This window comes from Rhizobium sp. UGM030330-04, assembly GCF_003208455.1.
In the GTDB taxonomy this organism is placed as follows: domain Bacteria; phylum Pseudomonadota; class Alphaproteobacteria; order Rhizobiales; family Rhizobiaceae; genus Agrobacterium; species Agrobacterium rhizogenes_A.
Map to the genome: position 1 here is coordinate 57,672 of NZ_QKML01000011.1, position 57,671 is coordinate 115,342.

A 57,671-nucleotide genomic window follows, 5' to 3' on the forward strand; every position below is an offset into this window, starting at 1 on the left:
TGGCTGACGGTTTCGGCATCGATCTCATCAAGGCCGCGCGACCGGCGCTGAAGGAAGCGGGTTTCACACTTGCCTATGACAAGACCTATCCGGTCGGCACCTCGGATTTCGCAGCACTGGTGAACGAGGCGGCGTCGAGCGGTGCGGACAGCTTTATCGCTTTTTCCTATCCGCCCGACAGTTTTGCGGTGACGAAACAGGCGCAGACGGCCCGGTTTAACCCGAAGGTTCTTTATGTCGGCGTCGGCGGTGCTTTCCCGATCTTCCCAAAGGTCTCCGATGGCAAGCAGGAAGGCGTGATCAGCATCGGCGGCGTTGATGGCAGCAGCGACAGGATCGAGGATTATTTCAAGCGCCACGAGGCCTTCATCGGCGCCAAGCCGGACAGCTGGGCAAGCGCCATCACCTATGCGAGCCTCGAAATGCTAGCCCAGTCCGTTCAACGCGTCGGCCTCGACAAGGCGGCTGTGGCAAATGAACTTTCGACGGGAAGCTTCGACACCGTCATCGGCCCGGTCAAGCTTGAGGACAACCAGCTTCGGCAGCTTTGGTGGGCGGGGCAATGGCAGGGTGACCGCTTTGTGGCGATTGCGCCGGCGGACCGTTCAGGCGTGGCAAAGCCGGTCATTCCGAAGCCGCAATGGTGAGCCTTTGCCGGCCGGGGCCGTGAACTCCGGCCGGCAGGCTTCGCCATGTTCCAGACTGGAGACACTTCTTTGTTTTTATCCACCCTCATCTTCGGCTTGATGCTGGGAGGGACCTATGCGCTGATCGCGCTTGGACTTTCGCTGCAATATGGCATCGCCCGCATCATGAACCTTGCTTATGGCGAAGTGCTGATTGCGGCTGCCTTCATCGCTTTCGTGCTGTTTTCCAGCTATGGCCTGTCGCCGCTCTGGTCGCTGTTCATCATCGTGCCGCTCGGTTACGGCCTGTCTTTCGTGATCTATCGGGTCATGATGCGGCCGCTGGTGCGCCGTTCGGGGGGCTCCGGCCGTCTGGAAGTCGATTCCATTCTGGCGACCTTCGGGCTGCTTTTCGTTATCCAGGGCATCATGCTTGTGGCGTTTGGCGGCAACTACCATTCCTATTCCTATCTCGCCGAAGGCATCGACATTTTCGGCACGACCGTGGCGCTGAACCGGCTCTTGTCCTTCGGCCTGTCGGTGGCGATCGGCGGCGGGCTCTATCTGGCGCTCACCCACAGCCGCTGGGGTCTCAACCTGCGGGCGGTGGCGCTTGCGCCCAAATCCGCGCCGCTGGTTGGCATTGATGTGAACCGCGTGGCCTCGATCGGCTTTGCCCTTGGCGGCGCACTCGCCGTGGCCGGCGGGGTGATGATCTCGATGTACCAGACCTTTTCCGCCTCCTATGGCGTGGTCTTCACCATGAAGGCGCTTGTCGTTGTCATCATGGGCGGTGTCGGCAATCTGCTTGGTGCGCTGGTGGCCGGCCTGCTGCTCGGCCTCGTGGAAACCTTCGTGCTCGTTTATGTCGATCCCGGCCTCACGCTTGCCGCCACCTATCTGCTTTTCCTCGTGGTGCTGCTCTGGCGTCCGGAAGGCATTTTCGCAAGGAGGGGCAAATGATCCCGCTTCTCATTGGCCTTGCCGCAGCTGCACTGCTGGCGCTTTCCCCCTTCTTTTTCGATGCCTATGGCGTCGGCGTCATTATCGGCCTGCTGGGCTATGCGACGCTCGCCTCCGCCTGGGCGATGTTTTCCGGTCCGACCCGCTATATTTCGCTCGCCACCGTCGCTTTCTTCGGTGTCGGGGCCTATACGGTTGCGGTGCTGAGCGAGGTTTTGCCATGGCCGCTGGTGCTTCTGTGCGCGGCCCTTGTCGGCGCGGCGCTTGCGCTTGTCGTCGGGCTTTCCACGCTGCGCGTCGCGGGCATTTATTTCGTGATCTTTTCCTTCGGTCTTGCCGAACTCATCCGCCAGCTCATCACCTGGTATGAGGTGAATGTGACCGGCACGCTCGGGCGCTATATCTTCCTGCCGCTGGAGCCGCAGCATGTGCTCTGGCAATTGCTGGCGCTGGCTGTCATCACCCTCCTGCTGGCAATCCTGATCGACCGCAGCAAGCTCGGACTGGCGTTGAAGGCAATCGGTGACGACGAGGTCGTGGCCGCCCATGCGGGCATTAATCTCGCCCGCACCAAGCTGACGCTCTTCGTGCTGTCTGCCACGATCATCACGCTGGTCGGCGCCATTCAAGCCCCGCGCTGGGTCTATATCGAGCCGGCCATCGTCTTTAATCCGCAGGTATCGTTCCTCACCGTCATCATGGCGTTGCTTGGCGGAGCCACGCGCCGCTGGGGACCCATTCTCGGGGCGGTGCCGCTGTTCCTGCTGTTCGAGTGGCTGGGCGCCAACTTCCCCAACCATTTTTCCATCATTCTCGGCGCTCTCTTCATCCTCATCGTCTTTGTTCTGCCGGATGGCGTGCTGGCGGCACTGGAGAAGCTGCGCAAAAAGGAGAAAGCCGCATGAGCGCCGTTCTCGAAATCACCGATATCCGCAAGACCTTCGGCGGGTTGAAGGCGGTGGATGGCCTTGGCCTCACAATCGAGGCCGGCGAGGTCGTCGGGCTGCTCGGGCCGAACGGCTCCGGCAAAACGACGCTGATGAACCTGATCTCCGGGGCGCTGAAGCCCACCGAAGGGTCGATACGGCTGAAAGGGCAGGAGATTGCCGGCCGGCGGCCGGATGTGATTGCGCGCGCCGGCGTGGCGCGCACCTTCCAGCTGGTGCGGCTTTTGCCGTCGCTTTCCCTGCTTGAAAACGTTGCCGTATCGGCCATGTTCGGGCCACAACGCCTGTCCCGTCTCGAGGCGGAGAAGGTCGCGCGCGCCTGCCTCGAAAGAATAGGCCTTGCCGGGCGGGAAACCATGCCGGCCGGCGATCTCACCTATATCGACCAGAAACGGCTGGAACTGGCGCGTGCGCTGGCGGGCGAACCGAAGCTTCTGCTTCTCGACGAATGGCTTGCAGGCCTCAACCCCACGGAGCTTCAGGAAGGAATAGCGTTGATCCGGCGGCTGGCTTCCGAGGGTACGACGATCCTGCTGGTGGAACATATCATGGCCGCCGTGCGCGCGCTCTGCCCGCGATCCGTGGTCATGGCGGCCGGTCGCAAGATCGCCGATGGGCCGACGGCTGTGGTGCTTGATGATCCGCAGGTCATTTCCGCCTATCTGGGAGCGGCACATGCTTGAAATAGACGCACTGACAATCCGCTACGGCAAACATCTCGCGGTTGACGGCATATCGCTCAATGTGGCCAGGGGCGAAACGGTGGTGCTGCTCGGTGCCAATGGAGCCGGCAAGTCGTCACTGCTGAAAGCGGTCGGCGGCATGGTGGCTCCGGCCTCCGGCGACGTGCGCGTCAATGGTTCGTCGCTTGCCGCTGTTCCCGCCCATCAGATCGTGGAGCGGGGCGTGGCGCTGGTGCCGGAGGGGCGCGGAATTTTCGCGGCGCTGACGGTGGAGGACAATCTCCGTCTCGGGGCCAATCCCCGCCATGCCCGCTCAGCGGAAAAGGCGACACGAGAGCATATTTTTGCACTGTTTCCCCGCCTTGCGGAGCGGCGGCAGCAGCTTGCCGGTACCATGTCCGGCGGTGAACAGCAGATGGTCGCCATCGGGCGGGCTTTGATGTCGGCACCGGATTATCTGCTGCTGGATGAGCCGAGCCTTGGGCTTGCGCCCATCGTCACGCAGGAACTTTTTGCCGCCCTGGCGGAGATCAAGAAGAGCGGCCTTTCCATTCTGCTTGTGGAGCAGAATGTGCGCGAAAGCCTTGCGCTTGCCGATCGCGGTTATTTGCTGGAAGCAGGACGGATCGTCGGGGCAGGCACGGCTGAGGCCCTGTCCGCCGATCCCGCCGTGCAACGGGCGTTTCTCGGCGGCACCACCGCCGCCATTGTCTGAACTCAGGAGAAAGACCATGCAGACTGTCAATCTTTTCATCGGCGGCGATCATTGCCCGGCCGCGAGCGGCAAGCGTTTCGAACGCAGCAACCCCATTACCGGCGATGTGGCGACCAGTGCGGCGGCTGCAACGGTAGAGGACGCCACCCGTGCGGCCGATGCCGCGGCCGCGGCCTTTCCCGTCTGGTCGGCAACCCCGCCCGGTGAACGCCGCCGCCTGCTTCTGGCCGCCGCGCAGGCGCTCCTCGCCGCCGGGCCTGACATTACCCAGGCGATGAAGGAAGAAATTGGCGCAACCGATGCCTGGGCCGGGTTCAACGTCAAACTGGCGAGCGACATGCTGGTGGAGGCGGCAAGCCTGACGACCCAGATCAAGGGCGAGATCATCCCCTCCAACCGTCCGGGAACCATGGCAATGGCATTGCGTCAGCCGGCAGGTGTTGTCCTGTCCATGGCGCCGTGGAATGCGCCGGTTATTCTCGGCGTCCGCTCCATCGCCACGCCGCTTGCCTGCGGCAATACGGTTGTCATGAAGACCTCGGAACTTTGCCCGCGCACCCATGCGCTGATCATCGAAGCCGTCGCTTCCGCCGGTCCGCCCAAGGGCGTGCTCAACGCCGTCTCCAATGCGCCGGAAGATGCGGCAAAGATCGTCGATACGCTGATCGCGCATCCCGCCGTCAGACGCGTGAATTTCACCGGCTCGACCCGCGTCGGCCGGGTGATTGCCGAAACGGCCGGCCGTTACCTGAAACCCGCTTTGCTGGAGCTTGGCGGCAAGGCGCCGTTCATCGTGCTTGACGATGCCGATATCGATGCGGCTGTCGCGGCTGCCGCTTTCGGCGCCTATATGAACCAGGGCCAGATCTGCATGTCGACGGAGCGCATCATCGTGCTCGACAGCGTTGCCGATACATTTGTCGAGGCCTTTGCCAAAAAGGCTTCGAGCCTCACGGCCGGTGATCCGCGTGAGGGCAAAACACCGCTTGGCTCGCTGGTCAGCGCCGAAGCGACATCGCGCATCCGGGCGCTGGTGGATGATGCCGTCTCCAAGGGCGCGCGGCTGGTCGCGGGTGGCGGCGGCAATGGCACGATGGTGGATGCGATCGCCGTCGATGGCGTCACGCCCGCCATGCGGCTTTACGCCGAGGAAAGCTTCGGTCCCGTCGTCTCCATCATCCGGGCCGGCAGCATCGACGAGGCCGTGAGCATCGCCAACGAAACCGAGTTCGGTCTTTCCGCTGCGATTTTCGGCAGGGATCAGGCAAGGGCGCTTGCCATTGCCGCCCGCATCGAAAGCGGCATATGCCACATCAACGGCCCGACTGTTCACGATGAGGCGCAGATGCCTTTCGGCGGCGTCAAGGCCTCCGGATACGGCCGTTTTGGCGGCACGGCGGGCATTGCGGAATTCACCGAACTGCGCTGGGTCACGCTGCAGGACGGGCCGCTGCATTATCCCATCTGAACCGCAAACGGTACAGGCTGGCGGGCGGCGTCATCGCCGCTCGTCGATCAGCCAGCCGGTGAGTTTTCTCACCGCACTGTCGCTGCTTTTCGGCCGCATCAGCCAGTAGCCGCGTCCCGGCGCATCGAGGCTCGGGCCTGCCGTCACCAGCACGCCGGCCTCCAGCAACGGATCGACCAGTCCGGCCCAGCCGAGCGCGAAACCCTGTTCGCCAATGGTTGCCTGCACCACCATGGTGTAATTGTTGAAGCTGATATCGCCGCCATCATGCTCGGCACCGCGATGCACGCCAAAATGCTTGAAATAGGCAGCCCAGTCGAACCAGTGCGCCTGCGAGGTGTTTTCGAGGTGGATGAGTTTATGGCGTGAAAAATCAGCGACACCCGCTGGTGCCGGCGTTTCCGCCAGGAGCGCCGGCGAGCAGACCGGCGTGACCTTCTCCGAAAGCAGCAATACCGCTCCTTCGCCCGCCTCCTGCCGCGTGCCGAAAATCACCATCACGTCGCTGTCGTGTTTGCCCTGGCCAAGCGGATCCTGCGTGGCGACGATCTGGATGTTGATGTCGGGGTTGAGCGCGCGAAAGCCGTGCATGCGCGGGATGAGCCACAGGGACGAGAAGGCATAGTCCGTGTGCAGACGGATGGTCTGCCGTTCCTCCGTCCGGCGAAGCTGCTGAGCGAGAAGGTCGATGGCGTCGACATTGCGTGAGACGATCTCGAACAGCCTCTGCCCCTCCGTCGTCAGTTCGATGCCGCGATGTCTGCGCTGCACGAGCGCTACGCGGAGTTCCTCCTCCAGCCGGCGAATCTGATAACTTACGGCAGGCTGCGTCAGCCGCAGGGATGCCGCCGCCGCCGTCAGGCTGCCGCGGCGGGCAACCTCGGTGAAAATGCGCATCCATCCCAGGTCAAGCGGCCGGTCTGACATTAAAATTCCTTATATCAACTATCGAAAAATACCCGCTTCACAGGCAAAAGCAACGTGGTGTTCAATAAACTGGATTGATAAAAGGGGAGCCGCAATGAAAACCATTTCTCATCTGCATCGCATCGCCGCCGGTCTTTTTCTGTCCGTGGCGGCCTTCTCCACCCCGCTTCAGGCGGCCGATGACGCGGCCTGCAAGACGATCCGTCTCAGCGATCCCGGCTGGACCGACATCACCGCCACCAATGGCGTTGCCTCCGTGCTGCTCGATGCCTTGGGTTATGAGGCTGACGTCAAGACACTGTCGGTGCCGATCGGTTATCAGGCGATGAAAAACGGCGAGATCGACGTTTTCCTTGGCAACTGGATGCCGGCGCAGAAATCCTTCGTGGACGATCTGAATGCCGCCAAGGCGGCCGAGGTGATGACGAAGAACCTCGAGGGCGCCAAGTTCACATTGGCGGTGCCGGCCTATATGGCGGAAAAGGGCGTCAAGGATTTCGCCGATCTCGCCAAACATGCAGATGAATTCGAAAGCAAGATTTACGGTATCGAGCCGGGCGCACCGGCCAACCAGAATATCCAGAAGATCATCGACGCCGATGATTTCGGTCTGAAGGGCTGGCAACTCGTCGAATCCGGCGAACAGGCCATGCTGGCGCAGGTGGAACGGTCGGGCAGGGACAAGAAGGCGGTGGTCTTCCTCGCCTGGGCGCCGCATCCGATGAACGAGAAGATCGATATCGCCTATCTCTCCGGCGGCGACGCCTATTTCGGTCCGAATTTCGGTGGGGCTGAGGTCTATACGCTCGCCCGCACCGGCTGGCCGCAGCAATGCCCGAATGCGGCGACGCTGTTCAAGAACCTGAAATTCGATATCGGCATGGAAAATACCCTGATGGGCTCGATTCTCGGTGGCGAGGATTCGAAGGCGGCGGCAGCGGCCTGGCTGAAGGCCAATCCGCAGGCGCTGGATGGCTGGCTGCAGGGCGTTACCACGCTGGATGGCAAGCCGGGTGCGGACGCCGTCAAAGGCAAGCTTGGTCTCTAAGCCGGAAAGTGGAAATGCCGCGTCCCAATATCCTGATCCTGATGGCCGACCAGTTCAACGGAACGTTTTTTCCCGACGGCCCGGCCGATTTTCTTCACGCACCCCATCTCAAAACACTGGCGAAGCGGTCCGTCCGCTTCGCCAACACCTATACGGCAAGCCCGCTCTGCGCGCCGGCCCGTGCGTCCTTCATGTCCGGGCAATTGCCGAGCCGCACGCGGGTTTACGACAATGCTGCCGAATTTGCTTCCGATATCCCGACCTATGCGCACCACCTGCGGGCGGCGGGTTATTACACCGGCCTTTCAGGAAAGATGCATTTCGTCGGCCCGGACCAGCTGCATGGCTTCGAGGAGCGCCTGACGACGGATATCTATCCGGCGGATTTCGGCTGGACACCCGATTATACCAAGCCGGGTGAGCGGATCGACTGGTGGTATCACAATCTCGGCTCGGTGACTGGCGCAGGTGTCGCCGAAATCACTAACCAGATGGAGTATGACGACGAGGTGGCCTATAACGCCACCCGCAAGCTTTACGACCTGTCGCGCCGCCTTGATGAACGGCCGTGGTGCCTGACGGTCAGCTTCACCCACCCGCACGACCCCTATGTGGCGCGGCGCAAATTCTGGGACCTCTATGAAGACTGCCCGGCGCTCGACCCGCAGTCGCAGGCGATTGCCTTCGATGAGCAGGACCCACATTCGAAGCGGTTGCTGGAAGCCTGCGATCACGGGGCGTTCGAGATCACAGGCGAGCAGATACGCCGGGCACGGCGCGGTTATTTCGCCAATATCTCCTATATCGACGAAAAGGTCGGCGAAATCCTCGAGGTTCTGAAGACTACGCGGATGGAGGAGGACACGATCATCCTCTTCCTGTCAGACCATGGCGATATGCTGGGCGAGCGTGGCCTGTGGTTCAAGATGTGTTTCTTCGAAGGTTCCGCCCGTGTGCCGCTGATGGTGGCCGCACCCGGTTGGCAGCCGGCTTTGATCGATGCCCCTGTCTCGACACTCGACGTCACGCCGACGCTGTGTGGTCTGGCCGGGCTTGATATTACTTCACTCAAACGCTGGACTGATGGCGAAGATCTGGCGGCGCTGGCTCACGGGACCGGCGGGCGTGGCCCGGTGCCGATGGAATATGCCGCCGAAGGCTCCATCGCACCGCTCGTTGCCATCAGGGACGGCCGCTACAAGCTGTCGGTCTGCGAGGCTGATCCGCCGCTGCTCTATGATCTCGGGGCCGATCCGGAAGAGCGCACCAACCTTGCCGGCGATCCCGCTTTCAGCGATGTGCTCTCATCGCTTTCCGCCGAGATTGGTCGGCGTTGGCAATTGCCGGTGTTCGACGCCGCCGTTCGCGAAAGCCAGGCGCGGCGCTGGGTGGTCTACAAGGCGCTGCGCAACGGCGCCTATTATCCGTGGGATTACCAGCCCCTGCAGAAAGCATCGGAACGCTACATGCGCAACCACATGGACCTCAACGTGCTGGAGGAAAATCAGCGTTTTCCGCGCGGAGAGTGAAACAGGCTGGATGCCTCAAGCGGCGGTGGTCACCCTCGGTGCACCGCCTGCCGCCTGCACGGCAAGGCTGCCCGCAGCGACCCCGGCTTTGAGGCATCGCTGTTCGTCCTGCCCCTGAAGCCAGGCGTCAAGAAAACCGGCATTAAAGGCATCGCCTGCGCCGGTCGTATCGATAACCGGGACTTTCTGGGCCGCCACATGCTGCAGCCCCGTCTGAGAGGAAACCCACGCGCCCTGCGCGCCGCCTTTCAAGGCCACGACGGGAAACGTCTCTGCCAGGGCGCGGATCGCGGTTTCCGGGTCAGAATGACCAGTAATAGCCTCGGCTTCTTCGAGATTGGGAAGAAACACGTCGACGCCCGCACAGGCCCTGAGCAGGCCCTTGTCGTAGATCAGCGCTGCATCCCAGCTTGGATCGAGCGATACTGACAATCCGCTCGCCTTGGCGCGCGAGACCAGATCGGGAATCTCGTGCAGGGTAGCGAATTCGGCAATGTGCAGATGCCGCGCCCTGTCCCACGCAAAGGCGGCATCCAGCGTTGACGGCCGGGCGGCACCGGCGCGGCGCGTCAAGAATGCCCGGTCCTGGCCAACCACTGTCGCCACCGTAACTTGCGGTCCGGCATCTGCCGCGTGTTCCAGAAACTGCAGGTCGATGCCGCTCTGCGCCATTTTCTCACCGATATCGCGCGAAAACGTATCGGTGCCGAGCCTTGCCAGCAGCGCAACCGGGCGGCCTATATGGGCGAAATGTGCGGCGGCAATGAAGGCGCCGCCGCCGGCGGCAATTTCCATGTCGCGGGCAAACAGTTCCCGGCCGAGCACAGGCAATTCATCGAGCCCGGTGAAAATGAGGTCGCAATAGATCCGGCCGATGCTGATGACGGCTGTTTTTTCTGTTGTCATCATGCGCGGCCCAGAAGCTTTTCCGTTTTCGCATCGAAAAGATAAAGCGCGCCTGTTGTCGCCCGGCATTGCAACCGGCTACCGACGGCGGGAATGGATTTGCCCCGGGCCGTAGCGATCACCGAGGTGGTGTCGGTATCCAGATGAACGAGCGTCTCCGGCCCCAGCGGCTCGACCGCCGTTACCGTTCCCTCAAGCGTAAACGTTCCCTGTGCAGCACCGTTCTCGCCGACCAGCAGATCATGCGGCCGGACGCCGATCAGAAGCTCACCGTTGGCGGAGGGCGCAACGCTGCTGGTTGTTTTGGTCCCTCGCAGCAGGTTCATCGAGGGGCTGCCTATGAAGCGGGCGGTGAAGATATCGACGGGTGTTTCGTAAAGTTCCGTCGGCGTGCCGACCTGCAATATATGACCGTCCTTCATCACCACGATACGGTCCGCCATGGTCATGGCCTCCACCTGATCATGGGTGACGTAGACGGTGGTCGTCTTAAGCCGTTGGTGCAAGCGCTTGATTTCAATGCGCATCTGCGATCTCAACTGCGCATCGAGATTGGATAGCGGCTCATCGAACAGGAAGGCTGCGGGATCGCGCACCATGGCGCGGCCGATGGCGACGCGCTGCCGCTGGCCGCCCGACAGGGCCGCGGGACGGCGGTCGAGCAGGGCTTCAAGCCCCAGCACCCGGCCGGCCTCTTCGATGCGGCGGTTCTTTTCCGTCTTGTCGAGCTTTGATGTGTAAAGTCCGAAACCGATATTCTGGCGAACCGTCATATGCGGATAGATCGCATAGTTCTGGAAGACCATGGCGATGTTGCGCTGTTTCGGTTCTTTTTCATTGACGACGTTGCCGGCGATCTTGAGCGTACCATCGGAAATCTCCTCCAGCCCGGCGATCATGCGCAGCGTGGTGGATTTGCCGCAGCCGGAAGGGCCGACAAAAACGACGAACTCGCCGTCTTCAATGGCGAGATCTATGCCTTTGACCGCTTCGACCTTGCCGTAGCGCTTCACGAGTTGATTGAGTTCGATTGTCGCCATTATCGCGCTCCCGTCAGGGCGGTGAATTTCTCTGCCAGTTCGGCGGCTTTCGCCGCTTCATGATCGGTGAACCGCTGTGCTTCCGCCGCAAAAGCGCCGAGCCTTTCGCGGTATGCCGCAATCGCTTCCCGCATGGGTTCAGGCGCCGGGCCGCCGAAACGGGCGCGCACCGCGACGAAGTGTTCTGGCGAGACGATCTGTCTGAACTTTTCCTCGTCGATGCCGGTCTCGTGTCCTGTCAGTTCATGAAACGCCTTGAGGAACGGCTGGTATCCGTCATTCGGCAGATCCCCCTTCAAGGCGACGACGCTTTTGGCGACGGTCGCGGCAATTTCATGCGCCTGGCGGAACGACAGGTCTTCGATGCGGACAAGCGAATCCGCCAGTTCCGTGATGGTGATGCAGGATCGGCGAATATTCTGGTCGACCTTTTCAGGATCGATGCTGATCTGGCCAACAAGGCTGGCGAGCAGATCGAGAACCCGGCCGGCAGAAGTGAAGGCCTCGTAACCCATGCCCTGCGTCTCGCCCTCACTGTCATTCATGTCGGTGAAGGGCGTATTGTGCATCACATCCAGCACGGTCCGCGCCCGGCCGAAGGTCTGGCTGGCGAGGTGGCGCAGATGCTCGATCGGCACCGGGTTGCGTTTCTGCGGCATGATCGAGGAAATCTGCACCAGCGAATTCGGCACGTAGATCTGGCCGACCTCAAAACTCGTCCAGAACTGGAAATCCTGAATGAGCCGGCCGAGATGCAGGAACATCAGTTCGATCGCGCCATAGGTTGCCGTCGTATAATCCACGGCGGCGATGCAGGAATAGGAATTGCGTAAGGGTGCGGCAAAGCCCAGCAATTCGGCAACCCGCGCCCGATCAATGGGAAAGCCCGAGGTGGTGATGGCGGCAGCGCCCATCGGCGAAAGATCAACGATGCGGCGTGCCTCCGCGAAACGGTCGATATCCCGGATCAGCACCTCAATGGCGGCGGAGAGATAGTGGCCGAAGGTGGTGGGCTGGGCCGGCTGCCCATGCGTATAGGCCACGATCAGCGTGGATTGGTTACGCTCGGCGGCATCGATCAGCGCTTTCAGCAGAACACGCGCCTTGGCGGTGAGCGTGTCGATCTTGTCCTTCAGGCCGATCTTGAACAGCGTGTGATCGATATCGTTGCGCGAACGGGCCGTGTGCAGGCGGCCGGCGACATCGACGCCGATGCGGGCTTTCAGTTCCTTCTCGATCAGGAAGAAGAAATCCTCGACTTCGCCGGTATAGACGAGCTCGGAGGGCTCGATGGTCCTGTCGATATCCTCAAGCGCGCCCGCGATCTTCGCCGCTGTTTCGGCATCGAGAATGCCGGTTTCGCGCAGCATGACCAGATGAGCGCGGTCTATGCGGCGGAAGCCGTCGACATGGTGGTTCTTGGCGCCGTCGAAAAGCGGGCGCAGCACGGTTTCCTTGTAGACAGGATCGGGAAACTTGCTGGTATCCGACTGGCGCGGGTTGATATCGGCCATGATATTATCCTTTCAGGCCCGCCAGCATCACACCGCGCACGATGTAGCGTTGCAGGACGATGAAGACGATGAGGGTAGGGATGGTCGCAATGGCTGCGCCCGTCATGATCATTTCCCACTGGATCTGCTGTTCCACGGCAAAGCTCGAAAGACCGACAGGCAGGGTGTAGAGTTCCTTGCTTGTCGTAACGATCAGAGGCCAGAAAAAGGCTGTCCAGTTGCCGAGGAAGGTGAAGATCGCGAGTGCGGAGAGCGCCGGCGTCACCAGCGGCAGGGCGACCTTCCACCAGATCTGGAATTCGTTGAGCCCATCGACCCGCGCTGCCTCGATGAAGTCGTTCGGAACCGTCTCGAAGAACTGCTTCATCAGGAAGGTGCCGAAGGCCGTCATCATGCCCGGGAACATGATGCCCCAGTAGCTGTCGAGCCAGCCCAGCTGGCTGGACATCAGATACCAGGGAATGACCAGCATTTCTGTCGGTATCATCAGCGTCGAGAGGATGGCGAGGAAGATGAAGTAACGGCCGCGGAACTCGAATTTCGCCAGCGTGTAGCCGACCAGACTGTCAAAGAAGCAGTTGGACACGGTGACGATGACCGCAACCAGCATCGAGTTGAAGAACCAGCGCAGGAAACGGCCGTCGGCCATGACGGTGATGTAGTTCGCAATTGTCGGCGCGGCCGGAATGAGACGTAGATCGTAAACCTGATCCGCTGTCTTGAACGAGGTCGCGAACATGAAGAGCAGCGGCGAAACCATGATCAGGCCGCCGATGAACAGCAGCGTCCAGGCGAGAATGCGGCCGGGGCGGATACGGGCGTGGGAGAGTGGCGACGCTTCGCTCATTTCTTTTCCCTCAGGACCCAGAGCTGGATCAGCGATACGACGAGAAGAATGGTGAACAGGACAACCGTCTGCGCGGCGGCATAGCCCATCGCATAGGAGTTGAACGCGGTCTGGTAGATCATCAGCACCAGCGGTTTGGTGGAACCGAGCGGGCCGCCCGGATCATTGGTGGTCATGTTATAGACCTGGTCGAAAATGCGCAGGAAGCCGATCGAGGAAAACACCACGAGGAAAACGGTGGTGGGTTTCAGAAGCGGCAAGGTTATCTTGCGCAGGATCGCCCATTCACCCAGCCCGTCGATGCGGGCAGCTTCGTAAAAAGTTGTCGGAATGGCGCGCAGACCGGCCATGAAGATGATGATCTGGAAACCGAGGCCAGCCCAGATGGCGGTTACCATGACCGAATAGAGCGCCTGATCGGTGGAGCGAATAAAGGGCTGCTGGGGAATGCCGATCATGCCGAGCACGTCGTTGATGATGCCGATGGGCGGCGGCTGATAGAACCAGCGCCAGACCCAGGCCATGGCGGCAGCCGTGGTGAGATAGGGCAGGAAATAAAGCGCGCGGATGAAACCGTGCAGAATGCGCACCCGGTCCAGATAAAATGCGATGACGAAAGCCAGAACGAGGCTGATCGGCGTGCCGACGATAAGATAGGCAAAGGTGTTCTTGAACACCTTCCAGAATTGCGGGTCCTTGAACAGCTTGACGTAATTGGCAATGCCGATGAACTTTGCCGGCCTGAGCAGGTCCCAGTTGGTGAAGGAGAGGTAGAAGGCCTGCAGCGTCGGGTAAAAACGGATGACGCTGTAAAACAGGATCGGGATCGCCAGAAAGCTCCAGATCCACAAAAGCCGTTTGGTGCGCATGGAAAGGCGATCTCCAAAGGAGCCGCCGGGGCGGCCGGATGCCGCCCCCTGTTGATCTATCGCTGTCATGGTCGGACCTGCGGTTTTCAGGGTTTCGCCGCGTCGATGATTTCCTGCTCGGCCTCGGCGGCCTGCTTGATGGAATCTTCGACCGACTGCCCTTCGAGAAGCACCCGGTTGGTCATGTCGATGGCGTTCTGCCGCTGGGCGGCTTCATCCATGAACAGCGTCGTATGGGCATATTCCAGACCCTTCAGGAACGGCGCGTAGATCGGGTCCTTCAGGTTTTCTTCAGTCAGCGCCGCAGAGCGGCGTGCCGGCAGTTCACCCACCGTCTTCAGCCAGATCGCCATGGCTTCCGGGGAAGAGATATAAGCGAGGAACTTCTTGGAAGCCTCAAGCTCTTCACCCGTCGTCTTGGCGCTGATGCCATTGGCGAAGTAGCTCGCATAGTTGGAGCGGATGTTCTTGTCATTGGTGGGAAGTTCGGTCACGCCCCATTCGAAATCCTTGATGGTGCGGAACGAACCCAGCCGGAAGGTGCCGTCGATGGTCATGCCGGCCTTGCCGGCGCGGAAGGCGGCCTGGCCTTCATCCATGAAGCCCACCTGACCGATCTTCTTTTCAAGCTGCAGGCTGGTGTAGAATTTCAGGGCCTGAACGCCCGCCTCGCTGTTATAGGTGACCTTCTGGTCGTTGTCGGTATAGGGCTCGCCGCCATATTGGCGAATGAGGACTTCACGCCACCACTGGTGATCCTGGCCGCCCATGTCGAGTGTCGAGCCGGCGACCGTCAGGTTTCCGGCGGCGTCGTGCTTGGCGATCTTTTCCGCGGCTGCCACGAATTCGTCGAGCGTTTTCGGCGGATTGGCGGCGTCAAGGCCCGCTTCGGTGAAGAGCTTCTTGTTGTAGAAGAGCGCCAGCGAACGAACCGCCGTCGGCAGGCCGTAATAATCGTCGCCGCGCTTCATGGCGCTGACGATCGGGAAGAATTCGCTTTCGATCTTGTCATGCGGGAAGGTGTCGGTCGGCAGTGGCTGCAGGATGCCGCCGGCCGCGAACTTGTCCAGCCAGCCATAGAACAGCTGCATCACGTCAGGGCCCTTGCCGGAAAGATTGGCAGCGATGACGCGCGTCTGGTAATCGGCGTATGGAAAGGTCACCTGCTTGACGGTGATGTCAGGATTGGCCTTCTGGAATTCCGCGATCAGCTCATCCATGGCTTTTACGCGTGTGTCGAAGACATATTGCCAATATTCGATTTCAACCGCCTGGGCGGCGTTGAATGCAAATGTGCTGAAACCGGCGACCAAGCCGGCGAACAGAGTTGCCCTGCGCATGTAACCCTCCATTTTCTCCGTCCGGTCTTCCGGATGCGGAGCGATCGTTCCCTTTATCCGCGCTTTCGCGCGCGCTCACTTATTCGGCCGGCAACGGGAATTTTCGTGTCCCATCCCCCATGCGAGCCTGACCCCCGGTCGTTCTCTACGGTTCTCCGAACACGGGCATTTGTCAATAAGATAATTTACTTGAATTATTATATTGCGCTTATCGTCATTTGGACGTTATGAATTTTCCAAGGGACGGGGAAATTGAAGAGATGACGGTGCACACGGTGGATGCCTATCCCGTAGCAATCGGAAAAAATCCTGAGCGGAGCCGCGAGCATAACAGGCGAGTCGTCCTCGACCTCGTCAGGCGGCACGGTTCGCTCGGCCGCGCCCAGATCGCCAAGATCACCCACCTGACAGCCCAGGCAGTCGCCAATATCGTCGATGAGCTGGTGGGCGAGGAATTGCTGAAGGAACTCGGCCGCCGCCGCACTGGCAGGGGCCAGCCGCCGATCCAGTTCGCAGTCAATCCGGATGGCGGCGCAACGATCGGCGTTGAAATTGCCGCCGACCATATGGTCACCGTTGGCCTCGATCTGGCCGGCGTGCTGCGTACCCATCGCGTCACGCCGCTCACGGACACCACGCCGGAGGCCATATTCAAGACCTTCGCCGCCGAGCACGCGGCTGTCGCGAAAAATCTCGGTTGCAGGCTGCTCGGCACCGGCGTCGTCATGCCCGGCCCCTTCGAGATCGATGGCATGACCTCGGTCGGGCCAACGACCCTTTCCGGCTGGGGCGGCATCGATGCCCGCCAGATGCTGAGCGATGCCTGCGGCCAGCCGGTGGTGGTGGAAAATGACGCGACGGCCGCCGCCGTCGGGGAACGCCTGTTCGGCGCGGGGCTGGCGATCCCCAATTTCTGCATGATCTATTTCGGCGTCGGTATCGGTCTTGGCATCATTCAGGATGGCTCGCCCTATCGCGGCGCTTTCGGAAACGCCGGCGAAATCGGTCACGTCACCGTATCGCCGCGGGGCAGGGCCTGCCCTTCCTGCGGGCAGAAAGGTTGCCTCGAAGCCTATGCTTCCGTTTATGTGCTGAAGGAAAAGCTCGGCCATGCCGGTATCGCCGATACTGAACTTGGCGATCTTGAAGCCCTGTTCAAAGCCGGCGATCCGGTCGTGACAGAGTGGATCGACGATGCCGCGGCCCATCTCGCGCCGATGATCGCCATGCTGGAGAATATTCTCGATCCGCAGACTGTCATCCTCGGCGGCGCGCTGCCGGAGGTCATCATCAGCGAGATCATTCAGCGCATGGGGGATTTGCCGACCTCGGTCGCAAGCCGGCGGCAGCGGGAACTGCCGCGCGTCATGCACGGCAAATCCGGGCAGTTGACCGCCGCCCTTGGCGCCGCGGCACTGCCGCTGTTCGACATCGTCACACCAAAACTGGAGACATCCCCGGGAGCCGCAACACAGGCGCCGGGCTGAATATTGGAGGAGACCGCCCATGCTTACCCCCCGCGAACGCATCGAACGGCAGATGGCCGATCCATGGCTCGTTCGCCTGCACCGCAAGCTGAGTGCGCTGAAATCCACCGCCACCGTCATGCATACCGGCGCGCATCCGGATGATGAGCAGAACGGCCTCCTTGCCTATTTCCGCATGGAACTCGGCATGCGGATCATCATCGCCTGTTCGACACGCGGCGAGGGCGGGCAAAATGCGCTGGGGCCGGAAAGGCTGGGGGCGCTTGGTGTCATTCGCTCGCGGGAACTCGAAGAGGCCGCCCGTGTCATCGATGCCGACATAAGCTGGCTCGGCCACGGACCGGCGGATATGATCCACGATTTCGGTTTCTCCAAGGATGGCGATCAGACCTTCGGCCGCTGGGGGCAGCAGCGCATCGTCGAGCGGCTGGTGCGGGCCTATCGCAAGGAGCGGCCCGATATCGTCATTCCGACATTTCTCGATGTGCCGGGGCAGCACGGGCATCACCGTGCCATGACGCGGGCTGCAAGAAGCGCGATTGCGCTGGCGGCCGACCCTTCCGCTTACCCTGAACATTTCTCCGAGGGGCTGAAGCCCTGGAAGGTGGCGAAGTTCTACCTCCCGGCATGGTCGGGCGGTGGCGATACCTATGATGACGAAGTGCCGCCGCCGGAAACGACACTGACAATCAATGCGGCTGGCAAGGAGCAGGCAACCGGTGCCGAATATGACCGTATCGGCGAATGGTCACGTTATTACCATGCCTCGCAGGGAATGGGGCACTGGCCGAAGCGGGCGCAGGAACTCTGGCCCCTTCATCTCGAACTCACTGACGCCGCCAATCGAGAAGAAGGATCGATCCTCGACAACCTGCCATCGACGCTTGTCGCCCTTGCCGGCGTTGCGGGGCTTGATGCCGAATTCCGGAAAGCGCTGGTCGAGGCCGAGCAGGCCATCACCAGGGCGATTGCGGCCTTTCCCGACACGCGGGTAATCACCAGATCGCTGCTGGATGCCGCAGCCCTTCTGCAAAAGGTGGATGAAGCCGCGACAAGCGAATTCACGGACTTGCACGGCCACAGGATCACGCGCAAGCGCGCCGAGGTCGATGCTGCCATTCTGACCGCGCTTGATCTTTTCGAGCGGGCCTATGCCGAACCGGCGGAGATCGTTCCGGGCGGGGAGACGTCGCTTTATGTGGAGCTTTCCGACCGGGCAGCCGAATTCGATGTCAAGGTAACACCGGTCCTTCCGAGTGGTGTGTCTTCATCCATCAAGTCGCTTGGCAGGACGGTTGTCTTTTCCCTCGCGGCCGATCAAAACGCGGCTGTCTCGGGCCTCTATCAGCCGGACTGGAAAGCGGCAGGCGGCAACGGCCATGGTTTCGTGCGTGTGGCTGCAACGCTTGAAGGGCGGGAGGTTTCCGCCCTCTTCGATCTCGAAGAACCATTTTTCGTTACGCCGGCGCAGTCGCTCACGCTTTCGCCGGATGCGTTTCTCGTTCCGCTGGGACAAGGCCGGGACACACATGTGTTTCAGGCCCTCGTGAAAGGCGCGGATACACCGCTGTCATTCAGGAGCGCCGGCGGCTGGAATGTGCAAAAATCGGGAGACGACTGGATTGCCGAACGCACGGGCGAAGGCGCGGCGGGGCTTGCACAGCTTGAGGCGATTTCCGGTTCGCAGCCGGCCTTCCAGATCACCCCCATCGCCTATCCGCATATTGGCCGGGCGCGGTTTCTGGCCCCGTCCGTCATGAAAATCCTGTCGCTGGACCTCAATCTGCCCAGGCGCGCGCGGATCGGTTATGTCGGCGGCGGTGCGGACCGGGTCGGCTCATGGATGTCGCGCATGGGTCTCGATGTCACCGAACTCGACGCGCAGGCGCTCGGCGGCGATCTCTCGTCTTTCACGACAATTGTCGTTGGCATATTCGCCTTCGGCATCCGCAGGGATCTCACTGCTGCGACGGAGAAGCTTCACCGTTTTGTCGAAAACGGCGGCCATCTGGTCACGCTCTATCACCGGCCGACCGACGGATGGACCCCGGAGACAACGCCGGTTCGGCGTCTTGAAATCGGCAAACCGTCGCTGCGCTGGCGGGTAACGGACCCGAAGGCGGAGGTGACCATGCTCTTGCCCGACCATCCGCTGCTTGCCGGGCCCAATGTCATCGATGCCGCCGACTGGGCGGGCTGGGACAAGGAGCGTGGGCTTTATTTCGCCTCGCGCTGGGATGATGTCTATGAGCCATTGCTGGCCATGCATGATGTCGATGAGCAGCCGCTGAAGGGCGCGCTGGTCTCGGGTGTCATTGGCAAGGGCAGGCACACCCATACCAGCCTCGTGCTGCATCACCAGATGGACAAGCTGGTGCCGGGGGCGTTCCGCCTCATGGCCAATCTTGTGCAGCCGGCGTGAATGGCCACGGGCAAAGCGAAAAACGGGAAAACCCGCGTGAAACGGATACGCGCGCGGGTGTCGGCTGGCTGCTTCTGGATATGGCCCTCGTTTCGGGTGGAATGACGGCGCTCGTCAAGGCGCAGGGCGTTACCTATCCCGCTTTTCAGCTCGTCTTCATCAGGGCCATGATCGGCCTCATCTTCATCCTGCCTTTGATCTGGCGGCATCGGATGGAGATGCTGCGTGTCAAATATCCCTGGCGCAACCTTTTCCGCATCTGCTGCAACGCCATCGCGCTTACCAGCAATTTCATCGCCATCACCCTGCTGCCGCTTGCCACCGTCAACGCCGTCGGCTTCTCCCGACCACTGGTGACGATGGCGATGGCAGTTGCCTTTCTCGGTGAAAGGGTGAGCCGATATCGCTGGGCAGGGGCCTGTCTTGCCTTTGCCGGGGTGCTCGTCGTCATCGGACCGGGTGGGGCGGAGTTTAATGCGGGCGTGCTTGTCGTCCTTGTGTCGGTGGTGTTCGGCGCGCTCGCCGTGATCCAGACCCGGGCGCTGCGGCAGGAAAACACCACGGTCATGATGGTGTTTTATACCGTCGGCCTTGCCGTCATCACTGCCGTTCCGGCGATCTGGACGTGGAAGCCGGTTGCGCCGCTCGACTGGGGTCCGCTGCTGGCCATCGGGCTTCTGGCGCAGATGGGGCAATATTGCTTTCTGCGGGCCTATCGTATCGCCGATGCCAGCGTCCTTGCCCCCGTCGGTTATCTCTCGATCCTGTTCGTCACGGCTGTCGGATATTTCCTGTTTGACGAGGTGCCGGAAACCCGCGTCGTGCTCGGCATTGCCATCATCCTCGTTTCGCTGCAGTCCACCGCACTTGTGGAATATGTCCTGAAGACGCTGCGCCGCCGGAAGTAACGGAAGCGCCCCTACCTCTGGAATTCCATGACCCTCAGCCGGATCCAGTTCAAGGTCGCGAGTTTGGCGCGATCGTAAAAGGAACGGGCGAAGCGCACATAACGCATGATCCAGGCGAGCCAGAAATAGGTGAGGAGCTTTTCCCTGCCCGCGTGATAGATGCGTTCGACGATCAGGAAGGTTGCCAGATGGGCAAGGATCGTCAGACAGATCCCGGTCTTTATTGCCCCGTGGGCAATCAGGAGAAGGCCGACGATCTTCATGGGTTCGGCAATGGCGAAGGGCACGGCAAGACAGAGAAGAATGGCGAGACGCGGCAAGCCGGCGATCCGGTTTTCCAGTTGCCTGATGAATGTCAGGCCGGATATGGTCCTGATGACAGGCCGATAGAGCGGCCGGAAAATGCCGTCGAGGATCAGGGCAAATACGATGATTGCCCTGATTGGAAAGACGAGGATCGTGCGGATTTTGCTGTTCACCTCAGCCGGTCTCCAAAGAGGTTGTTCCGTCCATTCTTAATCGCCTGAAACGTGGCAAAAGGAAGTTGTTTTTTCAGGTTCCGTCCTGCCGAACGCTCGCATACATGCCGGTGGTGCGAAATTCGCTGGGGTTGGTGCCATAGAGCCTGCGGAAGACCTTGGAAAAATAGTTCGGGTCCTCGAAACCGCACAGTACGGACACTTCCTTGACGGGAATATTTCCGGCCGTGGTCAGCAGTTTTGCCGCCCGCCGCAATCGCCGCTGCAGCACGAATTCAGCCGGCGGCAGCCCTTCGCTCGCGGTGAAGATGCGGGAAAAATGCGCGCGGCTGAGGCCGGCCACCGCCGCAAGGTCGCTGACCGACAGCCGCTCGCCGAGATGGCTGTCTATATAGCTCAACACCTGTTGCAGGGTGCGATATTCACCGCCGAAAGACGGGTGCGAGCCGAAGACATCGTCATAAAGCGTCATCGCCGCCTCATAGGCAACGGCGGAGGCAGCGCCCGGCGTCTCCGCGCCATTGACGAGGCGTGAGCAGCATTCGGCAAGGTGATCGACGGTTTCGGGCTGGAGCTTGAGGATCGGGCCGGTGACGGCGAGGATGTTGCGGTGAATGCGCAGGGCCTCTTCGCCATTCATGGAAATCCAGAAGAACTCCCATTCCTTGCCGTCTTCCAGCCAGTAGCGGTGATTATGCGGGATCAGTAGCAGCAGGGTTTCACCCGGCTTCACCACATAATGGCGGTTCTCGTAACGCAGATTGCCCTGTCCGCCGATGCAATATTGCAGCACCGTGAAAGGCGTCTGGCCGCGTTTGCGCCCATCCCAGTCATAATTGCCGCCGCGGCGGATTTCATAACCGCTACTGGTCGGCATGGTGTGCAGCGTCTGGCGGCCGCGCGGCAGCGAGACGGTGCGCATGCCGGGTCCCTGATCGATCAAATCGCGCAGCACAAAATTACCCATGAAAGCATAATCCTTCTCTGGTCCTATCCGTCTTTATACGCATAATCCCGATCCGAGGAGACAGCCAGCGGGATATTGCTGCTGAAAAATTGGGAGGAAGGCCGGTTTTCCGGGATTCTCAAGGGTATTTTTCTGCAGTGCCATTTCACGATCCTTCGGCCCGTTTCACCCGTTCGATTTGCAACAGAGGTGGCGTTATGAGTTTCAAAATCGCTATTATTGGCGCAGGCAGCGTCGGTTTCACGAAAAAACTGTTCACCGATCTCCTGTGCGTGCCGGAGTTTCGCGATATCGAGGTCGCGCTGACGGATATCAGCCAGCACAATCTCGATATGATCAAGGCGATCCTTGAAAAGATCGTCGAGGCCAATGGTTTCCCGGTGAAGGTGACGGCCGATACCAATCGCCGCCGGGCGCTTGAGGGCGCGAAATACATCATCAGCTGCGTGCGGGTCGGCGGTCTGGAAGCCTATGCCGATGATATCCGTATTCCGCTGAAATACGGCATCGACCAATGTGTGGGCGATACGATCTGCGCCGGCGGCATCCTCTATGGCCAGCGCAACATTCCCGTCATTCTGGATTTCTGCAAGGATATCCGCGAGGTCGCGGCACCAGGTGCAAAATTCCTGAACTATGCTAACCCCATGGCCATGAACACCTGGGCGGCCATCGAATATGGCAAGGTCGATACGGTCGGTCTCTGCCACGGCGTGCAGCACGGTGCGGAACAGATCGCCGAAATCCTCGGCGCGAAAAGCGTGTCCGAGCTGGATTACATCTGCTCAGGCATCAACCACCAGACATGGTTCATCGATCTGAGGCTCAACGGCCGCAAGATCGAAAAGGACGAGTTGATTGCCGCTTTCGAGGCGCATCCGGTCTTCTCGCAGCAGGAGAAGTTGCGCATCGATGTGCTGAAGCGTTTCGGCGTCTATTCGACCGAAAGCAACGGCCATCTCTCGGAATATCTGCCGTGGTATCGTAAGCGGCCGGAGGAAATCGCCCGCTGGATCGACATGTCCGACTGGATCCACGGTGAAACCGGCGGGTATCTCCGCCACTCCACCGAAACGCGCAACTGGTTCGAAACCGAATTCCCGCAATTCCTCGCCTCGGCCGCCAAGCCGATCGATCCGGCAAAGCGCTCCAACGAACATGCCAGCCATATTCTCGAGGCGCTGGAGACGGGACGCGTCTATCGCGGCCATTTCAACCTCAAGAACAATGGTGTCATCAGCAATCTGCCGGCCGACGCCATCATCGAGTCGCCCGGCTTCGTCGACCGTTTCGGCATCAACATGGTGTCGGGCATCACGCTGCCGGAGGCCTGTGCGGCCACCTGCATGGCCTCCATAAATGTCCAGCGCATGTCTGTGCATGCGGCGGTGAGCGGCGATATCGATCTGCTGAAGCTCGCGGTACTGCATGACCCGCTGGTCGGCGCCGTGGCCACGCCGGAAGAGGTCTGGCAGATGGTGGACGAGATGGTCGTCGCGCAGGCGCGCTGGCTGCCGCAATATGCCGATGCCGTGCCTGCGGCGAAGGAGCGGCTTGCCAAATCCAGCGTCAAGACCCGTGAATGGGCGGGGGCTGCGCGCCGCAACGTACGTTCCATCGAGGAATTGCGGGCCGAAAAATCGGCGCTGAAAAAGGCTGTTTGAGGAAAAGCATGGGAACAGGCCGGCGGCGAAAGGGAGTTCGCCGTCCGCTCAAAACGATCACAGAGGGTGGGCGGTCGAAGAGCTGCCATTTGGGAGGAATGACGATGTTACTTCAACGCAGGATCGGTATCATCTCGGCACTGGGACTTGGTGTTTCGATGATCGCACTTAATGCGAATGCCTTCGAGACCACCACGCCGCCCGAGCCGCCGCAATTTCCGGCCGAAGGCAAGATCAATTATGTCGCGCGCGACTCGATCCTCGAATTCAAGGCGCTGCCGAGCTATAGCGAACCCGACTGGGTCAGCGAGAAATTCGAAAAGACCGGCAAGCTGCCGCCGCTGAAGGAGCGCCTGCCGGAAGAGCCGCTGGTCTATAAGGCCGCGAACATGCCTGATGGCGCCGGCGTTTATGGTGACACCATGCGCCATGTGGTTGGTGGCCGGCCGGAGGGCTGGAACTACATTGCCGGCCAGAGCCAGGGCTGGGGCGGCATCGATATCGCCCTTTCCGAATGCCTGACGCGCACCGCGCCGCTTTTCCAGGTGGATGCCAAGGACACCGAACCGCTGCCCAATCTGGCCAAAAGCTGGGAATGGTCCGAGGACGGTCACAAGCTGACGATGCATCTGGTTAAAGGTGCCAAGTGGTCGGATGGCGAAGCCTTCAACGCCGATGACGTGATGTTCTATTGGGAAGATGCTGTCGTCGATCCCAATGTCTCCCCGCTCGGCGGCGGTGCGTCGCCCGAGGCTTTCGGTGAGGGAACGACGCTCACGAAGATCGATGATTACACCGTCGAATGGACTTTCAAGGCGGCTTTTCCGAAGCAGTATCTCTACACCATGGCCTATCCGAGCTTCTGCCCCGGACCGTCGCATATTCTCAAACCCCAGCATCCGAAATATTCCAAGAACACCTATAACCAGTTCAAGAACGCTTTCCCGCCGGAATATATGAACATGCCGGTGATGGGCGCATGGGTGCCGGTCGCCTATCGGCCAGATGATATCATCGTGCTCAGGCGCAATCCCTATTACTGGAAGGTCGATGAAAAGGGCCAGCAGCTGCCCTACCTCAACGAGGTCCATTACAAGCTTTCCACCTGGGCGGATCGCGATGTGCAGGCCGTGGCGGGATCGGGCGATTTCTCCAATCTCGAACAGCCGGAGAATTTCGTCGCCTCGCTGAAACGCGCCGCAGACCCCAATGCGCCGGCCCGCCTTGCCTTTGGGCCGCGGCTTATCGGTTATAATCTGCAGATGAATTTTTCCGCCAATGGCTGGGGCAATCCGGATGAGCGCGGACAGGCGATCCGTGAGCTGAACCGCAACGAGGTATTCCGTCAGGCCGTGACATCGGCCCTCGACCGCAAGGCGATCGGCGACTCGCTGGTGAAGGGGCCGTTCACGGCGATCTATCCGGGCGGCATTTCGTCGGGCACCAGCTTTTATGATCGCGCCTCCACGGTCTATTACCCCTTCAACCTCGAGGCCGCCAAGGCAGCACTTGCCTCTATCGGCCTGAAGGATACCGATGGTGATGGCTTCCTGAATTTCCCCAAGGAAACGCTTGATGGCCGCAACGTCGAAATTACCCTTCTCGTCAATAATGGCTATGCGACGGACAAGAGCCTTGCGGAAGGTCTCGTCGGCCAGATGGCGAAACTCGGCCTGCGCGTTGTCATCAACAGCCTCGATTCCAACCAGCGCGATGCCGCCCATTATGGCGGGCAGTTCGACTGGCTGGTGCGGCGCAATTCCACCGAGCTTTCATCCGTGGTGCAGAACACCGAGCAGCTTGCCCCTGTCGGCCCGCGCACCAGCTGGAACCACCGCTCGCCCGAAGGCAAGGAACTCGATCTGATGCCGTTCGAGAAGGAGATGGCCGATCTGGTGCGGAAATTCATCTCCTCGCAGGACAATGCCGAACGGGCCGAGCTGATGAAGCAATATCAGAAGGTCTACACGCAGAACCTCTATACGATTGGTCTCACCGAATATCCCGGTGCGCTCATCGTCAACAAGCGCTTCTCGAATGTGCCGCAGGGCACGCCGATCTTCATGTTCAACTGGGCTGAAGACGCCATCATCCGCGAACGCCTGTGGGTCGCGGCCGACAAGCAGGGCAAATACGAACTTTTCCCTGAGCAGCTTCCCGGCAAGCCGGGCGAGGGCGGCCCGATCAACTAAAGCATTTCCAGTAAAAGTGCGTAGCGGTTTTACGTCCGGACAATGCGAAACTTGAAGAACTCCTCCCGGAGAACACCCGGTACCGGTCGCGCGTGAAGCGCGGCCGGAGACACACGGCCCATCCAAACCGAGGAAGACCGTTCGATGCTGAGATTTCTGACGATACGCGTAGCATCCGCCATTCCGGTGCTGTTGATCCTGAGCGTGGTGACCTTCGCCATCATCCAGGCACCGCCCGGCGATTATGCCGATTACATCCGCTCGCAGCTGATGAACCAGGGCGGTGCGTCCTTCGAACAGGCGGAAGCGCAGGCGCAGGCCTATCGTGTCGAACACGGCCTCGATCAGCCGCTTGTCGTGCAATATTTCAACTGGATCGGCGGCATAGTGACCCGCGGCGATTTCGGTTACAGCTTCTATTACAACAAACCGGTTGCCGATGTGGTTGGCGAACGCCTGCCGCGCACCATTGCGCTGGCGTTGGTCTGCCATATCTTCGCATCCATCCTCGGCATTGCCTTCGGCATCTGGGCGGCCACACGGCAATATTCCTGGATCGACAACCTGCTCTCCACCGTCGCCTTCCTCGGCATGACGATCCCGCGCTTCCTGATGGCGCTGATCCTTGTCTATCTCATGGTGTTTCATTTCGACGTGTCGGAGATCGGCAGCTTCTTCTCGCCGCAATATGGCGGTGCGCCGTGGTCATGGGGCAAATTCGTCGATCTCGTCAGCCATGTCTGGCCGGTGGTCGCCATCGCCGTCTTCGGTGGGCTGGCCTATAATATGCGGGTGATGCGCGGCAATCTGCTCGATACGCTGAATGCGCAATATGTCGAGACGGCCCGCGCCAAGGGTCTTTCGGAAGGCGCGGTCATCATGCGCCATGCGGTGCCGAATGCCGTGCACCCGCTGGTCATGTATCAGGGCGTCGTGCTGCCCTACATGCTGAGCGGCGAAATCGAGACTGCCATCATCTTCGCGCTGCCGACTGTCGGCCCTGCCATTGTCGGCTCCATGGCCGTGGGCGATGTCTATGTCACCGCGACCTTCATGATGGTGTTGGCCGCGACGCTGATCGTCGGCAACATCATCGCCGACATGCTGCTTGCCATGCTTGACCCACGCGTTCGCGAATTCGGGAGGGCCTGAGATGATGGCGTTTGACGAAGTGAAAAACGAAACCGCCATCACCCCCAAGCCTGAACGCGGCACGCAGGGTAATGAGTCCTATCTCGCGCTGGTATGGCGGCGTCTCAGACGCTCCTTCACCGGCATGGTCGGGCTGGTGCTGGTGGTGCTGCTGATCCTGATTGCTGTCTTTGCGGATTTCTTCGCGCCGATGAACCCGCTTGAAACCAATGCCAGCTTCTCGCCACCGCAGGTGGTGCGATTTTCTGACAAGGACGGTAATGTCAGTCCGTTCCCCCGCGTTTACGCGACTGCCGAAACGGAAGAGCTTGATCCAGTCACCTTCCAGCCCATCGTCGGGCCGGATTACGATAATCCCGTTTATCTCGGGTTCTTCGTCAAAGGTGCGGAATACAGGCTTTTGGGTCTCATTCCGATGAACCGGCATTTCTTCGGCTCGATGGAGGGCCAGCCGGTGCATTTTCTCGGAACCGATAAATTCGGACGCGATGTGCTGTCGCGCGCCATCTACGGTTCGCGTATCTCGCTTGCCATCGCGCTCAGCGTCGTCGCCATCGTCACCGTCATCGGCACCAGTGTCGGACTGATATCAGGCTATTTCGGCGGGCCGCTGGATGCCTGGGTGCAGCGTTTCGTGGAAGTGGTTCTCGCTTTCCCGCAATTGCCGCTTTATCTCGCACTGACCTCGCTCATTCCGGTCACCGCACCAACCACCGTGTTCCTCGTCTTCGTCGTCGGTGTCATGTCGGCGCTCGGCTGGGCGCAGATGTCGCGGGAGGTGCGCGGCAAGACGCTGGCTCTGGCGCGTATCGATTATGTGCGGGCGGCCATTGCCGTCGGTGCCACCGACCGGCGTATCATCTTCCAGCATATTCTGCCGAATGTGATGAGCCATGTGATCGTCGCCGTGACGCTGCATATTCCAAGCGTCGTGCTGCTCGAATCCTTCCTCGGTTTCCTCGGCTTTGCGGTGAAGCCGCCGCTCATCTCCTGGGGGCTGATGCTGCAGGATACCGCGACCTATTCCGTCATCGGTTCCTATCCGTGGATTCTCGCGCCGGTCGGTTTTGTGCTGGTCACCGTCTTCGCCTTCAACGCGCTCGGCGATGGCCTGCGCGATGCCGTCGATCCCTATTGAGAGGAGCGTAAAATGGTAGCTAGCCAGAACAACACATACGCCCCCGCGATCCGCTTCGATGCTGACAATCGCAACGATGACGCCATCATCGACGCCCGCAATATCGCCGTGAGCTTCAAGGTGGAGCACGGCACTGTCGAAGCGGTGAAGGACATTTCCTTCCAGCTCTACCGGGGCGAGACGATTGCCATCGTCGGTGAATCCGGTTCAGGAAAATCGGTAACGGCGCGCACCGTCATGGGTCTTCTGACGAAGCGGGCTTCCGTTTCGAAATCCGCGACCGTGCGGTTTAACGGCGACGACATATTGAAGTTTTCGAGCCGCCAGCGCAGGGCACTGCGTGGCAACCGCATCTCGATGATCTTTCAGGAGCCGATGAGTTCGCTGAACCCGATCTATACGATCGGTAGCCAGATCGTCGAGGCGATCCGTGTTCATTCGAAACTCAGCCGGAAAGAGGCCGAGGCGAGGGCGCTCGATCTTCTGCGGCAGGTGCAGATACCGGAGCCTGAAGCGCGGCTGAAGCAATATCCGCACCAGCTTTCCGGCGGCCAGCGGCAGCGTGTGATGATCGCCATGGCGCTCTCCAACGATCCGGACGTGCTGATTGCCGACGAGCCGACCACCGCGCTCGATGTGACGGTGCAGGCGCAGATCCTCAATCTCATCCGCGATCTTCAGAAGAAGCGCGGCATGGCCGTGGTGCTCATCACCCATGACCTGACCATCGTGAAGCAGTTTTCCGATTACGTCTATGTCATGCAGCATGGCGAGATGCGCGAGCACAACACCACGGAAAAGCTGTTCGCCGGGCCGCAGCACCCCTACACAAAGAAGCTGCTCGGCTCCGAACCGCATGGTACGGCGAAACCGCTGCCGGAAAATTCCGGTGTGCTGCTGACAGCAAGCGGTGTGCGCGTTTCCTTCATGATGCGTTACGGCGGGCTGTTCAAACCGGAGCTGAAAGAGCTGATCGCCGTCGACAGCCTCGGCCTGACCCTCAGGCGGCACGAGACGCTGGGGCTCGTTGGTGAATCCGGTTCCGGCAAGACCACTTTCGGGCAGTCGCTGCTGCGGCTGAACGAGCCGGTGGGCGGCGAGGTGGTCTTCGATGGCGAGAGGGTCGATGGCCGCTCCCGCGCCGAAATGCGGCCCCTGCGTTCGCGTATGCAGATCGTCTTTCAGGACCCTTTCGCCTCGCTCAATCCGCGCATGACCATCGGCCAGATCATCGAGGAAGGGCTGATCATCAACGGCCTGGGTAAGAACAAAGCCGAGAGGCTGGACCGGGTGCGCGATGCGCTGGAGGCGGCGGGCATGCCCGGCAATATCCTCTCACGGTTCCCGCATGAATTCTCAGGTGGTCAGCGCCAGCGCATCGCCATTGCCCGTGCGGTGGCGCTGGAGCCGGAATTCATCCTGCTCGACGAGCCAACCTCGGCGCTCGATCTTTCCGTGCAGGCGCAGATCATCGATCTGCTCCGCAAGCTGCAGGACGAGCGGGGCCTGAGCTACCTGTTCATCTCGCATGACCTGAAGGTGGTGCGCGCGCTCTGCCACCGCGTCATCGTCATGCAAAGCGGCAAGATCGTCGAGGAAGGCCCTGTCGAGGACGTTCTTAATCACCCAAAAACCGAATATACTCAGCGGCTTGTACGAGCCGCCTTCGAAATCGCTTGAATGCCAAATGCCGGAGGTAGAAATGGCAAGAGATCCCAAGATCACATTTATCGGCGCAGGTTCCACTGTTTTCATGAAGAACATCATCGGTGACGTGCTGCAGCGTCCGGCGCTTTCCGGCGCCACCATTGCGCTGATGGATATCAATCGTGAAAGGCTGGAAGAAAGCGCCATCGTCGTCAACAAGCTGATTTCGACGCTCGGGGCAAAGGCGAAGGCCGAAACCTATACCGACCAGAAAAAGGCGCTTGCCGGTGCCGATTTCGTCGTCGTCGCTTTCCAGATCGGCGGATATGAGCCCTGCACGGTCACCGATTTCGAGGTGCCGCGCAAATATGGCCTTCGCCAGACCATTGCCGATACGCTCGGTGTCGGCGGCATCATGCGCGGCCTTCGCACCGTGCCGCATCTGTGGAAAATCTGCGAGGACATGCTGGCCGTCTGCCCCAACGCCATCATGCTGCAATATGTGAACCCGATGGCGATTAACACCTGGGCGATTGCCGAGAAATACCCGACGATCCGGCAGGTGGGCCTTTGCCATTCGGTGCAGGGCACCGCCATGGAGCTCGCCCATGATCTCGATATTCCCTACGAGGAAATCCGCTATCGTTCGGCCGGGATCAACCACATGGCGTTTTTCCTGGAGTTCGAGCACCGCCAGCCCGATGGCAGCTACAGAAACCTTTATCCGGATCTCGTGCGCGGTTACCGCGAAGGCCGTGCGCCAAAACCCGGCTGGAACCCGCGTTGCCCCAACAAGGTCCGCTACGAGATGCTGACGCGGCTCGGTTATTTCGTCACCGAAAGTTCGGAACATTTCGCCGAATACACGCCCTATTTCATCAAGGAAGGCCGCGAGGACCTGATCGAGAAATTTGGCATTCCGCTTGATGAATATCCCAAGCGCTGCATCGAGCAGATCGAGCGCTGGAAGGGTCAGGCGGCGGCTTATCGTTCTGCCGACAAGATCGAGGTGAAGCCATCAAAGGAATATGCCTCCTCCATCATCAATTCCGTCTGGACCGGCGAACCCTCCGTCATCTACGGCAACCAGCGCAACAATGGCTGCATCACCTCGCTGCCGGCCAATTGCGCGGCGGAAGTGCCTTGCCTCGTCGACCATAACGGCGTGCAGCCCACCTTCATCGGCGAATTGCCGCCGCAGCTGACCGCGCTGATGCGCACCAATATCAATGTGCAGGAACTGACGGTGCGGGCGCTGATGAGCGAAAACCGCGAGCATATCTTCCATGCGGCGATGATGGACCCGCATACGGCGGCGGAACTGGACCTCGACCAGATATGGTCGCTGGTGGACGATCTTCTTGTCGCCCATCGCGACTGGCTGCCTGAGTGGACGCAGGTGGAAGTGAAGCGGGCGCGGGCGGTGTAAACTGCCGACAGTCGGCGGCGGACCGAAGGCTGCTGCGTAAGCGTACGGTCTCGCTGACACCCATTCCGGCGACGCAATAATCGGGCATGATCGATCCCGTTTTGTCGCGCAGGGGGCGGGAGCCTTTATCGGCTATATCTATCCCGCCCCCTAATCTCATGGCCATTTCGCGTTGCACCTCCTCCAAGAGGCTGGATTTCGCCGGGCTTTCCGGCTCCACGCCGTAATTCGGTATGCTGCTGATCCTGTTCCCGCCGCCGTTGCAAGCACTTCCGGGGGGGGCTGTGGTCTGGCCGCAACTGCTGGCGCTGCTCGCCATCGGCTCGGCGCTCCCTGTTTTCGCGCTTCACCGATTCCGGCGGTTCTTGCGCTAATGCGGGAGAAAACGCCGGTTTTCCGGCCATTTCCGGACAAGTTGAATTAATTGTGTTCGGTAACGGTATGTTCGCCTTCCGGGAATATGCCTATGAGGACGGCTGGGTAAAAGCGGGCTTTGTTCAGGAGTAGCAAAATGAATATTGCAGCACGTCTGTCTTTGACGGCCATGATCGCACTGGCCGCGACATCATCTTTCGCGTCTGAGGATATGGCTTCGGAGACGAGCGAGGCGATATTCGGTTTCGCTGGCGCCATGACGAAGGAAGACATGCTGAAAAGTGCGGCGCTCATTCCCGTGGAATATGAAAGAAACGCCATTATCGGGGGCGGCTACCAGTTTTATCCCTACCGCATCGGCAATGTGAAACTGGGCGGCGAGATCGGCATTGCCGCCAGGGTTGGTAAAGGCTTCACCGGCGAGGTCTGGGCGGGCCCGGTCGCCCGTTACGAGCAGATCAGGCTTGGAGAGCGGCTGTTCATCACGCCGAGCTTTACCGCCGGCCTCAGCCTTGTCACGGATGCGCAGCCGGGCCGCGAGCGCGAACAGGAAATCAAGGACGACGGCAATGCCAATGTCCTGTTTTATCTGGGGCCGGAAATCAACGTGTCCTTCAGTGAGGATTCCTCGACGGAATTCTTCTGGCGTCTGCACCACCGCTCCGGCGGTGGCAAAACATTGGGCAATATGAAGGGCGCCACAAACGCCAACGTATTCGGCGTCCGCTACAAGTTCTGAGACGGCAGGGACGGTCGCATGGCCGGCGAACCGTCTGAATTTCAGTCAGGTTTCTTTTTCGCTGCAAACCGCCACGGAGAACCCTTGCGTCTGGCGCATGGGTGGATTGCCTTATTCTGCCTGTTCATTGGGCATGAGAAAGCGCATATAGGGGGCATCAAAGGACGCCGGAACGAAAACGTTACTGACGTCACCTAAACCTCAGAAAGGGTCATGTCATGAACGTAGCACGCAGCTTTAACAACTGGCGCAAATATCGTCAGACCATCAACGAACTGGGCCGCATGAGCACCCGTGAACTGCACGATCTCGGTATTGATCGCAGCCAGATCACCAGCGTTGCCCGCGCCGCAATCGGCAAGTAATAAGACGATACAGTCGCTTTTGAATGCCCAAACGCCCGCTTCGCGGGCGTTTTTGTTTTTGGGCGTCATTCAAACCCTTTGCCGTTTTTCAGGCCCGCAACAGGGTTCTTTCGGGCCGCCGCATCATTCTGGACTTGTGCCGCCTCGGGCGCATGCGTCACGGCAAGGAATGTGACGTGCGGTATCCATGTCTCGGCACGTAAAATTCGCCATGCGCTTCGTGCATATCTGTGCTGCAAGCTTGTGCCTGTGAAATGCGCAGAAAAATGCTATCTTCCAATCATCGAAACGGATGTACCTCCTCCCACATCCTTTTGGTAATGCGGGCGATCCTACTCCTCCTCCCAAAGGATTGCCCCGGGGACAGCGGTTTTCCTCCTCCCATATCGCTGTTCATCTTTTCAGAAAGCCTGCCGCACCTCCTCCCGCGGCAGGCTTTTCTGTTTTCAGCCTCAGTTTTAGGTATCGCCTCAGTCGAAAGCCATCATGCCTATCGGCGTTACGGCGTGTGTGCCGGCGCGCTTGGCAAGCGCGTAGGAGAGGCATTGTTCCACGGCATCCTGCGGAACGGGCTTGGCGATCACGCCGGCGCCGATACCGAGATTGACGACCACTTCCGGGTTTGCCGTCATGAAGATCACCACCACGCCGTGATCCTGCGAAAGCCGCCGGCCGATCTCAGGGCCTGTCTGGCCGTCGGCCAGGTTGACGTCGACAAAGGCGATATCGGCGCGACTGCCGAGCGCCACGGCCTCATCCAGCCGGTTGGCGATGCCGATGACATTTGCATCTTCATCCGCCTGCAGAATGGAATCTTCGATATCCATGGCGATGAGGAACTCGTCTTCCACGATCAGCACCCGTGGCTGTTCCGTGCGGAAACCCGGTTCGCTTTGCAAGACGTCTGCCAACATATGCCTGCCTCCATTCTGTGCGCCTGAGCGCTGTCGGCAAGCAAACACTTGTCGGCACAACTCGTTCCAAACTGAGATAAACATAGTGAATGGAGTGTAAACGGCGTGCCTTTTCGGCTATCACCATTCAATAGCGAAGCAGTTGATTCGGTTTGGTTTTCATCCGGGGGAAGGGTGGGAGAACGTTGCCGTAGCGCATCTTTCGCCGCTGGAGCACAAGTCTTTTGGCCGCAATCGGCCGATAAGGCTTATATGCAAATTCAACGCGTTAAAGCCTCCTTCGTGCGCCAGGAAGGAAGTGCGGGAACGCCGCCGATCATTCGCGTGCCGCGGTCAAAAACGGCGCGGGACCCTATGAGTTTAGAAAGAGAATAGACGATGACCCAGTCTCCGCGCGCCACCATTGCCCGCAACACGCCCAATATCGCCGTCGTCGGCGTCGGTGGCGGTGGCGGCAACGCGATCAACAACATGATTGCCGAGGGCATCGGCGGGGTGGATTTCATCGCCGCCAACACGGATGCGCAGGCGCTGAAGAAAACCAACGCGCCGAGGCTCGTGCAGCTCAGCTCCGAACTGACAGGCGGGCTTGGAGCGGGCGCCGATCCCGAGGTCGGCCGGCAGGCGGCGATCGATTCCCTCGACGAGATCATGGATCACCTGAGCGGTTACGACATGTGCTTCATTACCGCCGGCATGGGCGGTGGTACGGGCACGGGCGCTGCCCCGGTGATTGCGGAAGCCTGCCGGGCGAAGAACATCCTCACCGTCGGTGTCGTCACGCTGCCTTTCAGCTTCGAGGGCGCGCGCCGCATGCGGGCCGCCGAATACGGCTTTGCCAACCTGCTCAACACTGCCGATACCGTCATCGTCATTCCCAACCAGAACCTGCTGCGCATCGCTGACGCCGGAACCACCTTCGAAAACGCACTGAAGACGGCCGACAAGGTCCTGTCGCTCGGCGTGCGCTGCATCACCGATCTCATCCTGCGCGAAGGCCTGGTCAATCTGGATTTCGCCGATGTGCGCTACGTCATGAAGAATGGCGGCCGGGCGCTGATGGGGACGGCGCAGGCCAAGGGCGAAAAACGCGCCTCTGAAGCCGCCGCTGCGGCCATTGCCAATCCGCTGCTCGGTGAGCCGTCGCTGAAGGAAGCGCGTGGCGCGCTGGTCTCCATTTCCGGCGGCAACGACCTGACACTCTATGAGATCGACGAGGCGATGACGCTGGTGCGCGAGGCGGTCAGCGAAGAGACCGATGTGGTGATGGGCGCTTCCTTCGATCCCACGCTGGACGGTGCTTTCAAGATTTCCGTCGTCGCCACCGGCCTGCGCAACTGAGGGCTCGTTTGAGGCGGGACATTGCCGCGCATTTCTTCTCCCCGCCGGGGAGAAGATGGCCCGGAGGGTCAGATGAGGGGGCAACGTTGCCGTATCTCATGACCCTTGCCCCCTCATTCCGCTGCCGCGACCTTCTCCCCGGTCGGGGAGAAGAAACAAGAGGCGTGCTCCTCGCTCCCCGGATCGGGCGCAGCTTCCCAAGCGGCCGTGCCTCATAAACAGCATCCACGTCACAAAATGAATGTTTGATGCCGTCGCGGGCAATTTTCGCGACGGCTTTTTGTTGTTTTTGAACAATTATTCCGCCATTCGGGATGGCATAGCCGAAGCGCGGCGTTGATCGGGAAAAAAGATAATAGTACTCTTTATGTCGACAAGAGGGATTTGATGATGACGGATATAATTGCTTCTGCCGAGCGCAAGCGCGGCTCCGGCGTGAAGATGGTCTATGATCTGCTGCGCGACGAGATTCTCGATCTGGTGCTGCCGCCGGGCAGCCCCATCGACGAGGTGCAGCTTGCCGAAAGGTTCAAGATGTCGCGCACGCCGATCCGAGAGGCGCTGGTGCGGCTTTCGGGTGAGGGGCTGATCGATACGTTGCCGAACCGCTCGACCATGGTGTCGAATATCGATTTCCTCAACATGCACACCTATTTCGATGCGCTGGTGTTGATGTATCGCGTCACCACCCAGCTTGCCGCGCAATATCATCGCCCGGAGGATCTGGTCGAAATTCGCGCCCATAATGCGGAATTCGCCATCGCAGTGGAGGAGCAGAACGCGCTGGCGATGATTTCCACCAACGCAGCCCTTCACCTGTCCATCGCCGAGGCCGGTCGAAATCCCTATTTCACCAGCCTGTTCAAACGCCTGCTGGATGAGGGGCGGCGCATTCTGCGGCTTTATTACCAGTCTTATGAGGATCGTCTGCCGAGGCGTTTCGTCGATGATCACGAGGCGATGATCGCCGCCATCGCCGCGCGCGACATCGCCCTTTCTGAAAAACTGGCACGGGAACATGCCGAACAGATCGTGCAGCAGGTGCAGAAACTGTTGGTGCGAAACGAGCGGCTGGAAATAAATCTGTAGCTTGTCGATTTCTTGTCGACAAATAAAATACAAGATAGTAATGTCCTTGTCGAAAGGGTGGCGCGAAGCTGCGTCCATTCCTGAAAACATGTCCCTTAGGAGCTAATAATGACGGCCAGCATTTTTTCCGGCGTGATTCCCGCATTGATGACCCCTTGCAAGGCGGATCGCACCCCTGATTTCGATGCGCTTGTGCGCAAGGGCAAGGAACTCATTGCAGATGGCATGTCGGCCGTCGTTTATTGCGGTTCCATGGGCGACTGGCCGCTGCTCACCGACGAGCAGCGCATGGAAGGCGTGGAGCGCCTGGTCAAGGCCGGCATTCCTGTTATCGTCGGCACCGGCGCGGTCAACACCGCGTCCGCCGTGGCACATGCCGCCCACGCCCAGAAGGTTGGCGCCAAGGGCCTGATGGTCATTCCCCGTGTCCTGTCGCGCGGTTCGGTCATCTCCGCCCAGAAGGCGCATTTCAAGGCCATCCTGTCGGCTGCGCCTGATATCCCGGCGGTTATCTACAACAGCCCCTATTACGGCTTTGCCACCCGCGCCGATCTCTTCTTTGCCCTGCGCGCAGAGCACAAGAACCTTGTCGGCTTCAAGGAATTCGGCGGCCCGGCCGACATGCGTTATGCGGCCGAGAACATCACCAGCCGTGATGATGAAGTAACCCTGATGATCGGCGTCGATACGGCCGTTTTCCACGGCTTCGTCAATTGCGGCGCAACCGGCGCCATCACCGGCATCGGCAATGTTCTGCCGAAGGAAGTTATTCACCTCTGCAAGCTGTCGCAGGCCGCCGCCAAGGGCGATGCGGATGCCCGCGTCCGCGCGCTGGAACTGGAGCAGGCGCTGGCCGTGCTCTCCTCCTTCGATGAAGGTCCGGACTTGGTTCTCTATTTCAAGCACATGATGGTGCTGAAGGGCGACAGGGAATACACGCTGCACTTCAACGAAACCGATGCCCTGACGGACAGCCAGCGCGGTTATGTCGAGGCACAGTTCAAGCTGTTCAACAGCTGGTATGCCGACTGGAGCAAGCTTCCGGGCGCCGTTCAGACCTGCAAGGCGGCCTGAGATATTGCTGCTGCGAAAAAAAGGCCCGCAACTGCGGGCCTTTTTTGCATGTGATGAGGTTTGACGCCTCTCCTCCGTCATGCCGGACTAGATCCGGCATCCAGCCACGGCGCGTCTGCGCCGTGAAAGAGTCTTCCGCGATCAAGGACTTGATCGCGCTGGCCCCCGGATCTAGTCCGGGGTGACGGAGCGGGGATGCTATGCAGTCGCAAAAAACGCTGAATGACGTTGTCGCTATGAGGCCCGCAATTGCGGGCCTTTTTTCATTTCCACATCCAAATGGTCAGGAAACCGCGTCCAGCCCTTTCTCCAGCAACCGATCCAGACCCGCTATTTCAGCGGCGGTAAGCGTAATGCCTTCGCTTTCGGATTTGGCGCGGGCCGCAAAACGGCGGCCGGAGGGCAGGCGGGCGCCCTGGCCGATGATGGCGTCGAACAGCACTTCCGCCCGCTGGAAGGGGTCGCCCGGGCGACCCTTGGCGAAAGCTTCCGGGGAAAACGCGACGATCAATTCGCCATGGGTCGGCGCAAGTGTTGTCGTGCCGAGGAATTCGAGGGCTTCGGGGCTGGTCAGGTCACCGATCATGATACCGGCGAGAAGTTCGATCATGGTGCCGATCGCCGATCCCTTGTGGCCACCGAAAGGCAGCATGGAGCCGGCCAGCGCGGCTTCCGGGTCGGTCGTCGGCTTGCCTTCGGCATCCAGCGCCCAGCCTTCCGGCAGGGATTTGCCTGCGCGCCGGTGCAGTTCGATTTCGCCGCGCGCGGCAACCGACGTGGCAAAATCGAAGACATAAGGGGAGGTGTCCTTGCGTGGCCAGCCAAAGGCGAAGGGATTGGTGCCAAGCAGCGGTTTGCTGCCGCCGGTGGGGGCGACGGTCGAATAGCTGGGGCACATTACCAGCCCGGCGAGACCATTCGAGGTCAGCCCCTCGACCTCAGGCCAGAGCGCCGAAAAATGCGTGCAGTCATTGATGACAAGAGCTGCGATGCCCGAACGTTTTGCCCGCTCCACCAGAACCGGCAGGCCCAGTTCGAAGGCGGGATTGGCAAAGCCGCCATTGGCGTTGACTTTGACAATCGCCGTGCCGTCGTCCCCGGCCACGTCGGGTATCGCGCCCGGCTTCACCTTGCCGGCCTTCACGGTGCGCAGGGCGCCTTCGATGCGATAGATACCATGTGATTTGCAGGCGTCGCGCTCACCGGCGGTGATGACGCGGGCAAGCGCTCCCGACTGCACGTCATTCAGCCCCGCCTTGCGGAAAATTTCGTCGACCCGCTGTGAAAGCGCGGCAATGGTCAGGGTGGTGGTGTCGCTCATCATGTTCCCTCTGATATCGGTTCGCACATCTTGAATACATAAAGTATACAAAGCACTCCCTATTGCAATCGTCTTTTCGGAAACCGCTCGCGAAATTGTAAATCCGCATTCAGCGCCAACGGTTTCACGATTTTACGGCGTCTTTTTCCTGTTTCCCACTGCCGCGCCCACCGCAGCAAGGGTGTTGCTCCAAGTCATTGGGCTGAAAAGAGTCTTTCCGCCATGAGCTAGCTTTTCCGCTCGCGTGGCAAATCCCCATTGTTCGCAGCTGCAAAATTCTTTTTGTATACTAGTTGTATTTTTATGTTGATTTATCGGCCCCATGGGGAAATAGTGACCGCGCCTTCAAGGGCGGACCAAATTCTGGGAGCAAATCAAGAATGAAAAAATCGGTCATCTTCGCCGGCCTTCTGGCCGCTACTTCCGCTATCACGCCGGCCAAGGCCGACAAGCTCGACGACATCATTTCCGCCGGCACGCTGCGCTGCGCCGTCGTGCTCGACTTCCCGCCCATGGGTTCGCGTGACGACGCAAACAACCCTGTTGGCTTCGACGTCGATTATTGCAACGATCTCGCCAAGGCGCTCGGCGTCACGGCTGAAATCGTCGAGACACCGTTCCCCGAACGTATTCCGGCGCTGATGTCCGGCCGCGTCGATGTCGGTGTTGCCTCGACCTCCGATACGCTGGAACGCGCCAAGACGGTCGGCATGACCGTGCCTTACTTCGCCTTTGAAATGGCTGTTACCGCCAACGACAAGTCGGGCATCAAGTCCTTCGAGGACATGAAGGGCAAGACGGTCGGCGCAACCGCCGGCACGTTCGAAGCCATCGCGCTTGAAAAGTCGGTCAAGGAGTGGGGAACCGGCGAGTTCCGTCCTTACCAGACGCAGGCCGACGTTTTCCTCGCGCTGAGCCAGGGCCAGATCGACGCCACCGTTTCCACCTCCACGGTTGCGCAGTCCAACGTCAAGGGCGGCAAGTTTGCCGGTATCTCGGTCGTCGGCAAGGCGCCCTATGATATCGATTACGTCGCGCTCTTCACCAACCGTGACGAGTATGGCTTCATCAACTACCTGAACCTCTTCATCAACCAGCAGGTTCGCACCGGCCGTTACGCCGAACTCTATGAAAAATGGGTTGGCGGCGAAGTTCCCTCGCTCACCGTCAACGGCGTTTATCGCTAATCAGGACTTTTCGTAAACGGCGCGGTCAAAATGATCGCGCCGTTGATCGTTTCTGAAAAGGCGGGACGCTTAATGTTCAACTATACATTCCACTGGAATCAGGCGCTGAAGGCTTTGCCGCAGCTTCTGGACGGTGCGGTGGTAACGCTGCAGATCGCCCTTCTGTCGATGGTGATCGGTCTTACCTTCGCCATCCTGCTGACGCTGTTCCGGCTGTCCGGCAACCGTGTTCTCGGCGCTTTGGCCTCCGTCTGGGTGGAGGTTGCCCGCAACACGCCGGCACTGTTCCAGATTTACATGGCCCATTTCGGGCTTGGCAATTTCGGCATCCACCTCAGCCCCTATACCGCGCTTCTGGTCGGTATCGCGTTTAACAATGCCGGTTATCTGGCGGAGAATTTCCGCGGTGCGCTGAAAGCCATACCGGATACGCAGACGCGGTCGGGCCGTTCGCTTGGCATGACCTCGATGCAGACCTTCCGGCTGATCATCCTGCCGCAGATGCTGCGCGTGGCTTTCCTGCCGGCCACCAACCAGATGGTCTGGGCGATCCTCATGACCTCGCTCGGTGTCACGGTCGGCATGAACACGGATCTCGCCGGTGTCACGCAGGCGCTCAATGCGCGCTCGTTCCGCACCTTTGAATTCTTCGCGCTCGCCGCGGTCATCTATTACGTGATCGCCAAGATCGTCACGCTCGCCGCCAGATTGCTGGCCTGGCGTCTGTTCCGTTACTGAGAGAGGTGCGCCATGTTTGAAACCGCTCTCACCTGGAGTGATCTCGCCTTCCTGGCCAAGGGTGCCGGCATGACGCTTGCCGTCACCGCCGTCGCCGTCACGGCAGGCACCGTCATGGGGATCATCTTCGGTATCATCCGTTTCCAATTCGGCCCCTATTGGTCGCTGCCGCTGACCTTCGTGCTGGATATTTTCCGTTCCGTGCCGCTGCTCATCCAGCTGGTTCTCGGCAATGCCTTCCAGTCGATTGCCAAGCTCGGCTGGCCGCCCTTCACCACCTCCTGCGTGGTGCTGTCGCTTTATACGGCAGCCTATTGCACCGAGATCGTGCGCGGCGGCATCGATGCCGTGCCGTCCAATACGCGCCGTGCCTGCCGCTCGCTCGGCATGACATGGTCGCAGGACATGCGCTATATCGTGCTGCCGCTCGCCACCCGCGTGTCGTTGCCGTCCTGGATCGGACTGACGCTCGGTGTCATGAAGGATTCGGCCCTGGTGCTTTGGCTTGGCCTTATCGAGCTTCTGCGCGCTTCGCAGATCCTCGTGACCCGCCTGCAGGAACCGTTGACCATCCTGATGATCTGCGGCGCCATCTACTTCCTTATCAGCTTCCCCATCGCCCGTTTCGGCGGGTATCTCGAAAGACGGTGGTCCCCCAATGATTGAGATCGAAAACGTCCGCAAATCCTTCGGCCCGCTGGAGGTTCTGAAAGGGATCAACCTCACCGTCAACAAGGGCGAGGTCGTCACCATCATCGGCGGTTCCGGTTCCGGCAAGTCGACGCTGCTCACCTGCATCAATGGCCTGGAGCCGATCGACAGCGGCAGGATCGTCATCGATGGCACGGAAGTGCATGCCAAATCGACCGACCTCAACAAGCTGCGCCGCAAGGTCGGCATCGTCTTCCAGCAATGGAACGCCTTTCCGCATCTGACCGTGCTTGAAAACGTCATGCTGGCGCCGCGCAAGGTTCTTGGCATCTCCAAGGAGCAGGCCGAGGAGATCGCGGTCAAGCAATTGACCCATGTGGGCCTTGCCGAAAAGCTGAAGGTCTATCCGAACCGCATGTCGGGCGGCCAGCAGCAGCGTATGGCGATTGCCCGCGCGCTTGCCATGTCGCCGGAGTATATGCTGTTCGACGAAGTCACCTCGGCGCTCGACCCGATGCTGGTCGGCGAAGTGCTCGATACGCTCAAGATGCTGGCCGATGAGGGGATGACGATGATCTGCGTCACCCATGAAATGGCCTTCGCCCGTGATGTCTCCAACCGCGTCGCTTTCTTCCATCAGGGCGTGATGGCGGAAATCGGCACGCCGGACCAGCTGTTCGGCGCGCCGCAGCATGCCGAAACCCAGAAGTTCCTGGCGAGCGTGCGGTAATGCCTGCAAATGATGTCATCGTCATAGGGGCCGGCGTTGTCGGCCTCTCGGCGGCAATCGCCGCGCAGGGCCGTGGTCTTTCGGTTACGGTCATCGATCGTGAAGGACCGGCGGCGGGCGCGTCCGCCGGCAATGCCGGCGCCTTCGCCTTCACCGATATTCTGCCGCTTGCATCGCCGGGCATTCTCTGGAAAGCGCCGAAATGGCTCATCGATCCGCTGGGGCCGCTCAGCGTGCCGCCGGCCTATGCGCTGAAGATCGCGCCGTGGATGTTCCGCTTCTGGCGGGCCTGCGCGGCATCGAAAGTCGAGCATTCCACCGCCGCGCAGACGGCGCTGATGGACCTTTCCAAAGCAGAGCTGGAGCCGTTTCTCAAAAAGACGGACACGATTGCGATGCTGCGCAAGGAGGGGAACCTTCAGGTCTATGAAAGCGAGGCGGAATTCGAAAGCTCGCTTGCCGGCTGGAAGGCACGCGAACGCCACGGCATCGAGTTCCGGCATCTGAACGCCGAACAGATGGCCGAGATACAGCCCGGCATCGCGCCGCGTTTTACCTGCGGCACGTTTACGCCCGGCTGGTTTTCCATCGCCGATCCCAAGCTTTACACGCTGGCGCTGGCCGAGCATTTCCGCAGCATTGGCGGCCGTATCGAATGCCTCGATATCGCTTCGCTGAGGCCGCTGGAAGACGGCGTTGAGGTGGTGAGCCATGATGGCCGAACCCGCAAGGCAGGCAGGGTGGTGCTGGCGGCCGGGGCTTTCTCGCACCGTATCGCCCGTTCGCTTGGCGAAAAAATTCCGCTGGAAACGGAACGGGGGTATAATACTACCCTGCCTTCAGGTGCTTTCGATCTGCGCACGCAGGTCACCTTCGGTGGCCATGGTTTCGTCGTGACCCGCCTTTCCTCCGGTATCCGCGTTGGCGGTGCCGTGGAGCTGGGCGGGCTGGAGCTTCCGGCCAACTTCGCCCGTTCCGAGGCGCTTTTGACCAAGGCGAAGGCTTTTCTGCCGGGCCTGAAAACCGAAGGCGGCAAGCAGTGGATGGGCTTCCGCCCCTCGCTGCCGGACAGCCTGCCGGCCATTGGGCAAGCGCGGCACACGGCGCGGGTGGTTTATGCTTTCGGCCACGGCCATCTGGGGCTGACGCAATCGGCGGGCACGGCCCGCCTCGTCGCCGATCTTCTGACGGGGCAAAAGCCCGTCATCGATACAAGGGCATTTTCGCCGCAACGTTTCTGACGGGGATTTTTCAATGTCTTCTTCCGTTTCGCCAATCACTACTCCTCAGGCGCGCAGCATTCTGGCCGGTGCCGCCGAAGGCAAGGTCATCGCCACCACCGAGGCGCTGAGCTTCTGGGGCGGGGTCGATCCCGCCACCGGCAAGGTGATCGATGTGCATCACCCGCTGCATGGCATCTGTCTCACCGGCGGCGTGCTGTTCATGCCGACCAGCCGTGGCTCCTGCACCGGTTCCGGCGTGCTGCTCGATCTCATCCTCACCGGCCGTGCGCCCGCGGCGCTGGTTTTCTGCGAGGCTGAAGACGTCCTGACGCTCGGTGCCCTCGTTGCGGCGGAAATGTTCGACAGGGCTCTGCCAGTCGTCCGTCTCGATGCGGATAATTTTGCCCGCTTCGCGCGTGCCGCGCATGTCAGCATCAATGAGAGCACCATTGAGGCCGACGGTATCTCGCTTGCCATCGCGCCGCCGGCGACGGCCCATCTCGACCTGAAGGACGAGGATGGTGCAATGCTGGAAGGGAGCGACGGCATTGCCGCGCGGCAGGCCATGCGCATCATCGTCGCCATGGCCGCCCAGCAGGGTGCGTCGACGCTTGTCGATGTGACGCAGGGCCATATCGATGGCTGTATCTATGCCAGCCCTGCCAACCTCACCTTTGCCGAAAAAATGGCTGACATGGGCGGCAAGGTGCGGGTGCCGACCACCATGAACGCCATTTCCGTGGACAAGGCGCACTGGCGGGCGCAGGGCGTGCCGGAGGATTTCGGCGATCCGGCCGCAAGGCTGGCGGATGCCTATGTTCGCATGGGGTGTCGCCCCACCTTCACCTGTTCGCCTTACCTGCTGGACAGTGCGCCAAGTGCCGGCGAATCGATCGGCTGGGCCGAGTCGAATGCGGTGATCTTCGCCAATACGGTGCTCGGTGCCCGCACCGCAAAGCACCCGGATTTTCTCGATCTCTGTATTGCGATGACGGGCAGGGCGCCGCTTTCGGGGGTGTATCTCGAAGAAAATCGCCGGCCGCAGCGCATCGTCGATGTGGCCCTGCCAGCTGGCATCGATGACGCCTTCTGGCCGCTCGTCGGTTATCTCGCCGGCAAGGCCGCGCCGGATTGCATTCCGTTGCTGCGTGGTCTTGGAGCTGCAAAACCGTCGCGGGATGATCTGAAAGCGCTTTGCGCCGCCTTCGGCACCACCTCTGCCTCGCCCATGCTGCATATCGAGGGCGTGACGCCCGAAGCGGGACTTGCGCCGCTCGAAACCGCCGGGACAGTGACCATTTCGCTCGCCGATATGGCCGCCGGCTGGTCGCTTCTGAACGAGGGGCCGGAAGAGGTGCAGCTTGTCGCCATCGGTAGCCCGCATGCCTCGCTGGAGGAATGTCGGGCGCTGGCGGCCGTGTTTAATGGCCGCAAGCGCCATGCGGATGTCGCCGTCATCGTCACCGCCGGTCAGCAGGTCATCGATGCGGCCATGCAGGACGGCACGCTGCAGAGCCTGAAGGACAGCGGCGTGCAGGTGCTGCCGGATCTCTGCTGGTGTTCGATTTCCGAGCCGGTGTTTCCGACGAAGACCCGCGCACTGATGACCAACTCCGGCAAATACGCCCATTACGGCCCCGGCCTCAGCGGCCGCGCGGTGCGCTTCGGCAGCCTTGCCGATTGCGTCGACAGCGCGCTGACCGGCCGTGCCGTATCCCGCCTTCCTGTCTGGCTTTCGTGAGGAGAACTGAATGCGCAGTATCAAGACAGTTCATGTGATTTCCGCCCATGCGGAAGGTGAAGTGGGGGATGTGATCGTCGGCGGGGTGAAGCCGCCGCCGGGCGAGACGATCTGGGAACAGAGCCGCTTCATCGCCCGTGATGAGACGCTTCGCAACTTCGTGCTCAACGAGCCGCGCGGCGGCGTGTTCCGCCACGTCAATCTGCTGGTGCCGCCGAAACATCCTGACGCGGACGCCGCCTTCATCATCATGGAGCCGGAAGATACGCCGCCCATGTCCGGCTCCAATTCCATCTGCGTTTCCACAGTGCTTCTGGATGGCGGCATCGTACCGATGCAGGAGCCGGAAACCCATATGCTGCTGGAAGCGCCCGGCGGACTGGTGAAAGTGCGCGCCGAATGCCGCAACGGCAAGGCCGAGCGCATTTTCGTGCAGAACCTGCCGAGCTTTGCCGCGAAGCTCGATGTCGAGCTTGAGGTCGAAGGCCTCGGCACGCTGAAGGTGGACACCGCCTATGGCGGCGACAGCTTCGTCATCGTGGATGCCGAATCTATGGGTTTCAGCCTGAAGCCAGAAGAGGCGCATGAGATCGCCCGCCTCGGCGTGCGCATCACCAATGCCGCCAACAGGGCTTTGGGTTTCGACCATCCCGAAAACCCCGACTGGCGCCATTTTTCCTTCTGCCTCTTCGCCGGCAAGGTGGAGCGCACGGCCGAAGGCCTGCGGGCAGGGGCGGCCGTTGCCATCCAGCCGGGCAAAGTGGACCGTTCGCCAACCGGCACGGCGCTTTCAGCCCGCATGGCGGTGCTGCATGCGCGCGGCGAAATGAAGGAAGGCGAAACGCTGACGGCGGTGTCGCTGATCGGCTCGACCTTCACCGGCCGCATCCTCGGAACCACAACGGTCGGCGACCGCCCGGCCATCCTGCCGGAAATCTCCGGCCGCGGCTGGGTCACCGGCATCCATCAGCATATGCTTGATCCGTCCGACCCATGGCCGGAGGGGTATCGGCTGACGGATACATGGGGTGCGCGGTAGGGAGAACACGTCTCTTCTCCCTCATCCCTGTGCTTGTCACAGGGATCCAGCCAGCCCAGGTCCTTGGGCTGAAGGGACTCTCCCCGCCGCGCAGACGCGCGTCGGCTGGATTCCTGTGACAAGCACAGGAATGAGGGAAGAGAATGGATCAACCACCCAGCCGCCTTGTAGTCTCCCGCACGATCAGCTCGAACCCGACATCCACCCGCGCGCCTTCGGGAACAGCGGCATCCTTTTCCGGCTCCAGTATCGAAAGCAGCAATTCGCCGGCCTTGCGGCCGATCATCTGGGCATCGACCCGGATCGTTGAAATCGCCGGGTAACATTGGCGGCTGATATCGAAATCGCCGAAACCGAGGATGGACACTTGATCGGGCACGGCAATGCCGCGGCGGTGACATTCCATCAGCGCGCCGACGGCGGAAATATCGGAGACGGCAAAAATGCCTTCGACATCGGGCGCCTTCGCGAGCAGGGAGCCGAGCGTCTTTGCCCCGTGATCGTAGGAGACCGGCGCGCTGCCTTCGCGGATGATGAGGTCGTCAGAAATGCCGGCTTCGCGCAACGCTGCAGCAAACCCGACAAGGCGGCTTTCGCCGCGCCAGTCGTTCACGGCGCCGTCAGCCCGGGAGCCGAGTGCGCCAATACGCTTTAAACCAAGCGATATCAGATATTTGGCGGCGTTTCTTCCCACTTCGTAGTTGGAAAAGCCCACCGCGTGGTCGATCGGGTGTTCCGGCACGTCCCAGATCTCCACGATCGGAATGCCGGCGCGCATCAGAACTTCGCTCGCCATCTTGGTATGCACCGTGCCGGCGACGACGATGGCGTCGGGACGGCGCTCCATCATGGTGCGGATGACGCGCTCCTCTTCCTGCAGGTCATACATCGTATAACCGATCAGCAACTGGTAATCGGCCGCGCGCAGCGCCTTCGCCAGCCCCTGCGCGCTGTCGGCGAAGTTGGAGTTGGTGAGCGTCGGCAGGATGGCGGTGATGAAATTGGTGCGCCGGGAAGAGAGCGAACCGGCGATTCGATCCGGCACATAGCCAAGCTTCTCGATGGCCTTCATTACCTTCTGGCGTGTCTCTTCTGACACCAGGGCAGGATCGGCCAGCACCCGCGAAACGGTCATCTTGGAGACGCCCGCGAGTTTCGAGACGTCGCTCATGGTTGCTTTTTTTGACGTGACTAACGCTGCGGCCAAGGGCGTGCGCTCCACCAAAGCATGTCTCCCTAAATTCGAACCGTTTCAGGACAAGACATACACGAAGATATCAAGGGAAAGCACGCCGTATGATTGCAGATCAATGCGGCGTGCACCGGATTTATGCGACGCGGCTATAGACCAGATGGTAAAAACGTCCGTCGCACATGCTCATCATCTCATCCGTCAGTACCCGGCCTTCCAGCCGGACCGGCGAGACCAGCGCTTCCTCCACGGCTTCCATCGAAGGATAGTCGATTTCCTGCACCATGATGATCGAGGCTGCGTCCGGATCGGTGCGCTCGGTGCGCATCACCCGCACGGCCTGCGCATTCGGCATGCGTTTCCAGACCGGCAGCAATTTTTCCTCGACGATGCGGAAAAACTCCTCCTCCCGGCCGGGGTGGATCCTGCCTTCGAAAATTGCCGAGCGTGTATACATGGTTTCCTCCCGAATGAATGTCCGATGCAACAGTTCTGTAGATCGGACTTGCAATGATACCGATAACATGCATTATTGATCCTGCCAAGAACGTGAAACGGTGTCGACGAGAGGAAAATCGATAACCAGCCGAAATTGTTGAATTTCAAGCGAAATTCATACAGTTTTGAGCTTTCGCGGTTTCTTGGGAGGAGTTTTTTGTCAATCGCGGTGAAATGTTATCGAGAACATTTTTCGCTTTGTGCAAGATCGCTGTTCCGCTTTGGGCAGCCACTTAAAAGGTTGGAGGAGAAACCATGAGCATATCCAGATTTCTGAAGAACATCACCGTTGCCGTCGGTGTTGCCGCAGCAACGCTCGCCGCCAGCACATCCGCCCATGCTGTCTCGCTCAGCGAGATCACGGCGCGCGGCAAGGTCAAGATCGGTGTTCTGACCGGCGCTCCGCCGATGGGCATGGTGGATGAGAAGGGCAATCCTTCCGGTTATGACGTGGATGTCGCCAACCTCATCGGCACCTATCTGTCGCTGCCGGTTGAGCTTGTGCCGCTGACGCCGCCTGCGCGCATTCCGGCCCTTCAGACCGGGAAGGTCGACTTCCTTGTCGCAACGCTTGCGCCGACCGGCGAGCGCGCCAAGACCGTCATGTTCACGCAGCCGTACAGCGCCTTCAACATGGACATCATCTCGGGCAAGGACCAGAAGTTCGAAAATCTCGACAGCCTCAAGGGCAAGCGCGTTTCGGTCAATCGCGGCTCTTCGCAGGAAACCGCGCTGCGCAAGGCCAATGTCGAAGGTCTCGAAATCGTCGTTTACGAAGACGATTCCACCAGCGCCCAGGCACTGCTCGCCGGCCAGGTCGATGCTGTCGCCCTGCCGTCCACGGTGGGCGAAGCGATCATCAAGCAGCGCCCGGAAGCCGGTCTGCAGGTTGGTTTCACCTTCTTCCAGCAGGGCAATTCCATGGCGACAAAGCTTGAGGATTTCGAGCTGCGGCAATGGCTGAACACGTCCATCTATCTCATGAAGATGTCGGGCGATCTCGACCGTATCTCGGTGAAGTGGACCGGTCGTCCGCTGCCGCAATTGCCAAGCTTCTGATTGAGCCTTTCAACGCGTCCGCCGGAGAAAAATTTCCGGCGGACCGGGAAATGTCAACGGAGTGACGCATGTCCTATACTTTTCAATTCGGCGCGCTCGCCCAGTATCAGAATGAAATTCTGAACGGCATATGGCTGACGATCAAGCTGTCGGTCCTCTCCATCGTGCTCGGCTGCGCTTTCGGCATTCTTCTGGCCTCGCTGCGCTCCATCAAGGGCGGCATCGTCCGCATCATCGTGGACGGTTATGTGGAGGTGATCCGCAACACACCGTTCCTGGTGCAGCTTTTCATCGTCTATTTCGGCCTTCCGGGTCTCGGCTTTCGCGTCGGGGCGGATACCGCGGCGCTGATCGGCATGACGATCAATCTTGCCGCCTATTCGACGGAGATCATCCGCGCCGGCATCGAGGCGGTGCACAAGTCGCAGATCGAGGCGGGCGAGGCGCTTGGTTTCACCAAGTACCAGATATATCGTCACGTCATCATCGTGCCCGCCATCGCCAAGGTCTATCCATCGCTCTGCAGCCAGTTCGTGCTGATGATGCTGGCATCGAGCATATGTTCGGCCATTTCCACCCATGAGCTTGCGGCTGCCGCAGCCTTCGTGGAATCGCAGACCTATCGCTCCTTCGAGGTCTATATCGTCGTCACGCTCATCTATCTGGCGCTGGCGCTCAGCCTGCGGCTTATCCTTGCCCTTATCGGCATGTGGCTGTTTGGCCGTCGTGTCGCCCGCAAGACGATGACCGCTTTGCCGGAGGTGCAGTCATGACTCTTCGAACTTTCGGCTGGAACGAATTCGGCTTCCTGCTGACCGCCCTGCAGTGGACCGTGCTTCTGACGATCATTGCGCTTATCGGCGGTGGTATCGTCGGCTTTTTCATCGCTCTTGCCCGCACCTCGGATAACAAGCTGCTGCGCATTGCCGCCGGCACCTATATCCAGGTCATTCAGGGCATTCCGGTGCTGATGATCCTGTTCCTGTCCTATTACGGCCTCAGCCTTGCCGGGCTGGAACTGCCGCCGCTCTTTGCCGCCGGCGCCTCGATGACGATCTATACATCGGGTTATCTCGCCGAAATCTGGCGCGGCTGCATCCAGGCGGTGCCGAAGCAGCAATGGGAAGCGTCGGAATCGCTGGCGCTGACCCGCGCCCAGCAATATCGTTACGTCATCCTGCCGCAGGCGATCCGCATTTCCCTGCCGCCGACCGTCGGTTTTGCCGTTCAGGTCGTCAAGAATACGTCCATCGCATCGATCATCGGTTTCGTCGAACTGGCGAGAGCGGGGCAGCTCATCAACAATGCCACGTTCCAGCCGTTCCGCGTCTTCGTCGCGGTGGCCGTGCTTTATTTCATCGTCTGCTACCCGTTGTCCCAGCTGTCGCGTTGGCTGGAAAGGAGGCTTCATGCCGGAAGTAATCGTTGAAAACGTTCACAAGAGCTTTGGCGCTCTGGAAGTCCTCAAAGGCGTGTCGCTGACGGTCGGTCGCGGTGAAGTCTTTGCCCTCATCGGCCGCTCGGGCTCGGGCAAGAGCACGCTGCTGCGCTGCATGAACGGGCTGGAGAAGATCAATTCGGGCCGCATCGAAATCGCCGGTCATGCGATTGGCGAAGATGCCAAGGCGCTGCGCAAGCTGCGCACCGACGTCGGCATCGTGTTCCAGAGCTACAATCTTTTCCCGCATCTGACGGTCGGTGAGAACATCATGCTCGCGCCGCGCATCGTCAAGGACGTGGCGAAATCGGAAACCAGGGATATCGCCCGCGAGGTTCTGCAACTCGTCGGCCTTTCGGAGAAATTCGATTCCTATCCCGACCAGCTGTCCGGCGGCCAGCAGCAGCGCGTGGCGATTGCCCGCTCGCTTGCCATGCGGCCGAAGGTGATGCTGTTCGACGAGGTGACCTCGGCGCTCGATCCTGAACTGACCGAGGAAGTGCTGACCGTCATGGAAAACCTCGCCAAGGGCGGCATGACCATGATCCTCGTGACCCACGAAATGGCTTTTGCGCGCCGCGTGGCGACCGAAACCATCTTCATGCACAAGGGCAAGATCTGGGAGCAGGGCCGCTCGTCCGAACTCTTCGCCAATCCGCAAACGCCGGAACTCCGGCAATTCGTCAAGGCCGATGTGAAGTAGTTCACCGGCGCAAAGGAAAGTCCATGACCACTGAAATCGTGCAACTGTGCCCGCTCATCCCGGCACTGGAACAGGAACTCGCCGAGCGCTTCACCGTGCACCGCCTGTTCGAAGCGGCAGACAAGGCGGCGTTCCTTGCTGAAAAAGGCGGCGCGATCCGCGGCGTCGTCACCGGTGGCCATATCGGCCTGCCGGCGGATATTGGCGCTGCACTCCCCAATCTTGAAATCGTCGCCATCAACGGCGTCGGTTTCGACAAGGTCGATCTCAATGATGCCAAACGGCGCGGTTTCCGCGTTTCCAATACGCCTGACGTGCTGACGGCAGATGTCGCTGACCTCGCGCTCGGTCTGGTTCTGGCGCAGGCGCGCAAGCTGCCGCAGGCGGACCAGCATGTGCGCACAGGCCAATGGCTGAAGGGCGATATGGGGCTTTCCACCCGCGTTGCCGGCCGTCGTTATGGCATTTTCGGCCTCGGCCGCATCGGCCAGGCAATCGCAAAGCGGCTTGAAGGTTTCGATGCGAGGATTTCCTATACCGCCAGAAACCGCCGCGATGTCGCCTATGATTATCACGACAGCATCGAGGCGCTGGCCGCCAATTGCGACGTGCTGATCATCGCCGCCGCAGCCACCGCCGAAACGCGCCACATCGTCAATGCCGGTGTGTTGCAGGCGCTTGGGCCACAGGGTGTGCTCGTCAACGTGGCGCGCGGTTCGCTGGTGGATGAAAAGGCGCTGGTCGAGGCTCTTTCGAACGGCACGATCGGCGGCGCGGCGCTTGATGTTTTCGAGGATGAACCGCGTGTGCCGGAAGCGCTTTTCGCCTTCGACACCGTCACGCTTGCCCCACATGTCGGCAGCGGCACGCATCAGACGCGGCGCGCCATGGCCGATCTCGTTCTGGCCAATCTCGACGCACATTTTGCCGGCAAGGAGCTGCCGACCCCGGTGGTCTGACATACCCTCCATCTAAGCCTTCAATCTGACGGCGCGGCTTTTATCCGCGCCGTTTCGATTCGGACTGTCGGCTGTTCCTGATTCAGCCTGCAAAAGGGCAGCCATTCGCCCCTAATTCCGGCCTGTCGTTCATATTTATATAATATGTATAATCCTACTATTCTGCTTCCTTATAAAGCGATGAGGCGGAGAGGTGCGTTCCAAAGGCCCGAAGACACCCGTGCAGGACCGGATGTCGCGAACGAAGCGCGGCGTAGCACCGTCTGTCTCTCCTGCAACGACTGAAAACACCAACCCGTCCGATCGGCATGTGCTTCTGGAAGCGATGATCGACCATGTGCCGGATTTCATCTATGCCAAGGATCTGGAAGGCCGCTTTCTTTTCGCAAACCGCGCCATCGTGACCGAAAACGGCTTCGACAGCGTCGAGGAGCTGATTGGTCTCACCGATTATGACATTCACGGCGAGGCTGCGCGGCGTGCCGGCATTCCCGATACCGAAGCGCGGGTCATGCGCACCGGCGAGCCGGATCTCGGTTATGAGGAACGCGCCATGCGCGGCGATATCGACCGCTGGCTGATGATGTCGCGCGTGCCGCTGAGGGACAAGAGCGGCAGGATCATCGGCGTGGTCGGCGCTTCCCGGGACATAACCCAGAAAAAGGCCTCGGAAAGGCTGCTGCAGGCGCAGGCGCGTATTCTGGAAATGATTGTTGCGGCGGCGCGGATCGAGGACTTTCTCGAGGAGTTCGTCAAGGCCATTGAAAACCTTGCGACCGGGCTTGCCTGCGCTGTCCGTGTATTTGATGCGGCAGCAAGGGAGCCCTCCGTCTATGCCTCGCCGGCATTGGCGCAGCATGCGGGTCTGACGGCGCTCATTTCCACGGTCAGCGATCCCGGCACCCTTGGCTGTCCAGCCGACAATACGGCTCTCAGCTTCGATATTCCCGCCAGCGAAGGCAGCGCGCATGGTTTCGTCTGGTGCATGCTGGCGGGCCGGCAGCCGGATGCCGCGCTGGTGGAGTTCATCGGGGCTGCGGCACGCATGGCGGGGCTGGCTATAGACCGGAAGCGCGCAGCCGAACATATCGCCTTTCTGGCCGATCACGACATGCTGACCCGGCTACCCAATCGCCGTTTTCTCGATACCCGGCTGCCCGAAATACTGGCGGCGGCGGCAAAGGCGAAGCGGAAAGTCGGCATCGGTTTTCTTGACCTCGACAATTTCAAGCAGATCAACGATACGCTCGGCCATAGCGTCGGCGATGCGCTGCTTTCGAAAACGGCGGAGCGCATCGCCCACAGCCTCAGCCGCCACGATCTCGTGCTGCGGGTGGGCGGAGACGAATTCGTCATCATTCTGGAAAGGCGGAAGGATGGTTTCGAAAGCCGTCTGCAGCGTATCCGGGCGGCGGTTTCGCAGCCGCTGCGCATCGGCAATTACGATATCAAGGTCACCTGCAGCATCGGCATGGCGTTTTTTCCGGAACACGGGGAAAGCACGGCGGAAATCGTCGCCGCCGCCGATCTTGCCATGTATGAGGCCAAACGGAATGGCCGCGACGGCATCGCCACCTTCACGCCGCGCATGGCGGAGGACCTGAGGAAGAAATTCACGCGCATAGAGGAATTGCGCAAGGCGGTGGAGCGGGATGAATTTGTCCTGCATTTCCAGCCGCAGGTCGACCTTCTCAGCGGCCGCATCAGCGGGGTGGAGGCGCTGGTGCGCTGGCAGCACCCGGTGGAGGGGCTGCTGGGGCCTTCGGAATTCATCGGCCTTGCGGAAGAAACCGGCCTTATCGTGGAACTTGGGGAAACAATCCTGCAAAAAGCCTGCCGGCAGGCCCAGGCCTGGGTTGCGGCCGGTCTTTCGCCCGTCAAGATGGCGGTCAATATCTCGCCCCGGCAGTTTCAGGGCGGCCTTGTGGAGCAGATCCGGTCTGTACTCAGGGAAACCGGCCTTTCGCCATCGCTGCTCGAAATCGAAATCACCGAGACGCTCATCATCCAGGACGTGGAAACATCGGTGCGGATCATGCGCGCCATCAAGCAGATGGGTGTCAGCCTGGCGCTGGATGATTTCGGCATGGGGTATTCCTGCCTCGGCATGCTCAAGACCTTCCCGCTTTCCTGCATGAAGATAGACCGCTCGTTCCTTACCCACCTGCCGGAAAAGACCAAGGATAGCGCCATCGTCTCGATCATGATCCAGCTTGCCGGCTCGCTTGGCATCGATGTCATCGCCGAAGGCGTGGAAACCGCCGAGCAGGCGGCATTTCTGCGCGCTGCCGGCTGCCCCTATGGGCAGGGTTATTATTTCAGCCGTGCGGTGGAGGCGGAAGCGATCGGCGACATGCTGGGGAAGATGACGACCTTCCCCACCGGCTCCTCCATCGATCCGCAATAGACCCGCTTTGGCGGGTCTTTTTCCGGAGGCTTATCCGCCTTCGGAAATATTCCTGGCCGGACTTTCCCAACAATCCCGACCTGTTTCCTGACCGTTCCGGGTGCCGGCGCGGCGTGCGCGCCGTTTTCTATGGCAATAATATTCTTTCGTAATAAATAAAATTCGCATTGTCGATTATTTTAATTGAGTAATAAATTCCGTTTATTGAAAATAAATAACGAAATTATTATATTTTAAACTATTGATTTGTTGCAATATTACTACTTAATCCAATTGTGTACTTTTATTGTATTTGCAATTTGCCGATTTGGATTGCGAGTCCGCGGCACTTTCTGTCATTTGCTGAATCAGCGCAGGGAAGCGGGCGGCAGGGAAAGACCAGCCCTCAAATTTGCGCATTCGTTGAAAAATTTTTGACTGGAGATTACAAATGAACATCAAGAGCCTTCTGATCGGCTCCGCTGCGGCTCTCGCAGCAGTATCCGGCGCACAGGCCGCTGACGCCATCGTCGCTGCCGAGCCCGAGCCCATGGAATATGTTCGCGTCTGCGACGCTTTCGGCAAGGGTTTCTTCTACATCCCCGGCACCGAAACCTGCCTGAAGTTCGACGGTTACGTTCGTTTCCAGACCGACTTCGGCCGCAACAAGTCCGGTTCGTCTGACTGGGATTCGTTCACGCGCGGTCAGTTCAACATCGACACCCGCACCGACACCGAGCTCGGCGCTCTGCGCGGCTACATCGGTCTGCGTGCCGAAGCCGACAACGACACCAGCAAGGGTGCCATTCTCGACCAGGCTTTCATCGAACTGAGCGGCCTGAAGGTCGGTTATTACTACAACTGGTGGGATGACGGTCTCTCTGGCGAATATGACCAGCTCAGCTCCAACCGTACCCGTCTGAACGCCATCCGTTACACCTACGACGCCGGCTCCTTCTATGTTGGCGCTGCCGTTGAGGAACTGGAAGGCGACCGTAAGGGCACTTCCGAGCTCGGCGTCCGTAAGGCGCCTTCTTCGTTCAAGCCCCTGACGAATGATATTGGCGTAAGCGCTATCATCGGCGCCAACTTCGGTGGCGTTAAGGCCAACCTGCTCGGCGGTTACGACACGAACCAGGAAAACGGTGCAATCCGTGCAATCGTCACGGCTGACCTCGGTCCGGGCACGCTCGGTATCTCGGGTGCCTGGGCTTCCGGCGCCAACTACTACTACGAAGAGTCCGAGTGGACGGTTGCTGCCGAATACTCCATTAAGGCAACTGACAAGCTGACCATCACCCCCGGCTTCCAGTACTTCGGCAAGATCGACCTTGGCGCTAACAACGACTTCGTTGGCGATCGCAATGCATGGCGCGCTGGCGTAGCTGCTGGCTACAAGATCACCTCCGGTCTCTCCACGCTCGTTTCGGTTACCTACCAGGACGTAGACGGCACCGAGGGTGTAAATGGCGGCGGCGACAGCTGGACCGGTTTCGTTCGCCTGCAGCGCGCGTTCTAATAACCAAAAAGCATAAACCGGGTTAGACAACTCAGATCCACCCCGTTTCCGAACGGGTGAGTTACTAGCTCCAGTCAAAGTTCTGGCAATGAATGCCAGTTTCGCTCCCCGGACCCCTCCAGGCCGGGGAGTTTTTGTTTCTGCGAAAGGTTTCCGGCACTTCCACTTGCGCTATCGGAAAGATGCTGGCTCTTTATTATTCGTCGTGGCCGATGCCGCCTTGTTGCCCGTGAGCCGCCGGCTCCGGTGGCCGGGGAGGGTGGACAGGTTCTTCGAAGGTCCGCAACAGTTGGCCCCAACCCGGGTCGTGCATATGCGCTTCAAGACCGGCGCGGGCGGCGAGGGCCAGTGCTTCTTGCTGGCCGAAGTCAAGTGCTGCATCAACGTCGGTTGTCAGAACCCGGCCATTTTCCATCAACATCCTGCCATCCACGAAGACAGTATCGACATCGCTGCCCAGCACCTGATGCACCAGCCGGTGCACCGGCATCCACATCGGCATCAGATGCGGTTTGCGCATGTCGATGATGACGACGTCGGCCTTTTTGCCGACTTCCAGCGAGCCGATCTCGTCCTCCATGCCGATGGCATGGGCGGCGTCGATGGTGATCATTTCGAATATCTTGCCGGGCGGCAGCAGGTAACGATCATGGTTGTGTAGCAGGTGCTGAGTGAATTGCGCCAGACGCGCCGTCTGCAACATGTCGAAATGGCGGCTGGGGGCTGCGCCGTCGGTGGTGATGGCAACGCGAATGCCTTTCGACATCATTTCCATGATCGGCGTCGCCCGGCCGGGCGGTGCGTGCGTAACCCGAGTTCCGGTTTCGGCCAGAATGTCGATCTCGTCATGCGAGATGCCCCAGCAATGCTGGAGATGGATATCAGGGCCAAGCAGCGCATTTTCCTTGTCCTGATACGCCATGCGGATCTGTCCGGCAAAAGCGTCCGAATGCAGCCTGACGCCGGTTTTTCGTGCCGTTTCACGAATTCGGCGCGCCTGCATCCGGTCATTTTCCGTCAGTTTCACCGCCTGATCGGGTGTGGAGGCATTGGAGGGCTCCACTGAGGGAACGATGGTGAAAGGTGTGAGGAAGACGCTGATGCGGCCATCTGCCGTGCCGTTCAGCGCCTCGATGGTTGCCTCGCTGCCTTCGATCATCTCTTCGAAGCTGATATGCCGGCGCTCCGGCGAACCGCTCTCCCAACGGGTGACCGCATGTGGCCATGGCAGGCCGGATGGGCCGACACAGATGATTTCGCGAAGGCCGATCTCCTCATAGGCGCGGGCATGGTTGATGGCGAAGACGGGATCGTCGGCGCGCGGCATCGAGGTGATGATGCTGGCGCCGGTCGTCACGCCGGCGCGCAGCCGCTCGATGCCGGAGACCAAGCCGTCGGCGTACCAGTAATCGCGGGTGACATAATGATAATAGGTCGGCGTCACCACCTTCATCCACATGGCGTTGGTATCGGCAGCAATGCTGCGGATAAGCGCATGCCCGGCATGGCCATGCGCATCGATCAGGCCGGGAATGATGAGTTTGCCCCGGCAGTCGATGATCTGCTTGTCGGGGTGCCGTGAGGCGAGTTCCCCGGCCGTGCCGATGTCAACGATGCGATCATCCTGAATGGCAAGGCCGCCATCCTCGATAATCCGTCTTTCCCGATCCACGGTGACGATCGTGCCATGCAGCAGCAGATAATTTCCCATTCGCCTTCTCCCATATGTTTGCAGTCGGTATCCAGAATTTCCAAATTTTGAATACGATAATTGTCAACAATATTATTGACAATAAGCCGCAGCAAAACAATACTCCGCTTGCTCAGCCGCCAGCCGGCTTTCCAACGACCTATAAAAAGGGGGGATCAAATGTCCCGAATTAGAAGTTTTGTCCTGGCCGCCATGGCCGCCGCCGCCATTGCCGCTCCCGCAAGCGCAGAGACCCTGCGCTGGGGTAGCCGCGCCGATCTTTATTCGCTCGATCCGTATTCGGTGCCTTCCACCTCCAACCTTGCTTTCCTCAACCACATCTATGAAGGGCTTGTCCGTTACGGGCCGGACTTCAAGATCGAGCCGGCGCTGGCGACGGAGTGGAAACTCGTTGATGGAAAGACCTGGCGCTTCACCCTGCGCAAGGGTGTGAAGTTCCATGACGGCTCGGATTTCACCGTAGATGATGTGGTCGCTTCCTTCACACGCGCTTCAGATTCCACCTCGCCATTGCGCGGCAATATTCCGGTCTTTGCCGGTGTGAAGAAGGTCGATGATTACACGGTTGATCTCGACGTCACCGCACCGACCTCGCTTTTCCTGAACGACATCACCAATATCTTCATTTTCAACGCCAAGTGGTTGAAAGATAACAATAGCGAGAAGCCGACCGACTTCGCCTCCAAGGTCGATGGTTATACGACGATGCACACCAATGGCACCGGGCCGTTCAAGCTCGAAAGCCGCGTGCCCGATAGCAAGACGGTTCTTG

At 60.2% G+C, this 57,671-nt stretch carries 51 protein-coding genes (2 of these 51 cut by a window edge); 37 read left to right on the plus strand and 14 right to left on the minus strand.

Going from position 1 to position 57,671, the window contains the following annotated elements; translation table 11 throughout:
- The 6 genes from N434_RS17265 to N434_RS17290 all read left to right on the plus strand — a co-directional run.
- A protein-coding gene (locus tag N434_RS17265) for an amino acid ABC transporter substrate-binding protein (protein WP_110759494.1) crosses the window boundary here: on the plus strand, window positions 1-647 show its 3' portion. It extends 568 nt beyond the left edge of the window; only the last 647 of its 1,215 coding nucleotides appear in the window; the start codon falls outside the window, past its left edge; the stop codon is at window positions 645-647.
- Between the two features lie 69 nt (window positions 648-716).
- The gene (locus N434_RS17270; protein WP_110759496.1) at window positions 717-1,589 is read left to right on the plus strand and encodes a branched-chain amino acid ABC transporter permease; all 873 of its coding nucleotides are present in this window, start codon (window positions 717-719) and stop codon (window positions 1,587-1,589) included.
- Window positions 1,586-2,494, plus strand: coding sequence for a branched-chain amino acid ABC transporter permease (locus N434_RS17275; protein WP_003521750.1), 909 nt, complete (start codon window positions 1,586-1,588; stop codon window positions 2,492-2,494). Before N434_RS17270 ends, N434_RS17275 begins: the two co-directional genes overlap by 4 nt.
- Window positions 2,491-3,219, plus strand: coding sequence for an ABC transporter ATP-binding protein (locus tag N434_RS17280; RefSeq protein ID WP_110759498.1), 729 nt, complete (start codon window positions 2,491-2,493; stop codon window positions 3,217-3,219). The genes N434_RS17275 and N434_RS17280 overlap by 4 nt, the downstream gene beginning before the upstream one ends.
- Window positions 3,212-3,934, plus strand: a complete 723-nt coding sequence (locus tag N434_RS17285) for an ABC transporter ATP-binding protein (RefSeq protein WP_110759500.1) — start codon at window positions 3,212-3,214, stop codon at window positions 3,932-3,934. The genes N434_RS17280 and N434_RS17285 overlap by 8 nt, the downstream gene beginning before the upstream one ends.
- 16 nt (window positions 3,935-3,950) lie before the next feature.
- On the plus strand, window positions 3,951-5,402 hold the full coding sequence (locus N434_RS17290) for an aldehyde dehydrogenase (protein WP_110759501.1): 1,452 nt from the start codon (window positions 3,951-3,953) through the stop codon (window positions 5,400-5,402).
- A gap of 30 nt (window positions 5,403-5,432) precedes the next feature.
- On the opposite strand, the gene N434_RS17295 is transcribed toward N434_RS17290, so the two are convergent.
- Window positions 5,433-6,329: a choline sulfate utilization transcriptional regulator gene (locus N434_RS17295; RefSeq protein WP_065116879.1), complete on the minus strand. Its 897-nt coding sequence runs from the start codon at window positions 6,327-6,329 to the stop codon at window positions 5,433-5,435.
- 94 nt (window positions 6,330-6,423) lie between these two features.
- On the opposite strand from N434_RS17295, the gene choX reads away from it, so the two are divergent.
- Together choX and betC are read left to right on the plus strand one after the other, a co-directional pair.
- Window positions 6,424-7,377, plus strand: a complete 954-nt coding sequence (choX, locus tag N434_RS17300; protein WP_110759503.1) for a choline ABC transporter substrate-binding protein — start codon at window positions 6,424-6,426, stop codon at window positions 7,375-7,377.
- Between the two features lie 14 nt (window positions 7,378-7,391).
- Entirely contained in the window at window positions 7,392-8,906 is a 1,515-nt protein-coding gene (betC, locus tag N434_RS17305) for a choline-sulfatase (RefSeq protein ID WP_110759505.1), read from the plus strand.
- Between the two features lie 15 nt (window positions 8,907-8,921).
- Here the strand turns inward: betC and N434_RS17310 are convergent, their stop codons facing one another.
- From N434_RS17310 to N434_RS17335, 6 genes are read right to left on the minus strand one after another with little or no spacing between them, the layout of a single operon-like run.
- Window positions 8,922-9,815 (minus strand): carbohydrate kinase family protein, encoded by an 894-nt coding sequence (locus tag N434_RS17310; RefSeq protein ID WP_110759507.1) that lies wholly within the window; start codon window positions 9,813-9,815, stop codon window positions 8,922-8,924.
- A complete protein-coding gene (locus tag N434_RS17315) occupies window positions 9,812-10,852 on the minus strand; it encodes an ABC transporter ATP-binding protein (RefSeq protein ID WP_110759508.1) in 1,041 nt (346 codons plus the stop codon). The genes N434_RS17310 and N434_RS17315 overlap by 4 nt, the downstream gene beginning before the upstream one ends.
- Window positions 10,852-12,366, minus strand: coding sequence for an argininosuccinate lyase (gene argH / locus N434_RS17320; protein ID WP_110759510.1), 1,515 nt, complete (start codon window positions 12,364-12,366; stop codon window positions 10,852-10,854). The genes N434_RS17315 and argH overlap by 1 nt, the downstream gene beginning before the upstream one ends.
- A gap of 4 nt (window positions 12,367-12,370) precedes the next feature.
- On the minus strand, window positions 12,371-13,213 hold the full coding sequence (locus N434_RS17325; protein ID WP_110759511.1) for a carbohydrate ABC transporter permease: 843 nt from the start codon (window positions 13,211-13,213) through the stop codon (window positions 12,371-12,373).
- Entirely contained in the window at window positions 13,210-14,151 is a 942-nt protein-coding gene (locus N434_RS17330; protein ID WP_065116872.1) for a carbohydrate ABC transporter permease, read from the minus strand. The genes N434_RS17325 and N434_RS17330 overlap by 4 nt, the downstream gene beginning before the upstream one ends.
- A gap of 17 nt (window positions 14,152-14,168) precedes the next feature.
- Window positions 14,169-15,434 carry a sugar ABC transporter substrate-binding protein gene (locus tag N434_RS17335; protein WP_065116871.1) on the minus strand — a complete coding sequence of 422 codons (1,266 nt, stop codon included), beginning with the start codon at window positions 15,432-15,434 and terminating at the stop codon, window positions 14,169-14,171.
- Window positions 15,435-15,682: 248 nt separating this feature from the next.
- Between N434_RS17335 and N434_RS17340 the strand changes: the two genes are divergently transcribed.
- From N434_RS17340 to N434_RS17350, 3 genes are read left to right on the plus strand one after another with little or no spacing between them, the layout of a single operon-like run.
- Complete coding sequence (locus N434_RS17340) at window positions 15,683-16,909, plus strand: ROK family transcriptional regulator (RefSeq protein WP_110759675.1); 1,227 nt, start codon at window positions 15,683-15,685, stop codon at window positions 16,907-16,909.
- Window positions 16,910-16,928: 19 nt separating this feature from the next.
- Window positions 16,929-19,331, plus strand: a complete 2,403-nt coding sequence (locus N434_RS17345) for a PIG-L family deacetylase (RefSeq protein ID WP_110759513.1) — start codon at window positions 16,929-16,931, stop codon at window positions 19,329-19,331.
- Entirely contained in the window at window positions 19,328-20,239 is a 912-nt protein-coding gene (locus N434_RS17350; RefSeq protein ID WP_065116868.1) for a DMT family transporter, read from the plus strand. Before N434_RS17345 ends, N434_RS17350 begins: the two co-directional genes overlap by 4 nt.
- A gap of 11 nt (window positions 20,240-20,250) precedes the next feature.
- On the opposite strand, the gene N434_RS17355 is transcribed toward N434_RS17350, so the two are convergent.
- Window positions 20,251-20,718, minus strand: coding sequence for a hypothetical protein (locus N434_RS17355; protein ID WP_110759515.1), 468 nt, complete (start codon window positions 20,716-20,718; stop codon window positions 20,251-20,253).
- Between the two features lie 73 nt (window positions 20,719-20,791).
- On the minus strand, window positions 20,792-21,685 hold the full coding sequence (locus tag N434_RS17360; protein WP_110759517.1) for an AraC family transcriptional regulator: 894 nt from the start codon (window positions 21,683-21,685) through the stop codon (window positions 20,792-20,794).
- Window positions 21,686-21,882: 197 nt separating this feature from the next.
- Here N434_RS17360 and N434_RS17365 point away from each other — a divergent pair, with 197 nt between their 5' ends.
- The 8 genes from N434_RS17365 (at window position 21,883) to N434_RS17405 (ending at window position 32,386) form a co-directional block, all read left to right on the plus strand.
- Window positions 21,883-23,349 (plus strand): alpha-glucosidase/alpha-galactosidase, encoded by a 1,467-nt coding sequence (locus N434_RS17365; protein WP_110759519.1) that lies wholly within the window; start codon window positions 21,883-21,885, stop codon window positions 23,347-23,349.
- 104 nt (window positions 23,350-23,453) lie between these two features.
- A complete protein-coding gene (locus N434_RS17370) occupies window positions 23,454-25,541 on the plus strand; it encodes an ABC transporter substrate-binding protein (RefSeq protein WP_110759676.1) in 2,088 nt (695 codons plus the stop codon).
- A 144-nt stretch (window positions 25,542-25,685) separates the two neighbouring features.
- Window positions 25,686-26,693 carry an ABC transporter permease gene (locus tag N434_RS17375; protein WP_110759520.1) on the plus strand — a complete coding sequence of 336 codons (1,008 nt, stop codon included), beginning with the start codon at window positions 25,686-25,688 and terminating at the stop codon, window positions 26,691-26,693.
- A 1-nt stretch (window position 26,694) separates the two neighbouring features.
- Complete coding sequence (locus tag N434_RS17380) at window positions 26,695-27,831, plus strand: ABC transporter permease (RefSeq protein ID WP_110759522.1); 1,137 nt, start codon at window positions 26,695-26,697, stop codon at window positions 27,829-27,831.
- A gap of 12 nt (window positions 27,832-27,843) precedes the next feature.
- Window positions 27,844-29,511: an ABC transporter ATP-binding protein gene (locus N434_RS17385; protein ID WP_110759523.1), complete on the plus strand. Its 1,668-nt coding sequence runs from the start codon at window positions 27,844-27,846 to the stop codon at window positions 29,509-29,511.
- Between the two features lie 22 nt (window positions 29,512-29,533).
- The gene (locus N434_RS17390) at window positions 29,534-30,907 is read left to right on the plus strand and encodes an alpha-glucosidase/alpha-galactosidase (protein WP_110759525.1); all 1,374 of its coding nucleotides are present in this window, start codon (window positions 29,534-29,536) and stop codon (window positions 30,905-30,907) included.
- Window positions 30,908-31,418: 511 nt separating this feature from the next.
- Window positions 31,419-32,021: a hypothetical protein gene (locus N434_RS17400; RefSeq protein ID WP_181424007.1), complete on the plus strand. Its 603-nt coding sequence runs from the start codon at window positions 31,419-31,421 to the stop codon at window positions 32,019-32,021.
- A 218-nt stretch (window positions 32,022-32,239) separates the two neighbouring features.
- The gene (locus N434_RS17405; RefSeq protein ID WP_065116857.1) at window positions 32,240-32,386 is read left to right on the plus strand and encodes a DUF1127 domain-containing protein; all 147 of its coding nucleotides are present in this window, start codon (window positions 32,240-32,242) and stop codon (window positions 32,384-32,386) included.
- 470 nt (window positions 32,387-32,856) lie between these two features.
- Here the strand turns inward: N434_RS17405 and N434_RS17410 are convergent, their stop codons facing one another.
- Window positions 32,857-33,300: a response regulator gene (locus N434_RS17410; protein ID WP_110759529.1), complete on the minus strand. Its 444-nt coding sequence runs from the start codon at window positions 33,298-33,300 to the stop codon at window positions 32,857-32,859.
- A 378-nt stretch (window positions 33,301-33,678) separates the two neighbouring features.
- Here N434_RS17410 and ftsZ point away from each other — a divergent pair, with 378 nt between their 5' ends.
- The 3 genes from ftsZ (at window position 33,679) to N434_RS17425 (ending at window position 36,804) form a co-directional block, all read left to right on the plus strand.
- Window positions 33,679-34,641 carry a cell division protein FtsZ gene (gene ftsZ / locus N434_RS17415; protein WP_003521714.1) on the plus strand — a complete coding sequence of 321 codons (963 nt, stop codon included), beginning with the start codon at window positions 33,679-33,681 and terminating at the stop codon, window positions 34,639-34,641.
- A gap of 390 nt (window positions 34,642-35,031) precedes the next feature.
- Window positions 35,032-35,730 (plus strand): GntR family transcriptional regulator, encoded by a 699-nt coding sequence (locus N434_RS17420; RefSeq protein WP_065117103.1) that lies wholly within the window; start codon window positions 35,032-35,034, stop codon window positions 35,728-35,730.
- 108 nt (window positions 35,731-35,838) lie between these two features.
- On the plus strand, window positions 35,839-36,804 hold the full coding sequence (locus N434_RS17425; protein WP_110759531.1) for a dihydrodipicolinate synthase family protein: 966 nt from the start codon (window positions 35,839-35,841) through the stop codon (window positions 36,802-36,804).
- Window positions 36,805-37,087: 283 nt separating this feature from the next.
- On the opposite strand, the gene N434_RS17430 is transcribed toward N434_RS17425, so the two are convergent.
- Window positions 37,088-38,125 carry an Ldh family oxidoreductase gene (locus N434_RS17430; protein ID WP_110759678.1) on the minus strand — a complete coding sequence of 346 codons (1,038 nt, stop codon included), beginning with the start codon at window positions 38,123-38,125 and terminating at the stop codon, window positions 37,088-37,090.
- A 380-nt stretch (window positions 38,126-38,505) separates the two neighbouring features.
- On the opposite strand from N434_RS17430, the gene N434_RS17435 reads away from it, so the two are divergent.
- The 7 genes from N434_RS17435 to N434_RS17465 all read left to right on the plus strand — a co-directional run bounded on the left by N434_RS17435 (window position 38,506) and on the right by N434_RS17465 (window position 45,434).
- Window positions 38,506-39,312 carry an ABC transporter substrate-binding protein gene (locus tag N434_RS17435; RefSeq protein WP_110759533.1) on the plus strand — a complete coding sequence of 269 codons (807 nt, stop codon included), beginning with the start codon at window positions 38,506-38,508 and terminating at the stop codon, window positions 39,310-39,312.
- A gap of 72 nt (window positions 39,313-39,384) precedes the next feature.
- Window positions 39,385-40,050 (plus strand): amino acid ABC transporter permease, encoded by a 666-nt coding sequence (locus N434_RS17440; RefSeq protein ID WP_065116852.1) that lies wholly within the window; start codon window positions 39,385-39,387, stop codon window positions 40,048-40,050.
- Window positions 40,051-40,062: 12 nt separating this feature from the next.
- Window positions 40,063-40,716: an amino acid ABC transporter permease gene (locus N434_RS17445; RefSeq protein ID WP_080818941.1), complete on the plus strand. Its 654-nt coding sequence runs from the start codon at window positions 40,063-40,065 to the stop codon at window positions 40,714-40,716.
- Window positions 40,709-41,431 carry an amino acid ABC transporter ATP-binding protein gene (locus N434_RS17450; protein ID WP_110759535.1) on the plus strand — a complete coding sequence of 241 codons (723 nt, stop codon included), beginning with the start codon at window positions 40,709-40,711 and terminating at the stop codon, window positions 41,429-41,431. Before N434_RS17445 ends, N434_RS17450 begins: the two co-directional genes overlap by 8 nt.
- The gene (locus N434_RS17455; protein WP_110759537.1) at window positions 41,431-42,672 is read left to right on the plus strand and encodes an NAD(P)/FAD-dependent oxidoreductase; all 1,242 of its coding nucleotides are present in this window, start codon (window positions 41,431-41,433) and stop codon (window positions 42,670-42,672) included. Before N434_RS17450 ends, N434_RS17455 begins: the two co-directional genes overlap by 1 nt.
- Window positions 42,673-42,685: 13 nt before the next feature.
- Window positions 42,686-44,395 (plus strand): cis-3-hydroxy-L-proline dehydratase, encoded by a 1,710-nt coding sequence (lhpI, locus tag N434_RS17460; RefSeq protein WP_110759539.1) that lies wholly within the window; start codon window positions 42,686-42,688, stop codon window positions 44,393-44,395.
- A 10-nt stretch (window positions 44,396-44,405) separates the two neighbouring features.
- On the plus strand, window positions 44,406-45,434 hold the full coding sequence (locus N434_RS17465) for a trans-3-hydroxy-L-proline dehydratase (protein ID WP_110759541.1): 1,029 nt from the start codon (window positions 44,406-44,408) through the stop codon (window positions 45,432-45,434).
- A gap of 148 nt (window positions 45,435-45,582) precedes the next feature.
- Here the strand turns inward: N434_RS17465 and N434_RS17475 are convergent, their stop codons facing one another.
- Together N434_RS17475 and N434_RS17480 are read right to left on the minus strand one after the other, a co-directional pair.
- Complete coding sequence (locus N434_RS17475; protein WP_110759542.1) at window positions 45,583-46,605, minus strand: LacI family DNA-binding transcriptional regulator; 1,023 nt, start codon at window positions 46,603-46,605, stop codon at window positions 45,583-45,585.
- A gap of 157 nt (window positions 46,606-46,762) precedes the next feature.
- Window positions 46,763-47,083: a hypothetical protein gene (locus N434_RS17480; RefSeq protein ID WP_003505663.1), complete on the minus strand. Its 321-nt coding sequence runs from the start codon at window positions 47,081-47,083 to the stop codon at window positions 46,763-46,765.
- A 296-nt stretch (window positions 47,084-47,379) separates the two neighbouring features.
- On the opposite strand from N434_RS17480, the gene N434_RS17485 reads away from it, so the two are divergent.
- The 7 genes from N434_RS17485 to N434_RS17515 all read left to right on the plus strand — a co-directional run bounded on the left by N434_RS17485 (window position 47,380) and on the right by N434_RS17515 (window position 55,188).
- Entirely contained in the window at window positions 47,380-48,183 is an 804-nt protein-coding gene (locus N434_RS17485) for a transporter substrate-binding domain-containing protein (RefSeq protein ID WP_110759544.1), read from the plus strand.
- A 68-nt stretch (window positions 48,184-48,251) separates the two neighbouring features.
- Window positions 48,252-48,956 carry an amino acid ABC transporter permease gene (locus N434_RS17490; protein ID WP_065116845.1) on the plus strand — a complete coding sequence of 235 codons (705 nt, stop codon included), beginning with the start codon at window positions 48,252-48,254 and terminating at the stop codon, window positions 48,954-48,956.
- Window positions 48,953-49,612, plus strand: a complete 660-nt coding sequence (locus tag N434_RS17495) for an amino acid ABC transporter permease (RefSeq protein WP_065116844.1) — start codon at window positions 48,953-48,955, stop codon at window positions 49,610-49,612. Before N434_RS17490 ends, N434_RS17495 begins: the two co-directional genes overlap by 4 nt.
- A complete protein-coding gene (locus N434_RS17500) occupies window positions 49,593-50,324 on the plus strand; it encodes an amino acid ABC transporter ATP-binding protein (protein WP_065116843.1) in 732 nt (243 codons plus the stop codon). The genes N434_RS17495 and N434_RS17500 overlap by 20 nt, the downstream gene beginning before the upstream one ends.
- Window positions 50,325-50,347: 23 nt before the next feature.
- Window positions 50,348-51,283 (plus strand): 2-hydroxyacid dehydrogenase, encoded by a 936-nt coding sequence (locus N434_RS17505; protein ID WP_110759546.1) that lies wholly within the window; start codon window positions 50,348-50,350, stop codon window positions 51,281-51,283.
- Window positions 51,284-51,515: 232 nt separating this feature from the next.
- A complete protein-coding gene (locus N434_RS17510; protein ID WP_110759679.1) occupies window positions 51,516-53,690 on the plus strand; it encodes a putative bifunctional diguanylate cyclase/phosphodiesterase in 2,175 nt (724 codons plus the stop codon).
- 430 nt (window positions 53,691-54,120) lie between these two features.
- Entirely contained in the window at window positions 54,121-55,188 is a 1,068-nt protein-coding gene (locus N434_RS17515; RefSeq protein ID WP_110759548.1) for a porin, read from the plus strand.
- Between the two features lie 196 nt (window positions 55,189-55,384).
- Here N434_RS17515 and N434_RS17520 read toward each other — a convergent pair whose 3' ends face one another.
- Window positions 55,385-56,899, minus strand: a complete 1,515-nt coding sequence (locus N434_RS17520) for an amidohydrolase family protein (RefSeq protein WP_110759549.1) — start codon at window positions 56,897-56,899, stop codon at window positions 55,385-55,387.
- Between the two features lie 159 nt (window positions 56,900-57,058).
- On the opposite strand from N434_RS17520, the gene N434_RS17525 reads away from it, so the two are divergent.
- Window positions 57,059-57,671, plus strand: the start of a protein-coding gene (locus N434_RS17525; RefSeq protein WP_110759551.1) for an ABC transporter substrate-binding protein. 953 nt of this gene lie beyond the right edge of the window; the window shows 613 of its 1,566 coding nt (coding positions 1-613); the start codon lies at window positions 57,059-57,061; its stop codon lies beyond the right edge, outside the window.

Coding starts and splice junctions, on each gene's coding strand:
- N434_RS17275 (WP_003521750.1), top strand. CDS start 1,586: ATGATCCCGCTTCTCATTGGCCTTGCCGCAGCTGCACTGCTGGCGCTT.
- N434_RS17280 (WP_110759498.1), top strand. CDS start 2,491: ATGAGCGCCGTTCTCGAAATCACCGATATCCGCAAGACCTTCGGCGGG.
- N434_RS17285 (WP_110759500.1), top strand. CDS start 3,212: ATGCTTGAAATAGACGCACTGACAATCCGCTACGGCAAACATCTCGCG.
- N434_RS17290 (WP_110759501.1), top strand. CDS start 3,951: ATGCAGACTGTCAATCTTTTCATCGGCGGCGATCATTGCCCGGCCGCG.
- N434_RS17295 (WP_065116879.1), bottom strand. CDS start 6,329: ATGTCAGACCGGCCGCTTGACCTGGGATGGATGCGCATTTTCACCGAG.
- choX (WP_110759503.1), top strand. CDS start 6,424: ATGAAAACCATTTCTCATCTGCATCGCATCGCCGCCGGTCTTTTTCTG.
- betC (WP_110759505.1), top strand. CDS start 7,392: ATGCCGCGTCCCAATATCCTGATCCTGATGGCCGACCAGTTCAACGGA.
- N434_RS17310 (WP_110759507.1), bottom strand. CDS start 9,815: ATGATGACAACAGAAAAAACAGCCGTCATCAGCATCGGCCGGATCTAT.
- N434_RS17315 (WP_110759508.1), bottom strand. CDS start 10,852: ATGGCGACAATCGAACTCAATCAACTCGTGAAGCGCTACGGCAAGGTC.
- argH (WP_110759510.1), bottom strand. CDS start 12,366: ATGGCCGATATCAACCCGCGCCAGTCGGATACCAGCAAGTTTCCCGAT.
- N434_RS17325 (WP_110759511.1), bottom strand. CDS start 13,213: ATGAGCGAAGCGTCGCCACTCTCCCACGCCCGTATCCGCCCCGGCCGC.
- N434_RS17330 (WP_065116872.1), bottom strand. CDS start 14,151: ATGACAGCGATAGATCAACAGGGGGCGGCATCCGGCCGCCCCGGCGGC.
- N434_RS17335 (WP_065116871.1), bottom strand. CDS start 15,434: ATGGAGGGTTACATGCGCAGGGCAACTCTGTTCGCCGGCTTGGTCGCC.
- N434_RS17340 (WP_110759675.1), top strand. CDS start 15,683: ATGACGGTGCACACGGTGGATGCCTATCCCGTAGCAATCGGAAAAAAT.
- N434_RS17345 (WP_110759513.1), top strand. CDS start 16,929: ATGCTTACCCCCCGCGAACGCATCGAACGGCAGATGGCCGATCCATGG.
- N434_RS17360 (WP_110759517.1), bottom strand. CDS start 21,685: ATGGGTAATTTTGTGCTGCGCGATTTGATCGATCAGGGACCCGGCATG.
- N434_RS17365 (WP_110759519.1), top strand. CDS start 21,883: ATGAGTTTCAAAATCGCTATTATTGGCGCAGGCAGCGTCGGTTTCACG.
- N434_RS17370 (WP_110759676.1), top strand. CDS start 23,454: ATGTTACTTCAACGCAGGATCGGTATCATCTCGGCACTGGGACTTGGT.
- N434_RS17375 (WP_110759520.1), top strand. CDS start 25,686: ATGCTGAGATTTCTGACGATACGCGTAGCATCCGCCATTCCGGTGCTG.
- N434_RS17380 (WP_110759522.1), top strand. CDS start 26,695: ATGATGGCGTTTGACGAAGTGAAAAACGAAACCGCCATCACCCCCAAG.
- N434_RS17385 (WP_110759523.1), top strand. CDS start 27,844: ATGGTAGCTAGCCAGAACAACACATACGCCCCCGCGATCCGCTTCGAT.
- N434_RS17390 (WP_110759525.1), top strand. CDS start 29,534: ATGGCAAGAGATCCCAAGATCACATTTATCGGCGCAGGTTCCACTGTT.
- N434_RS17400 (WP_181424007.1), top strand. CDS start 31,419: ATGAATATTGCAGCACGTCTGTCTTTGACGGCCATGATCGCACTGGCC.
- N434_RS17405 (WP_065116857.1), top strand. CDS start 32,240: ATGAACGTAGCACGCAGCTTTAACAACTGGCGCAAATATCGTCAGACC.
- N434_RS17410 (WP_110759529.1), bottom strand. CDS start 33,300: ATGTTGGCAGACGTCTTGCAAAGCGAACCGGGTTTCCGCACGGAACAG.
- ftsZ (WP_003521714.1), top strand. CDS start 33,679: ATGACCCAGTCTCCGCGCGCCACCATTGCCCGCAACACGCCCAATATC.
- N434_RS17420 (WP_065117103.1), top strand. CDS start 35,032: ATGACGGATATAATTGCTTCTGCCGAGCGCAAGCGCGGCTCCGGCGTG.
- N434_RS17425 (WP_110759531.1), top strand. CDS start 35,839: ATGACGGCCAGCATTTTTTCCGGCGTGATTCCCGCATTGATGACCCCT.
- N434_RS17430 (WP_110759678.1), bottom strand. CDS start 38,125: ATGAGCGACACCACCACCCTGACCATTGCCGCGCTTTCACAGCGGGTC.
- N434_RS17435 (WP_110759533.1), top strand. CDS start 38,506: ATGAAAAAATCGGTCATCTTCGCCGGCCTTCTGGCCGCTACTTCCGCT.
- N434_RS17440 (WP_065116852.1), top strand. CDS start 39,385: ATGTTCAACTATACATTCCACTGGAATCAGGCGCTGAAGGCTTTGCCG.
- N434_RS17445 (WP_080818941.1), top strand. CDS start 40,063: ATGTTTGAAACCGCTCTCACCTGGAGTGATCTCGCCTTCCTGGCCAAG.
- N434_RS17450 (WP_110759535.1), top strand. CDS start 40,709: ATGATTGAGATCGAAAACGTCCGCAAATCCTTCGGCCCGCTGGAGGTT.
- N434_RS17455 (WP_110759537.1), top strand. CDS start 41,431: ATGCCTGCAAATGATGTCATCGTCATAGGGGCCGGCGTTGTCGGCCTC.
- lhpI (WP_110759539.1), top strand. CDS start 42,686: ATGTCTTCTTCCGTTTCGCCAATCACTACTCCTCAGGCGCGCAGCATT.
- N434_RS17465 (WP_110759541.1), top strand. CDS start 44,406: ATGCGCAGTATCAAGACAGTTCATGTGATTTCCGCCCATGCGGAAGGT.
- N434_RS17475 (WP_110759542.1), bottom strand. CDS start 46,605: ATGAGCGACGTCTCGAAACTCGCGGGCGTCTCCAAGATGACCGTTTCG.
- N434_RS17480 (WP_003505663.1), bottom strand. CDS start 47,083: ATGTATACACGCTCGGCAATTTTCGAAGGCAGGATCCACCCCGGCCGG.
- N434_RS17485 (WP_110759544.1), top strand. CDS start 47,380: ATGAGCATATCCAGATTTCTGAAGAACATCACCGTTGCCGTCGGTGTT.
- N434_RS17490 (WP_065116845.1), top strand. CDS start 48,252: ATGTCCTATACTTTTCAATTCGGCGCGCTCGCCCAGTATCAGAATGAA.
- N434_RS17495 (WP_065116844.1), top strand. CDS start 48,953: ATGACTCTTCGAACTTTCGGCTGGAACGAATTCGGCTTCCTGCTGACC.
- N434_RS17500 (WP_065116843.1), top strand. CDS start 49,593: ATGCCGGAAGTAATCGTTGAAAACGTTCACAAGAGCTTTGGCGCTCTG.
- N434_RS17505 (WP_110759546.1), top strand. CDS start 50,348: ATGACCACTGAAATCGTGCAACTGTGCCCGCTCATCCCGGCACTGGAA.
- N434_RS17510 (WP_110759679.1), top strand. CDS start 51,516: ATGTCGCGAACGAAGCGCGGCGTAGCACCGTCTGTCTCTCCTGCAACG.
- N434_RS17515 (WP_110759548.1), top strand. CDS start 54,121: ATGAACATCAAGAGCCTTCTGATCGGCTCCGCTGCGGCTCTCGCAGCA.
- N434_RS17520 (WP_110759549.1), bottom strand. CDS start 56,899: ATGGGAAATTATCTGCTGCTGCATGGCACGATCGTCACCGTGGATCGG.